This is a genomic window from Rhodococcus sp. NPDC055112, assembly GCF_053607505.1.
Genome location: NZ_JBSGTR010000017.1, coordinates 1 through 55,681 on the forward strand (window position 1 = coordinate 1; position 55,681 = coordinate 55,681).

Annotated in this window: 54 protein-coding genes, 4 tRNA genes and 1 other RNA gene (1 of these 59 cut by a window edge); 31 read left to right on the forward strand and 28 right to left on the reverse strand. The window is 68.8% G+C overall.

Annotated features, from left to right (window positions below; translation table 11 throughout):
* Positions 1–143 precede the first annotated feature (143 nt).
* Positions 144–839, reverse strand: coding sequence for a hypothetical protein (locus ACWFRB_RS10760; RefSeq protein ID WP_452640885.1), 696 nt, complete (start codon positions 837–839; stop codon positions 144–146).
* 248 nt (positions 840–1,087) lie between these two features.
* Between ACWFRB_RS10760 and ACWFRB_RS10765 the strand changes: the two genes are divergently transcribed.
* Positions 1,088–2,026 (forward strand): acyl-ACP desaturase, encoded by a 939-nt coding sequence (locus ACWFRB_RS10765; RefSeq protein ID WP_452640887.1) that lies wholly within the window; start codon positions 1,088–1,090, stop codon positions 2,024–2,026.
* A 100-nt stretch (positions 2,027–2,126) separates the two neighbouring features.
* On the forward strand, positions 2,127–3,092 hold the full coding sequence (locus ACWFRB_RS10770; RefSeq protein WP_452640889.1) for an alpha/beta hydrolase: 966 nt from the start codon (positions 2,127–2,129) through the stop codon (positions 3,090–3,092).
* 155 nt (positions 3,093–3,247) lie between these two features.
* Here the strand turns inward: ACWFRB_RS10770 and mihF are convergent, their stop codons facing one another.
* The 3 genes from mihF to ACWFRB_RS10785 form a co-directional block, all read right to left on the reverse strand.
* On the reverse strand, positions 3,248–3,559 hold the full coding sequence (gene mihF, locus ACWFRB_RS10775) for an integration host factor, actinobacterial type (protein ID WP_452640891.1): 312 nt from the start codon (positions 3,557–3,559) through the stop codon (positions 3,248–3,250).
* Positions 3,560–3,646: 87 nt separating this feature from the next.
* A complete protein-coding gene (locus ACWFRB_RS10780) occupies positions 3,647–4,132 on the reverse strand; it encodes an SRPBCC family protein (protein ID WP_452640893.1) in 486 nt (161 codons plus the stop codon).
* Positions 4,133–4,135: 3 nt separating this feature from the next.
* The gene (locus ACWFRB_RS10785) at positions 4,136–4,477 is read right to left on the reverse strand and encodes an ArsR/SmtB family transcription factor (protein ID WP_452640894.1); all 342 of its coding nucleotides are present in this window, start codon (positions 4,475–4,477) and stop codon (positions 4,136–4,138) included.
* Between the two features lie 158 nt (positions 4,478–4,635).
* Here ACWFRB_RS10785 and ACWFRB_RS10790 point away from each other — a divergent pair, with 158 nt between their 5' ends.
* Positions 4,636–5,415, forward strand: coding sequence for a hypothetical protein (locus ACWFRB_RS10790; protein ID WP_452640896.1), 780 nt, complete (start codon positions 4,636–4,638; stop codon positions 5,413–5,415).
* Positions 5,416–5,491: 76 nt separating this feature from the next.
* Here the strand turns inward: ACWFRB_RS10790 and ACWFRB_RS10795 are convergent, their stop codons facing one another.
* On the reverse strand, positions 5,492–7,861 hold the full coding sequence (locus ACWFRB_RS10795) for a DNA polymerase III subunits gamma/tau (RefSeq protein ID WP_452640897.1): 2,370 nt from the start codon (positions 7,859–7,861) through the stop codon (positions 5,492–5,494).
* Positions 7,862–8,068: 207 nt separating this feature from the next.
* Between ACWFRB_RS10795 and ACWFRB_RS10800 the strand changes: the two genes are divergently transcribed.
* The gene (locus ACWFRB_RS10800) at positions 8,069–9,406 is read left to right on the forward strand and encodes an ammonium transporter (protein WP_452640898.1); all 1,338 of its coding nucleotides are present in this window, start codon (positions 8,069–8,071) and stop codon (positions 9,404–9,406) included.
* A 123-nt stretch (positions 9,407–9,529) separates the two neighbouring features.
* The gene (locus ACWFRB_RS10805; RefSeq protein ID WP_452640983.1) at positions 9,530–11,227 is read left to right on the forward strand and encodes an alpha/beta hydrolase; all 1,698 of its coding nucleotides are present in this window, start codon (positions 9,530–9,532) and stop codon (positions 11,225–11,227) included.
* Between the two features lie 72 nt (positions 11,228–11,299).
* On the opposite strand, the gene ACWFRB_RS10810 is transcribed toward ACWFRB_RS10805, so the two are convergent.
* Entirely contained in the window at positions 11,300–11,785 is a 486-nt protein-coding gene (locus ACWFRB_RS10810; RefSeq protein ID WP_452640900.1) for a hypothetical protein, read from the reverse strand.
* Positions 11,786–11,963: 178 nt separating this feature from the next.
* On the reverse strand, positions 11,964–12,596 hold the full coding sequence (locus ACWFRB_RS10815; protein WP_452640901.1) for a TetR/AcrR family transcriptional regulator: 633 nt from the start codon (positions 12,594–12,596) through the stop codon (positions 11,964–11,966).
* A gap of 231 nt (positions 12,597–12,827) precedes the next feature.
* On the opposite strand from ACWFRB_RS10815, the gene ACWFRB_RS10820 reads away from it, so the two are divergent.
* Genes ACWFRB_RS10820 through ACWFRB_RS10845 form a run of 6 tightly spaced genes read left to right on the forward strand, consistent with a single transcriptional unit; the run spans position 12,828 to position 20,708 of the window.
* A complete protein-coding gene (locus tag ACWFRB_RS10820) occupies positions 12,828–14,195 on the forward strand; it encodes a flavin-containing monooxygenase (RefSeq protein ID WP_452640902.1) in 1,368 nt (455 codons plus the stop codon).
* A gap of 14 nt (positions 14,196–14,209) precedes the next feature.
* On the forward strand, positions 14,210–15,373 hold the full coding sequence (locus tag ACWFRB_RS10825) for a serine hydrolase domain-containing protein (RefSeq protein WP_452640905.1): 1,164 nt from the start codon (positions 14,210–14,212) through the stop codon (positions 15,371–15,373).
* Complete coding sequence (locus tag ACWFRB_RS10830) at positions 15,370–16,410, forward strand: NAD(P)-dependent alcohol dehydrogenase (protein ID WP_452640906.1); 1,041 nt, start codon at positions 15,370–15,372, stop codon at positions 16,408–16,410. The genes ACWFRB_RS10825 and ACWFRB_RS10830 overlap by 4 nt, the downstream gene beginning before the upstream one ends.
* Before the next feature lie 31 nt (positions 16,411–16,441).
* A complete protein-coding gene (locus tag ACWFRB_RS10835; protein ID WP_452640907.1) occupies positions 16,442–18,103 on the forward strand; it encodes a class I adenylate-forming enzyme family protein in 1,662 nt (553 codons plus the stop codon).
* 46 nt (positions 18,104–18,149) lie between these two features.
* Positions 18,150–19,898, forward strand: a complete 1,749-nt coding sequence (locus ACWFRB_RS10840; protein WP_452640909.1) for an N-acyl-D-amino-acid deacylase family protein — start codon at positions 18,150–18,152, stop codon at positions 19,896–19,898.
* Positions 19,899–19,925: 27 nt separating this feature from the next.
* The gene (locus ACWFRB_RS10845; RefSeq protein WP_452640910.1) at positions 19,926–20,708 is read left to right on the forward strand and encodes an SDR family NAD(P)-dependent oxidoreductase; all 783 of its coding nucleotides are present in this window, start codon (positions 19,926–19,928) and stop codon (positions 20,706–20,708) included.
* A gap of 632 nt (positions 20,709–21,340) precedes the next feature.
* Here the strand turns inward: ACWFRB_RS10845 and ACWFRB_RS10850 are convergent.
* A complete protein-coding gene (locus ACWFRB_RS10850; protein ID WP_027501682.1) occupies positions 21,341–21,925 on the reverse strand; it encodes an HhH-GPD-type base excision DNA repair protein in 585 nt (194 codons plus the stop codon).
* 110 nt (positions 21,926–22,035) lie between these two features.
* On the opposite strand from ACWFRB_RS10850, the gene ACWFRB_RS10855 reads away from it, so the two are divergent.
* Positions 22,036–22,689 carry a DUF5701 family protein gene (locus ACWFRB_RS10855; RefSeq protein WP_452640912.1) on the forward strand — a complete coding sequence of 218 codons (654 nt, stop codon included), beginning with the start codon at positions 22,036–22,038 and terminating at the stop codon, positions 22,687–22,689.
* A gap of 34 nt (positions 22,690–22,723) precedes the next feature.
* On the opposite strand, the gene ACWFRB_RS10860 is transcribed toward ACWFRB_RS10855, so the two are convergent.
* Together ACWFRB_RS10860 and ffs are read right to left on the reverse strand one after the other, a co-directional pair.
* Complete coding sequence (locus tag ACWFRB_RS10860) at positions 22,724–24,013, reverse strand: aminotransferase class I/II-fold pyridoxal phosphate-dependent enzyme (RefSeq protein ID WP_452640913.1); 1,290 nt, start codon at positions 24,011–24,013, stop codon at positions 22,724–22,726.
* Between the two features lie 45 nt (positions 24,014–24,058).
* An RNA gene (gene ffs, locus ACWFRB_RS10865) (signal recognition particle sRNA small type) lies at positions 24,059–24,153 on the reverse strand.
* A gap of 106 nt (positions 24,154–24,259) precedes the next feature.
* On the opposite strand from ffs, the gene ACWFRB_RS10870 reads away from it, so the two are divergent.
* The 9 genes from ACWFRB_RS10870 (at position 24,260) to ACWFRB_RS10910 (ending at position 29,864) form a co-directional block, all read left to right on the forward strand.
* Positions 24,260–24,347, forward strand: a tRNA-Ser gene (locus ACWFRB_RS10870).
* 193 nt (positions 24,348–24,540) lie between these two features.
* A complete protein-coding gene (locus tag ACWFRB_RS10875; RefSeq protein WP_452640914.1) occupies positions 24,541–24,663 on the forward strand; it encodes a hypothetical protein in 123 nt (40 codons plus the stop codon).
* A 127-nt stretch (positions 24,664–24,790) separates the two neighbouring features.
* On the forward strand, positions 24,791–25,348 hold the full coding sequence (locus tag ACWFRB_RS10880; RefSeq protein WP_452640915.1) for a TIGR03086 family metal-binding protein: 558 nt from the start codon (positions 24,791–24,793) through the stop codon (positions 25,346–25,348).
* Positions 25,349–25,547: 199 nt separating this feature from the next.
* A complete protein-coding gene (locus tag ACWFRB_RS10885) occupies positions 25,548–25,670 on the forward strand; it encodes a hypothetical protein (protein WP_452640916.1) in 123 nt (40 codons plus the stop codon).
* Positions 25,671–26,027: 357 nt separating this feature from the next.
* Complete coding sequence (locus tag ACWFRB_RS10890; RefSeq protein ID WP_452640917.1) at positions 26,028–26,156, forward strand: hypothetical protein; 129 nt, start codon at positions 26,028–26,030, stop codon at positions 26,154–26,156.
* 104 nt (positions 26,157–26,260) lie between these two features.
* Positions 26,261–27,244 (forward strand): tRNA glutamyl-Q(34) synthetase GluQRS, encoded by a 984-nt coding sequence (gene gluQRS, locus ACWFRB_RS10895; protein WP_452640919.1) that lies wholly within the window; start codon positions 26,261–26,263, stop codon positions 27,242–27,244.
* Positions 27,245–27,381: 137 nt separating this feature from the next.
* On the forward strand, positions 27,382–27,903 hold the full coding sequence (locus ACWFRB_RS10900) for an RDD family protein (protein WP_452640920.1): 522 nt from the start codon (positions 27,382–27,384) through the stop codon (positions 27,901–27,903).
* An 88-nt stretch (positions 27,904–27,991) separates the two neighbouring features.
* A complete protein-coding gene (locus ACWFRB_RS10905; protein ID WP_452640922.1) occupies positions 27,992–29,029 on the forward strand; it encodes a hypothetical protein in 1,038 nt (345 codons plus the stop codon).
* Between the two features lie 100 nt (positions 29,030–29,129).
* On the forward strand, positions 29,130–29,864 hold the full coding sequence (locus ACWFRB_RS10910) for a queuosine precursor transporter (RefSeq protein WP_452640923.1): 735 nt from the start codon (positions 29,130–29,132) through the stop codon (positions 29,862–29,864).
* 4 nt (positions 29,865–29,868) lie between these two features.
* Here ACWFRB_RS10910 and ACWFRB_RS10915 read toward each other — a convergent pair whose 3' ends face one another.
* Positions 29,869–30,711, reverse strand: coding sequence for an NAD(P)H-binding protein (locus ACWFRB_RS10915; RefSeq protein ID WP_452640924.1), 843 nt, complete (start codon positions 30,709–30,711; stop codon positions 29,869–29,871).
* Between the two features lie 123 nt (positions 30,712–30,834).
* On the opposite strand from ACWFRB_RS10915, the gene ACWFRB_RS10920 reads away from it, so the two are divergent.
* Entirely contained in the window at positions 30,835–31,434 is a 600-nt protein-coding gene (locus ACWFRB_RS10920) for a TetR/AcrR family transcriptional regulator (protein WP_452640925.1), read from the forward strand.
* On the opposite strand, the gene tgt is transcribed toward ACWFRB_RS10920, so the two are convergent.
* The 4 genes from tgt to ACWFRB_RS10940 form a co-directional block, all read right to left on the reverse strand.
* Positions 31,431–32,675: a tRNA guanosine(34) transglycosylase Tgt gene (gene tgt, locus ACWFRB_RS10925; protein WP_452640927.1), complete on the reverse strand. Its 1,245-nt coding sequence runs from the start codon at positions 32,673–32,675 to the stop codon at positions 31,431–31,433. The genes ACWFRB_RS10920 and tgt overlap by 4 nt on opposite strands.
* A 9-nt stretch (positions 32,676–32,684) precedes the next feature.
* Positions 32,685–34,601, reverse strand: a complete 1,917-nt coding sequence (locus ACWFRB_RS10930) for an ABC transporter ATP-binding protein (protein WP_452640984.1) — start codon at positions 34,599–34,601, stop codon at positions 32,685–32,687.
* Positions 34,602–34,606: 5 nt separating this feature from the next.
* Complete coding sequence (locus ACWFRB_RS10935; protein ID WP_452640928.1) at positions 34,607–36,340, reverse strand: ABC transporter ATP-binding protein; 1,734 nt, start codon at positions 36,338–36,340, stop codon at positions 34,607–34,609.
* A gap of 61 nt (positions 36,341–36,401) precedes the next feature.
* The gene (locus tag ACWFRB_RS10940) at positions 36,402–36,857 is read right to left on the reverse strand and encodes an RrF2 family transcriptional regulator (RefSeq protein ID WP_452640929.1); all 456 of its coding nucleotides are present in this window, start codon (positions 36,855–36,857) and stop codon (positions 36,402–36,404) included.
* Between the two features lie 110 nt (positions 36,858–36,967).
* Here ACWFRB_RS10940 and ACWFRB_RS10945 point away from each other — a divergent pair, with 110 nt between their 5' ends.
* Positions 36,968–37,042, forward strand: a complete 75-nt coding sequence (locus ACWFRB_RS10945) for a putative leader peptide (RefSeq protein WP_378500600.1) — start codon at positions 36,968–36,970, stop codon at positions 37,040–37,042.
* 93 nt (positions 37,043–37,135) lie between these two features.
* On the forward strand, positions 37,136–38,254 hold the full coding sequence (locus ACWFRB_RS10950; RefSeq protein WP_452640931.1) for an LLM class flavin-dependent oxidoreductase: 1,119 nt from the start codon (positions 37,136–37,138) through the stop codon (positions 38,252–38,254).
* A gap of 33 nt (positions 38,255–38,287) precedes the next feature.
* Here the strand turns inward: ACWFRB_RS10950 and ACWFRB_RS10955 are convergent, their stop codons facing one another.
* On the reverse strand, positions 38,288–38,839 hold the full coding sequence (locus ACWFRB_RS10955; protein WP_452640932.1) for a TetR/AcrR family transcriptional regulator: 552 nt from the start codon (positions 38,837–38,839) through the stop codon (positions 38,288–38,290).
* Positions 38,840–38,998: 159 nt separating this feature from the next.
* Here ACWFRB_RS10955 and ACWFRB_RS10960 point away from each other — a divergent pair, with 159 nt between their 5' ends.
* Positions 38,999–41,158, forward strand: coding sequence for an MMPL family transporter (locus ACWFRB_RS10960; RefSeq protein ID WP_452640933.1), 2,160 nt, complete (start codon positions 38,999–39,001; stop codon positions 41,156–41,158).
* Positions 41,159–41,238: 80 nt separating this feature from the next.
* On the opposite strand, the gene ACWFRB_RS10965 is transcribed toward ACWFRB_RS10960, so the two are convergent.
* On the reverse strand, positions 41,239–41,703 hold the full coding sequence (locus ACWFRB_RS10965; protein WP_452640935.1) for a hypothetical protein: 465 nt from the start codon (positions 41,701–41,703) through the stop codon (positions 41,239–41,241).
* A gap of 91 nt (positions 41,704–41,794) precedes the next feature.
* Here ACWFRB_RS10965 and ACWFRB_RS10970 point away from each other — a divergent pair, with 91 nt between their 5' ends.
* Both ACWFRB_RS10970 and ACWFRB_RS10975 read left to right on the forward strand, forming a co-directional pair.
* Complete coding sequence (locus ACWFRB_RS10970) at positions 41,795–42,694, forward strand: sterol desaturase family protein (protein WP_452640936.1); 900 nt, start codon at positions 41,795–41,797, stop codon at positions 42,692–42,694.
* Between the two features lie 161 nt (positions 42,695–42,855).
* Positions 42,856–45,165: an ATP-binding protein gene (locus ACWFRB_RS10975; RefSeq protein WP_452640938.1), complete on the forward strand. Its 2,310-nt coding sequence runs from the start codon at positions 42,856–42,858 to the stop codon at positions 45,163–45,165.
* 11 nt (positions 45,166–45,176) lie between these two features.
* Here ACWFRB_RS10975 and ACWFRB_RS10980 read toward each other — a convergent pair whose 3' ends face one another.
* Positions 45,177–45,959, reverse strand: a complete 783-nt coding sequence (locus tag ACWFRB_RS10980; RefSeq protein WP_452640939.1) for a helix-turn-helix domain-containing protein — start codon at positions 45,957–45,959, stop codon at positions 45,177–45,179.
* A 33-nt stretch (positions 45,960–45,992) separates the two neighbouring features.
* Between ACWFRB_RS10980 and ACWFRB_RS10985 the strand changes: the two genes are divergently transcribed.
* Positions 45,993–46,385: a hypothetical protein gene (locus ACWFRB_RS10985; RefSeq protein ID WP_452640940.1), complete on the forward strand. Its 393-nt coding sequence runs from the start codon at positions 45,993–45,995 to the stop codon at positions 46,383–46,385.
* Here ACWFRB_RS10985 and ACWFRB_RS10990 read toward each other — a convergent pair.
* A complete protein-coding gene (locus tag ACWFRB_RS10990; protein WP_452640942.1) occupies positions 46,366–47,052 on the reverse strand; it encodes a YceI family protein in 687 nt (228 codons plus the stop codon). The genes ACWFRB_RS10985 and ACWFRB_RS10990 overlap by 20 nt on opposite strands.
* 40 nt (positions 47,053–47,092) lie before the next feature.
* A complete protein-coding gene (locus ACWFRB_RS10995) occupies positions 47,093–47,632 on the reverse strand; it encodes an SRPBCC family protein (protein ID WP_452640943.1) in 540 nt (179 codons plus the stop codon).
* 131 nt (positions 47,633–47,763) lie between these two features.
* Here ACWFRB_RS10995 and ACWFRB_RS11000 point away from each other — a divergent pair, with 131 nt between their 5' ends.
* Positions 47,764–48,348, forward strand: coding sequence for a TetR/AcrR family transcriptional regulator (locus tag ACWFRB_RS11000; RefSeq protein WP_452640945.1), 585 nt, complete (start codon positions 47,764–47,766; stop codon positions 48,346–48,348).
* Between the two features lie 892 nt (positions 48,349–49,240).
* Here ACWFRB_RS11000 and ACWFRB_RS11005 read toward each other — a convergent pair.
* The 3 genes from ACWFRB_RS11005 to ACWFRB_RS11015 form a co-directional block, all read right to left on the reverse strand.
* A tRNA-Ser gene (locus tag ACWFRB_RS11005) sits at positions 49,241–49,331 on the reverse strand.
* A gap of 65 nt (positions 49,332–49,396) precedes the next feature.
* Entirely contained in the window at positions 49,397–49,870 is a 474-nt protein-coding gene (locus tag ACWFRB_RS11010; RefSeq protein ID WP_452640946.1) for a nucleoside deaminase, read from the reverse strand.
* A complete protein-coding gene (locus tag ACWFRB_RS11015; protein ID WP_452640947.1) occupies positions 49,871–50,410 on the reverse strand; it encodes a tRNA adenosine deaminase-associated protein in 540 nt (179 codons plus the stop codon).
* A gap of 48 nt (positions 50,411–50,458) precedes the next feature.
* Between ACWFRB_RS11015 and ACWFRB_RS11020 the strand changes: the two genes are divergently transcribed.
* Positions 50,459–51,454, forward strand: a complete 996-nt coding sequence (locus ACWFRB_RS11020) for a prephenate dehydrogenase (RefSeq protein WP_452640949.1) — start codon at positions 50,459–50,461, stop codon at positions 51,452–51,454.
* Between the two features lie 21 nt (positions 51,455–51,475).
* Here ACWFRB_RS11020 and ACWFRB_RS11025 read toward each other — a convergent pair whose 3' ends face one another.
* The 5 genes from ACWFRB_RS11025 to ACWFRB_RS11045 form a co-directional block, all read right to left on the reverse strand.
* Positions 51,476–52,075 carry a putative glycolipid-binding domain-containing protein gene (locus ACWFRB_RS11025; protein WP_452640950.1) on the reverse strand — a complete coding sequence of 200 codons (600 nt, stop codon included), beginning with the start codon at positions 52,073–52,075 and terminating at the stop codon, positions 51,476–51,478.
* A 76-nt stretch (positions 52,076–52,151) separates the two neighbouring features.
* A complete protein-coding gene (locus ACWFRB_RS11030) occupies positions 52,152–53,210 on the reverse strand; it encodes a hypothetical protein (RefSeq protein ID WP_452640951.1) in 1,059 nt (352 codons plus the stop codon).
* Positions 53,211–53,813: 603 nt separating this feature from the next.
* Positions 53,814–53,886 (reverse strand) — tRNA-Arg (locus tag ACWFRB_RS11035).
* Between the two features lie 35 nt (positions 53,887–53,921).
* A tRNA-Ser gene (locus ACWFRB_RS11040) sits at positions 53,922–54,013 on the reverse strand.
* A gap of 84 nt (positions 54,014–54,097) precedes the next feature.
* Entirely contained in the window at positions 54,098–54,826 is a 729-nt protein-coding gene (locus ACWFRB_RS11045; protein WP_452640952.1) for a dienelactone hydrolase family protein, read from the reverse strand.
* Positions 54,827–54,940: 114 nt separating this feature from the next.
* Here ACWFRB_RS11045 and hisC point away from each other — a divergent pair, with 114 nt between their 5' ends.
* Positions 54,941–55,681: the 5' portion of a histidinol-phosphate transaminase gene (gene hisC / locus ACWFRB_RS11050; protein WP_452640953.1), read on the forward strand. The gene runs 351 nt beyond the window's last position; only the first 741 of its 1,092 coding nucleotides appear in the window; the start codon lies at positions 54,941–54,943; the stop codon falls past the right edge of the window.

The following is a 55,681-nucleotide window of genomic DNA, read 5'->3' on the forward strand; positions in this document are numbered from 1 at the left end:
CGGCACCGGCCATCCGCCGGTGCCCGCCGACCCCCCACTTCGCTCGCTCAACCGTTCCTCCTCGTATGCGCCTCCGGCGCCTGTGAGTCCTTCTGGTCCGCTGGCGGGCCAGAAGGACTCACAGGCCGGAGGATCATTCTGGGTCACCCTCGTGCGGAACGCCCCGAGAACCACAGTCCGACCGCGCACACCAACACCCAGACCGGCCCGGTGAAGCCCGCCATGTACTGCAGCGGGGAGATCCCGAACAGCGCCGTGACCGCGCCGAGCACCGCGCTCGTCCAGCCGATCCATCGCGGCAGCGCGCCGTGTCGCAGCGAGGCCGCCGCGACCGCGAGCGCACTGACGCCCGCGCCCGCCCACAGCCACGGGATGGTCCCCATCCAGTGCGCACCGAAGGCCGCGAACTCCGGCAGCAACTGGTCACCCGCGCTCAGCCCGAACACGAGCTCGGTGGTCAGGCCGGTGCCGATCAGAAGCGCTGCCGAGGTGAGGATCAGCCCGCCCGCCGCGACCTGGGGCAGCAGGCTGTGCGACTCGAGGCCGGCCGCGAGTCGGCGACACAGCCCGGCGGCGAAGACGAGCAGCAGCAGCGCCGCCACGTTCATGGCCACGTGCTCGGTCAGGATCAGGGTCCGCTGCTCGGCCATCCTGTTCATCATGGCGACGGCATTGCCCACGACGCCCTCGTCCATGGTGGCGGAGAGGCCGGTACTGGCCTGTATGCCGATGATCCCGGCGAGACCGGCGATCACACCGGTCACCGCCCACCACGACGACGGCCCGCGCCGACCGGCCGCGTCGACCTGGCGCCCCTCCGCGGGAATGGTGGTACTCATCTGCACGCTCCTCCGGTTCTGTCCCGACCGTTTCGACTGCGACGAGGATGGCGCGCCCGATGTCCCGACCACCAGAGACACCCGACCCGATCCACCGGGAATCTGCGCCTGGCCGGAGGAGCTGGATCGAATCCGTGCTTTTCCTGGAAGTGTCGCGACTCGCGGTGTTCAATAGGGCCTGGACAACCGCGGGTATCGCCGCGGGCCAGGTACTGGTTCTCGAGGTTCTTCCTTCCCAAGGAGTTCTCATGACCATGACGTTCACCCAACTCGACCTGCTCAGAGAGCTCGAGCCGACGGTCGAAGCCAATCTCAACCGGCACCTGTCGATGACCAAGAACTGGAATCCACACGACTACGTGCCATGGGACGAGGGACGGAACTTCGCGGAAATGGGTGGGGTGGACTGGGACCCGGACCAGTCCCGGCTCTCCGAGCTGGCGAAGATCGCCATGATCACCAACCTGCTCACCGAGGACAACCTGCCCTCGTATCACCGCGAGATCGCCGCCAGCTTCTCCCTCGACGGGGCGTGGGGCACCTGGGTCAACCGGTGGACAGCGGAGGAGAACCGGCACGGCATCGTGATGCGCGACTACCTGGTGGTCACCCGCGCCGTCGACCCCGTCCAGCTCGAGCAGTACCGGATGGAACACCTGACCAACGGCCTCGACTCGCCGCTGAACGCCGCGTTCCTGCCCTCGGTGGCCTACGTGACGTTCCAGGAGCTCGCCACCCGGCTCTCACACCGCAACACCGGGCATGCCTGCGCGGACGACGTCGCGGAGCGGATGCTCGACCGGATCGCGGCGGACGAGAACCTGCACATGGTCTTCTACCGGACCCTCGCCGGCGCCGCCCTCGACCTCGTCCCCGACGCGGCGCTCGAGGCGATCACCGACGTGCTGATCAATTTTCAGATGCCCGGTCTGTCCATGCCCGGCTTCCGCCGGAACGCGGTACTCCTCGCCAAACACGGCATCTACGATCTCCGGCAGCATCTCGACGACGTCGTCATGCCGGTACTCCGAATCTGGAACGTCTTCGAACGCAACGACTTCACCGATGCGGGCGAGCGGGCGCGGGACCGGCTGGCGGCGCACCTCGACGATCTCCGCCGCTCGGCCGAGCGGTTCGAGGAATCGCGAGATCGGATGCTCGCCCGCGAGGCCGCGCGCGCGGAATAGTCGTCACGCACGGGGCGGGCGTTGGCAATGCTGGTCGGCGGCACATCGCCGCCCTATCGTGGTGGAACCGAAACCGGCACAAACGAGGGGCAGCAGGCCGATGCAGGGATCAATTGTGTGGCACTGGAACGTCAGTCTTCGAGCACGGCTGGTGTTCTGGTTCGCGAGAATCTTCATCAAACCGCTGTTCACGGTGTGGCCGATGTCCGATCGAGGCATCCTCGCGCTCGGGAAGCTCGACGAGTGGTCCGACCGGACGCCCGCTCCCAAGGGCGTGAGCGTCGAGCCGACGACCCTTGGCGGGGTGCCGTGCGAGAAGGTCACCCATCCGAGGCGCGCAACCGACGCGCTGCAGGGCGCGACCATCCTCTACTTCCACGGCGGCGGATTCGTCTTCTGCGGGCTGGCCACCCATCGCGGCGCCTGCGGGGCGCTCGCGGCGCGTTCGGGTGTCCCGGTGATCTCGGTGGAGTACCGGCAGCTGCCGCACGGCGGCATCGGCACCTCGATCGCCGATGCGATGGCGGCGTACACCGCCCTGCTCGAGACCTGTGACGACCCGACCCGGATCATCGTCGCGGGCGATTCCGCGGGCGGCTATCTCGCGATGAAGGTCGCCGAGATCACCGCGCTGCAGGGGCTGCCAACGCCCGCCGCGGTGCTCGGGTACTCGCCGCTGCTCAACGTCGACCTCGAGTCACACGACCCGGAGTACATGAAGCGCGACGCCTACCTGCCGATGCGTCAGGTGCGCATTCTCAAGGACCGCTGGCTCGCGGGTCCCGACCTGATCGTCGGGGCGGAGTCGCCGGTGGCGGCCGACCCGGCGCTGTTCCCGCCGGTGTTCCTCTCCGCCGCCGAGTACGAGCTGATGCGGCCCGACGTCGAGGTCATGACCGAGCGTCTCGAGCGGGCGGGCCGGCCGGTGGAGACCCACCTGTGGAGCGGTCAGATCCACGCCTTCCCGGTGCTCGGCGTCATGCTCGAGGAGAGCAAGACCCTGATCGCGCTCAGCATCGACTTCGCCAGGCGGAACGTGGCCTCGCGCGAGCGTCGTTCGGCCTAGCCCTGACCGACGCCGAACGCGGGCGGGCTGTCGCCGGCTGCCGCGCGACCGCAGGTTCACACCGCCGTCGCCTGGCGGATGGGGTGGGTTCGGCTACGAGCGCATTCCAGCGCTGACCGCGGCGAAGAACGCCACGGTCAGCGCTGGTGGGGTGGTCAGCCGAGTTTCGCGAGCAGGTCAGCGCGCTGGCGCGCACCCAGGCCGGAAACCCGCCGTGTCTCCGCGATCCCGACCGACTCGGCGATGTCGCGAGCCTTGACCTTCCCGAAATGCGGAAGAGACTCGAGCAAGTAGAGGACCTTCGTTTTTCCGACGATCTCGTCCGACTCTGCTCTGTCCAGGATGTCAGTGAAGGTGAGCTTCCCTGTCTTGAGGCCCTCACGCAGTTCCGACCGGGCCTTGCGGGACGCGGCTGCCTTCTCCAGCGCCGCGGCACGTTGTTCGGGAGTCAAGGTGGGTAGTGCCATGTTGGGCATCCTCTCGCTTGGGTACCGACCAATCCAGGCTAGAACGGTGCTGTCGTTTGGCCGTTCATTGCTTCACTCGCGTGTCGGTCAGGACGCGATCAGCTCGTCGATCTGGTTGATCGCCGACGAGGCCCCCTCGACCACACCCATCTCCAGCACCTGCTGAAGCGCCTCGGCGGACTCGTAGGTGCTCACGTAGGTCGCGCGGGTACCACCGTCGTGCTCGGCGAAGGTGAAGACGTTCGTCGAGACCGGCAGTTCGGGATTCGAGTTGAAGTCCAGGTCGGCGAAGCCGTCGTCGAAGGAGAAGCTCGTCGGCTCGTCGACGGCCGTGATCTGCCAGTACCCGGCGAACTTCTCACCCTCCGGGCCGGTCATGAAGTAGGTCGTGCGGCCACCGGGCGTGAGGTCGTGGTCGACCACCGTCGCCGGGTACGTCGGCGGCCCCCACACCTTCTCCAGCTGGCGTGGGTCTGCGTAGACCTGCCAGATCCGCGCCACCGGCGCCGCGAAGTCGGCCGTGATGGTCAGGGTCAGGTTGTCGAGGTCCTGCTGGACATTGGTCACAGGCATGGTTCAGCCCTCCTTGGTCGAGTCGGATGCAATGAGTTCGTCGATTCGTGCAATGCGGCCGCGCCACACCTGCTCCAGCTCGGCGAGCATGGACGCCACCGACCGCACCGCCGCCACGTCGCCGCTGGTCAGCTGCTCCCGACCGCTGCGCCGCTTCGTGAGCAGGCCGGCATTCTCCAGCACGGCGACGTGCTTCTGCACCGCGGCGAAGCTCATCTCGTAGTTCACCGCGAGCGCGGAAACCGAGTGCTCCCCGGCCAGCACGCGGCGCATGATGTCGCGCCGGGTCCGGTCGGCGAGCGCATGGAACAGGGCGTCCGCCCTGTCCTCGTCGTCTCCGTTCACGTCTCCCAATATACAACCAATCGGTTGTATGTCGTTAACCTCGCCGCAGCTGTGGCGTGATCTCTCGCCGGTTCGAGTTCACGGCACTACGGAGGATTGGGCGCCTCCGGCTCGGGGAACCCGGAGGTCACGTTCCCGAAGCGGCAAAGGATGTCCGCATGACCCCCGTCGGTTCGATCGCGACGGCCGCCGTCCTGGCGGTTCTCGCGTTGGTCACCTCCCCCGCCGCGGCGAATGCAGCCCCGACCCCCGTCGACAATCTCAACGACGTCCCGGCGCGGACCTCGATCTCCATAGGGGAATCGCGCACCGGCAATCGAGTGGGCACGGCCAATCAGCACGAAGCGCGCCCGGGCCTGTCGATCGTGAAGCTGTACATGGCCGACCACGCACTGCGGCACGGCGACGGTTCCGAGCGCGACCGCGCACTCGCGGAACGAATGATCCGGCACTCGGACGACGGCGCCGCCGACGGCCTACACGCCAAATATCCCGAGGCGATCGATGCAACCGCGGCCGAGTTTCGATTGACGAGCACGAGGGGCGCGCCCGACTGGGGCAGCGCGGTGACCAGCACGGCCGACACGGTCGCCTTCCTCGAGACGAAGAAGTCCACCGATCCGGACTCCCCGATCCTCACCTGGATGGCCTCCGCGGCACCCGCCGCCGCGGACGGAACGACGCAGAACTGGGGAACCGCCACGCTGCCGGGGGTGACGGGCAGCAAGTGGGGATGGTCGGACTTCGGCCCCTCGAGCGTCGCATCCGCCTCATTCGGCCCCGACTTCTCGGTGGCCGCGCAGACGTATGGGTCCGCCGCCGATCAGACCGCCGACGTCACCAACGCCTTCGGGACGGACCCCGCTGCGCCCGCGCCATCGTTGCCGCGCTTGCCCTTCGACGACAAAGACTCGCCCATGCTGCTGCCGATTGGGTGATGGCCCCACGCGGCCCGCCCACCCGTCGACGTCAGGATCGGCGAGGCGGGCGAGATGAGCGAAGGAGACCTGCCTACTAGCCGTCGATTCGCTTGGCCCCGAGATGGGTCTCCAGCAACTGGAGCGCCATCTCCTCGGGATCCCGGCGGACGGACGGGTCGGCCGGCTCGGCGGCCTGCGCCATCATCTCTTCCTCGTCCTCCGGGGTCACCGACTCGGGCGTGGCGGGCGGCGGGCCCGGATCGTCCGGGTAGTCGGGTTCCTCGGGCGGCGGGATGTCATCGACGCCAGGACCCGGCGCGGATTCGGTCCGCGGGGCGGGGGCGGATGCCGCCTGCTCCTGGCTCGGACGCGAGAAACGCGGCGCACCAGCCGGTTTCGCCTGCTGTTGGCGGGCGGGCTGAGCACGCGGAGGAGCATCGGCCGGCGCGGCGGTACCCACCTCGCAGTCGATCGCCCAGTCCACGCCGAACACCTCCCGCAGCGCGTCGCGGATCACCTCGGCGTTGCGCGGCTCCACCAGACGCTTGGCCAGCGGCGCGGAGGCGTGGATGAGGATGAGGCGGTCGTTCTCCACCGCCCGGACCGTGGCGCCCGAGAGCATCACCTCGACGGTGCGGCTCCGGTCGCGCACCTTCGCCCTGACCTCGGACCACACGGCGCGGACCGCGGTGGCGTCGGGCTGACCGGCCGCTGCGGGCGCGGACACCGCCGGCACGACCGGCTCGGACGGCTCGGACGGCGCCTGCTCGGGTTCCGCGACGGCCACCGGTTCCGGTTCGCGCGCAGGTGCCGGCTCGACGCGGGGCGCAACGGGTTCGGGCGCAACCGCTTCCGGGACGACGGACTCCGGGATCACGGGCTCAGGGACGACGGGCTCGGGGACGACGGGCTCGGGAACCGAAGGCGCCGGGGCAAGCGGTTCCGGCGCCGCGAGGGCGGGCTCCCGCGACTGCGGGGCAGGCGCCGACTCCGACGCCGCGGCGGGCACCTCGACCGGGGCGCCTGCCTGCTCTGCGGGCTGCGGCGCACTCGGTTCCGGTGCACCACGTTCGGCCACCACGGGGGCGACGACCTCCGGCGCGACCGGCTCGGACCGAACCGGCGGGGCCGGTTCCGGTGACGCCGGTTGTACCGGTTCCTGCTGTCGCTGCTGCGCCGCCGCACGCTGCGACGGACGCTGGTAGATCGGCTCGGGCTCCGGGGCACTCGGCCGCGCCGCGGGCTCCGCGGGCGCGCTCGAGCGCGTTCCCGCGACCGGCTCCGCGACCGGCTCCGCCACCGGCAGGCCACCCTCGGCACGCCGTTCGAGCCGCTCCAGCCTTTGCAGCACAGCCGATTCCGCATCCGATGCGGCCGGCAGCAGCATCCGGGCGCACATCACTTCGAGCAGCAGCCGGGGTGCCGTGGCCCCCCGCATCTCGCCCAGCCCGGAGTGCAGGACCTCGGCGTAGCGGGCGAGGGTCGCCGGACCGATCCGTTCCGCCTCCTCGCGAATCCGCTCGAGCACGTCCCCTGGCGCGTCGACCAGGCCGCGCTCCCCCGCGTCCGGGACGGCCCGCATCAGGATCAGGTCGCGGATCCGCTCGAGCAGGTCAACCGCGAACCGTCGCGGATCGTGGCCGGCGTCCATCACCTTGTCCACGGTGCCGAAGAGCGCGGCGCCGTCACCGGCGGCGAGCGCATCGACCGCGTCGTCGATGAGCGCGACGTCGGTGACGCCGAGCAGGGACAGCGCGCGCTGATAGGTGACGCCCTCGTCGCCCGCTCCGGCCAGCAACTGGTCGAGCACGCTGAGCGAATCGCGCGGCGATCCGCCGCCCGCGCGGATCACCAGCGGATAGACAGGGGCCTCGACGGCGACGTGCTCCTGCGCGCAGATCTTCTCCAGCAGTCCGCGCATGGTCGACGGCGCCAGCAGCCGGAACGGGTAGTGGTGGGTGCGCGACCGGATCGTCGGCAGCACCTTCTCCGGCTCGGTGGTCGCGAAGACGAAGATCAGGTGCTCCGGCGGCTCCTCGACGATCTTGAGCAGCGCGTTGAAGCCCGCGGTGGTGACCATGTGGGCCTCGTCCACGATGAAGATGCGGTACCGGGACTCCGCGGGCGCGTAGAACGCCCGGTCACGCAGCTCGCGGGTGTCGTCGACGCCGCCGTGGCTGGCAGCGTCCAGCTCGATCACGTCGAGGTTGCCGGGTCCGCCGGGGGCGAGCGCAACGCACGACGAGCACACACCGCACGGGGTGGAGGTCGGACCCTCCACACAGTTCAGCGACCGGGCCAGGATCCGGGCGGACGACGTCTTGCCGCAGCCGCGCGGGCCCGAGAACAGGTACGCGTGGTTGATGCGTCCGGCGTCGAGGGCGGTGCTCAGGGGGTCGGTGACGTGCTCCTGCCCCACCACCTCGGCGAAGGTTGCCGGTCGATATTTCCGGTAGAGGGCCACGCGGAGAGGGTACCGGCGAAGGGCGACACCGCGTCGGCGGACCGCCGTCCCCCTGCCTCCGGCGCCGGAACCCGCACCTGGGCGGCGGCCCGGGTGAGCGGAATCCGAAACACAGCCGCAACACATTGGCAGCGCGGGCGAAACCACCAGCGACCATCGTCACCACTCGCGTGCGGCTGAGGCCCGCCCGCGTGAGGAGAAACCGACGTGCCCGAGACCATCGACGCCGGAGCCACCGCATGGCTGCTGGTGAGCACCGCCCTGGTCCTTTTGATGACGCCGGGGCTGGCCCTGTTCTACGGCGGCATGGTCCGCTCCAAGGGCGTGCTCAACATGATCATGATGAGTTTCGTCTCGATCGCCCTGGTCAGCGTGGTCTGGCTGCTCGTCGGCTACAGCCTCGCCTTCGGTGAGGACATCGGCGGCGGCCTGCTCGGCGGACTCGAGCACCTGGGGATGGCGGACATCACCCCTGCCACCGTGCACAGCGGCGTCCCCGAGTTCCTGTTCGCCACCTTCCAGCTGACCTTCGCGATCCTCACAGCCGCCTTGATCAGCGGTGCGATCGCGGACCGCACCAAGTTCTCCGCGTGGATGGTCTTCGTCCCGGTGTGGACGCTGGCCGTGTACGCCCCGGTCGCGCACTGGGTCTGGGGGCCGGACGGCTGGATCGCGCAGCTGGGCGCGCTCGACTATGCGGGCGGCCTGGTGGTCGAGATCGTCTCCGGCGCGTCCGGGCTGGCGCTGGCGCTGGTCCTCGGCCCGCGCATCGGCTTCCGCTCCGAGCCCATGCGCCCGCACAACCTGCCGCTGGTACTGCTCGGCGTCGGGCTGCTGTGGTTCGGCTGGTTCGGCTTCAACGCCGGTTCCGCGCTCGCCGCGAACGGCACCGCGGCGGCGGTCTTCCTCAACACCCTTGTCGCGGGCTGCGCGGGCATGCTCGGCTGGCTGCTGGTCGAGCAGAAGCGCGACGGACACCCCACCACCTTCGGCGCGGCCTCCGGCGTGGTGGCAGGCCTGGTCGCGATCACCCCGTCCTGCGGCTGGGTCACGGTCCTCGGCGCCGCCGTGGTCGGCACGCTCGCCGGTGTCGTCTGCTCCTTCGCGGTGGGCCTGAAGTTCCGTTTCGGCTACGACGACTCGCTCGACGTGGTCGGCGTGCACCTCATCGGTGGCATCGTCGGCACGCTCCTGATCGGCCTGCTCGCCGCCGAGGTGATGACCGGAGGGGTCGAGGGGCTGCTGTACGGCGGCGGACTCGCCCAGCTCGGCAAGCAGACCCTTGCGGTCGTCGTGGTCGGCCTCTACGCCTTCGGGGTCACCTACACGCTCGGCAAGGCGATCGACCGGTGGATGGGTTTCCGGGTCAGTCGCGAGGACGAGATCGCGGGCGTCGACCTGGCGTTGCACGCCGAGTCCGCATACGAGCACGCGGTCCTCGCCCACGGCGGGCCGACCGGTCCGCCGCCGGGGATCTTCTCCCGCGAGCACGACGAGCAGCGTCACCGCCCTGCCGAACCCGACCCGGACGACGTCGCCGACTGACCGAGATGCCCTCCTTGTCGGGTTCGATTCGATACGCTCCGCCCCGGTCCGGATAGGTAGGACCGTCAGCAGCCGACCCTCCCGCCCGGAGGCGCCGCGACCGGACCAGGAACGACGATGACGATGACGACGACGCTCCCCCCTGCCGGGCCGCACCCGGCCGAAGCCCCGGACACCGACGGGTTCGCCGATCGCGCGCGCCGCTACGGCCGGTCGCTCCACCCCGTCGGCCTCGCCGTCGCGCTGCTCTTCTTCTGCTGGTCGCTGACGCCCTCCCTGCTGCCACGCGTGTGGTACCTGCAGGGGGTCGCCACCGGCATCAGCGTCGCGACGGGCTACGGGATCGGCTGCCTCGCGGCCTGGGCGGTGCGCAAATGCGGTGTCTCGCCTCGATACTCGGAGCGAACCAAGCGGATCGGCCGATGGACCCTGCTCGGGTTCACGGTGGTTCTCGTTCCGACCTTTGCGATCCTCGGCGCGGTGTCACAGCAGGCGGTGCGCGATCTCGTCGGCGTCGAGAAGGAGCACGAGGCGAACTACCTTCTGGTGCTGTTGATCTCTCTCGGAATCGCCGCGTTGATCCTCTGGATCGCCCGCGCCACCCGGACGGCCACCAACCGGATGGCGACATTCGGCCGCCGCTACGTGCCCGCACCGGTGGCCAGGGTCGCGAGCCTGGTCGTCGTGGTCGCCGTCGGCCTGATGATCGTCAACGGCGTCGTCTACCAAGGACTCATCGGCCTCGCGAACCGGTCGGCCGCCGCGTCCGACCACGGCACGGCCGACAACGTGGTCCGACCCGAGATGCCCGAACGCTCGGGATCTCCTGCGTCCGCCGAGCCGTGGGAGAGCCTCGGGCGAGAGGGGCGCACCTTCGTCGCGGGCGGTCCGAGCGCAGAGCAGATCACCGCGGCCACCGGCAGGCCCGCTCTGACCCCGATCCGGGTGTACGTGGGACGCGAGTCCGCAGAGTCGATTTCGGACGCGGCCGATCAGGTGGTCGCGGAACTGGTGCGGACCGGCGCCTTCGACCGCGCGGTGCTCGCCGTCGCCACCGGCACCGGCCGCGGCTGGGTCAATGCCTCGGTGGCGGGCGCGCTCGAGTACACGGCAGGCGGCGACTCCGCGATCGCGTCCATGCAGTACTCCTTCCTGCCCAGCGCGTTGTCGTTCATCGCGGACCGGGAGTCACCGAAGGAGGCGGGCCGGGCGCTGTTCGAGGCGGTCTACGCGGAGTGGGAGTCGCGGCCCGCCGAGAGCCGCCCGAAGCTGCTGGCGTTCGGCGAGAGCCTCGGCTCCTTCGGCGGCCAGTCCGCGTTCGCGGGCGCCCAGGACATGCTCGCCCGGACCGACGGCGCGCTGTGGGTGGGTACCCCGAACTTCTCCCCGCAGTGGACGGACACAACCGCGGGGCGCGATCCCGGTTCGCCCGAACGCCTTCCCGTGATCGACGGCGGCGCCAACGTCCGGTTCGCCTCGGCTGCACAGGATCTCGAACTCGATGCCGCCTGGGGCACGCCCCGGGTCGTCTACTGGCAGCACGCGAGCGATCCGATCACCTGGTGGTCGTTCGATCTGTTGCTGAACCGGCCGGACTGGCTACGCGAGCCGCTGGGCCCGGACGTCGATCCCGACATGCGCTGGATCCCATTCGTCACCTTCTGGCAGGTGACGATGGACATGGTCTTCTCGGCGGACGTGCCGGACGGCCACGGGCACACCTTCCAGGCGGACGCCGTGAACATCTGGGCGGACATCCTCGCGCCGGACGGCTGGACGGCCGCGGACACCGAGAAGGTGCGGGCCGCCATGTCTGAGTAGTCGGCTTCGCCGCTCGTGAGTGCTTGTGACCCCCCCTCGTGGCCACAAGTGCTCACAGGCGGCGGAGCCGCCTCAGGGGCGCATGGTGATGGTGTAGCCCGCGTTCAGGTTCGGGAAGCCGGTGTCCATCGTGCTCGCGATGTCGTAGTAGACCCCGTCGCCGCCGGTCATCCTCGTCCCGTCCAGGCTCGCATCACCCTGGTAGTTGTTCGCCATGAACACGGCCTGGGCGTCACCCGGCAGCCCATAGGTGACATCGACGCCGATCCCCCGCGGATCGTTGTTCGTCGCGGTGATGATCTCCGAGCTCCACGGCGCGAGAACCGCCCGCGGCCCCTGGATCCACTCGCCGTACGGATTGTCCGAGCCCCGCAGCACCATGGACTGACCGGTGTTGTTGGTGATCGTCATCGCGATCGTCGGGCCGGTCATGGGGAGCGTCCCGGCGGACGCCGTCGCGCCGGTGAAGCCGAGGGTCGCGGCGGCGAAGGCCAGGGCGAGCGGGGGCAGGGTGGCGATGCGGGCGAGGCGACGACGGCGAACGGTGGCGATGCTCATTGTGAATGATCCTGTCCGGGTGGATGTTTGATATCTCGAGCCGGACCGTTCCGGCGCTGAGACAACTATCACCCGTTTCCGCCTCGGGCCCCGTCCACCGGACGGACCCCACGGGGGAGGAAACAGTTGTCCCCCGATCGGGGGACAACGGGGCCGGCAGGCACCGCGCCGGGAGGCACTACGACGCGGCGGGGGCCGTCAGCGCCGGGAACCAGATGTCCGTCAGAACCTCCGCTGCCTGCTCGGCCGAAACATCGATCGTCCCGAGCATCGCCCACCTGGTGAAGAATCGTTCGAGTTGCGTCACGAGGAGTTCGACGCGCAACCGGGCCTCATCGCGCTTGTCTTCCGGCCAGCGCGCGAGGTAGCTCGTCATCGAGTTCGGGAGGGCCAGGATCCCATCCCGAGCGATGGCCCGGAAGTCGGACTCGAGGGCCGTCGCCTCGTCCCAGGCCGGGAGCATCTCTTTGTATTGATGGAACCAGTCGATGGCCCGGGTGATCCAGTCCGTGAACTCGGCACGCGATCCGGTGTCGAGTACACGGTCCAGGTCTTGGTAGAAGGAAAGAGCGCTCGGCGCCATGCCATCCCCTGCCACTGCCAGCAGGATGTCCACCTTGCCGGGGAAGTGCAGGTAAAAGGTCGCCCGGCTGCAGCCGACCTCGGCGGCGATGTCATCGACCGTCACGGCCGCGTAGCCCCTGGCGGCGAAGAGCCCCTGGGCCGATTCCAACAGCCGCGCGCGGGTCGCCCGCTTCTGTTCGGCTCGGAGCGTGCCACGCCTGTTCCCCGTGCCAGTCGCATTGCTCACTGCATCCACCACCAATCGGAGTTTACTCGCGGCCCAGTCAGTCGCCGCATCGCCAGCAACGAAACTTTACGTCATTCACTTGACAGACCGTCAGTCAAAGCTAATGTATGTCGCAGGTCACATCGAGTCGCACTCACCGCAGTCGTCACAGTCGCGTTTCCGCCGGTGCCACACCCCGCCGGAAGGAATGACGAGGCCGCGGCCAGTCGACCCCGGCAGAAAGAGAACCTCATGCACTCCCCGAACCTGCCCCGCGTCTGCGTCATCGGCGCCGGTCCATCAGGAATCACGACCGCCAAGCGCCTCAAGGACTACGGCATCCCGTTCGACTGCTTCGAGGCCTCCGACGAGGTCGGCGGCAACTGGTACTACAAGAACCCCAACGGGATGTCGGCCTGCTACCAGAGCCTGCACATCGACACCTCCAAGTGGCGACTGGCGTTCGAGGACTTCCCGGTTCCCTCCGAGTGGCCCGACTTCCCGCACCACTCGCAGCTGTTCCAGTACTTCAAGGACTACGTCGACCACTTCGGCCTGCGGGAGTCGATCACGTTCAACACCTCCGTCGAGCACGCCGAGCGGGCCGACGACGGGCTGTGGACCGTCACGCTGTCCAATGGCGACGCGCGCACCTACGACGCGCTGATCGTGTGCAACGGCCACCACTGGGATCCGCGGACCCCGGACTACCCCGGCGAGTTCGACGGCACGCTCATCCACAGCCACGCATACAACGACCCGTTCGACCCGATCGACATGCGCGGCAAGAACGTCGTGGTGGTCGGCATGGGCAACTCCGGCCTCGACATCGCCTCCGAGCTCTCGCAGCGCTTCCTGGCCAAGACACTGACCGTCTCCGCCCGTCGCGGGGTCTGGGTGCTGCCGAAATACCTCAAGGGAACGGCAGGCGACAAGATGTCGATGCCCGCCTGGATCCCGCGCCCGCTCTCCCTTGCGCTCAAACGGCGCTTTCTGAACAAGAACCTCGGCTCCATGGAGGGCTACGGTCTGCCCAAGCCCGACCACCTGCCCTTCGAGGCGCACCCGTCCGCGAGCGGCGAGTTCCTCGGCAAGGCGGGATCGGGAGACATCTCGTTCAAGCCTGCCATCACGGCGCTGGAGGGCAAGCAGGTCCGCTTCGCCGACGGCAGCAGCCTTGACGTCGACGTGATCGTCTGCGCCACCGGCTACCACATCAGCTTCCCGTTCTTCACCGATCCGAACCTGTTGCCCGACAGCGAGAACCGCTTCCCTCTGTTCAAGCGAATGATGAAGCCCGACATCGACAACCTGTTCTTCATGGGACTCGCGCAGCCGATGCCGACCCTGGTGAACTTCGCCGAACAGCAGAGCAAGCTCGTCGCCGCCTACCTCGCAGGCAAGTACCTGCCGCCGTCGCCCGGCGAGATGGGTGCCGTCCTCGCCGCCGACGAGGAGTACTACCTCAAGCCGTACTACAAGTCGCCCAGGCACACCATCCAGTGCGAGTTCGATCCCTACGTGCGCAACCTGAAGAAGGAAATCGTCAACGGCGGCAAGCGCGCCCAGACCGCGGGCAACGCGTTGCCCGTGCCTGCCCGCGCCATGCAGAACGCGTGAGGGAGGAGATCGACATGGCACTGACACAGGGATTCTGCGCGGAGGGCTTCGAGCCGGTCCGCGATGCACTCGAGCAGCAGCTCGCGTCGGGCGAGGAGCTCGGCGCATCCATCTGCGTGACCGTCGACGGTGCGCCCGTCGTCGACGTCTGGGGCGGCTACGCCGACCAGGAGCGGACCACGCCCTGGGCCGAGGACACCATCGTCAACGTCTTCTCCATCACCAAGACGATGACGGCGCTCAGCGCGCTGCTCCTCGTCGATCGCGGCGAACTCGATGTGTACCAGAAGGTCTCGCACTACTGGCCCGAGTTCGCGGCGAACGGCAAGGAGGACATCGAGGTTCGACATCTGCTCTCACACACCTCAGGGGTGTCCGGCTGGGAGCGGCCGATCGAACTCGAAGACATCTACGACACCGAGGCCGCCAGCGCCCGACTGGCCGCGCAGGCGCCCTGGTGGGAGCCGGGCACCGCGTCGGGTTACCAGGCTCTGAACTACGGACATCTCGTCGGCGAGGTGATCCGGCGAGTGGACGGCCGCAGCCTGGGCCGCTTCTTCGCCGAGGAGCTGGCCCGGCCGCTGGGTGCCGACTTCCACATCGGTACCGGCCCCGAGCATTTCGGCCGGATCGCTCCGATGGTCCCGGCGCCGGCACTCAACTTCGACATGTCCACGCTCGATCAGGACAGCATCCTGGTCAAGACGGTGACCTGTCCGTGGCTCGACATGGAGAAGGTCAACACCGCCGACTGGCGGCAGGCGGAGCTCGGCGCCATGAACGGTCACGGCAACGCGCGCTCGGTCGCCCGCCTGCAGTCGCTGATCTCCTGCGGCGGCGAACTGGACGGCACGCGCCTGCTCTCCCAGGCCACCATCGACCTGATCTTCGAGCAGCAGGCCGACGGCATCGACCTGGGCATCCTCACCCCGCTGCGGTTCGGCATCGGTTACGGTCTCCCCCACCCGGACACCGCCCCGCTGGTGCGCGACGGCCGGGTGTGCTGGTGGGCCGGGTTCGGCGGCTCGATGCTCGTCAACGACCTCGACAACCGGGTCACCTTCGCCTACACGATGAACAAAATGGCGCCAGGACTGATCGGCTCCGATCGCAGCGACGCCTACCTGCACGCCACCAACGAAGCCGTTCGATCGGCACGAAGCGAGGTCTCCCTGTGAGGGCACTACAGCTCACGGATCCGGGTGTCATCGAGATCCGGGACGTCCCCGTACCGGAGATCGGCCCGTCCGACCTGTTGATCCGCGTCGGCGCGGCAGGCATCTGCCACTCCGACCTGCACCTGCTGCACTTCCCGGTGAAGATGCGGGAGGAACCACTCACCATCGGGCACGAGATCGCGGGCACCATCGAGGCCGTCGGCACCGAGGTAGACGGGCGCCAGCTCGGCGAGCGCGGGATCGTCTACCTGTGCTGGTCGTGCGGCGTCTGCCGGGAGTGCATCAGCGGCAACGAGAACGTCTGCCTGGCCGCTGGCAGGACCGCCATGCCGCCGTGCCCCGGGCTCGGCCCCGACGGCGGCATGGCCGAGTACGTCCGGATCCCGGCCCGCTCGTTCGTCCCCATCGGAGACCTGGACTTCCTCCAGGCGGCGCCGATGGCCGACGCCGCACTGACCAGCTACCACGCCATCCGGGGCGCCAAGGAGCACCTGCGTCCCGGCTCGACCGCCGTGGTGATCGGCGTCGGCGGACTCGGGCACGTCGCCGTGCAGATCCTGCGCGCGCTCAGCGCGACGCGGATCGTCGCGGTGGACCTCGGCCAGGACCAGTTGGACCTGGCGAAGCGCTGCGGTGCCGACGTCACCCTCGAATCCGGTCCCGACACCGCACGCCAGATCCTCGAGCTGACCGGCGGCCGCGGCGCGGAAGCTGTGTTCGACTTCGTCGGCGTCGACCCCACCGCCCAGATGGCGGTCGAGTCCGTGGCACCCAACGGCGCGTACCGGATGGTCGGGCTCGGCGGCGGCGTCCCCGGTGTGACGGCCGACCCGGCGGGTGGCCCCGGCTGGCCGTGGGGCGCCTCGGTACGGAAGTCTTACGGCGGCACCAGAAGTGACCTCGTGGACTCGATTGCTCTCGCCCAGGCCGGGCGACTGACCGTTGAGGTGGACCGGTTCGACCTCGCCGACGCCCGAGAGGCGTTCGACCGCCTCGAGGCGGGCAAGATCCGCGGACGAGCGGTGCTGGTTCCGTGACCGGGTACAACACGATCCGAAAGGAAATGCAGTGACGAAGTCTGTTGACCCCCAGGCGTACATCGCCTCCGTGATGGCCGGACTGACGGGCCCGGGCGGACGCTTCGAACTCGGCGTCGAGAGCGTGCTCGGGGCCGAGATCCCGGTCATGAAGAACCGCGACCGGGCGCTCGGCGACGTCCTGAGGGCCTCACTCTCCCACGGAGACCGGGACTACCTGGTCACCGAGGATCGCCGGATGAGCTACGCGGAACACGGGGCCGCTGCCGCCGCGTTCGCCACCGCCCTGCGCGAACGGTACGGCGTCGGCAAGGGTGACCGTGTCGGCATCCTGGCCGCCAACACCCCCGAATGGCTGGTCGCATTCTGGGCGGCACAGTCGCTCGGCGCGATCGCGGTCGGTTTCAACGCGTGGTGGGCGCCGCGTGAGGTCGAGTACGGCATCGACCACACCAAGCCGACCGTCGTGGTCGCCGATGCCAAGCGCGCCGCGTTGCTCGGCGAGCTCGGCGCCGACGTCCCCGTGCTCACCATGGAGGAGGACATCCCGCGCCTGGTCGCCGAGTTCGCCGGCTCCGACCTGCCGCGCACCGACGTGGACGAGGACGATCCGGCGCTGATCCTGTACACGAGCGGAACCAGCGGCAGGCCCAAGGGCGCCGTGCACTCGCACCGAAATGTGCTCGCGACCATCGACTATCACCGGTTCAGCGATGCGCTCGCCGCCGCGTTCACCGGCGGCGACCCGAACTCGGACGCCCCCAGCGACCGGCGGTACCTGCTCACCTCGCCGCTGTTCCACATCGCCAGCCTGCACAACCTGGCCGTCCCCCGGCTGGCAACGGGCGGCGCTGTGGTGATCTACCAGGGCTCGTTCGACGTGGACCGCATGCTCGGGCTCGTCGAGCGCGAACGCGTGACCAACTGGGCCGCCGTCCCCACAATGGCGAATCGTCTGCTCGAGCACGAGGATCTGTCGCGATACGACCTCTCCTCGGTCACCGCGTTCGCGCTGTCGGCGGCGCCGTCGTCCGCGGCGTTCCAGGACCGCCTGCGCGAGAAGGTGCCGTTCGCGCGCAACTCCCTCGTCGACAGCTACGGCCAGACCGAGAGTGCCACCGCGATCTCGGTCGCCACTCCCCTCGATCTCGCGACCTTCCCCGGCACCCTCGGCCGGCCCATCATCGGCGTCGCCGTTGAGGTCCGGGACCCGTTCGGGGAGAAGGTCCCCGACGGAGTGGAGGGCGAGATCTGCGCGCGCAGCCCCTACGTGATGCTCGGCTACTGGGACAACCCCGAGGCCACCGCAGCGGCGATCACCGAGGACCGCTGGCTGCGCACCGGCGACTTCGGTGTGATCGAGAACGGCATGGTCCGGCTCACCGGGCGACGGTCGGACCTGATCCTGCGCGGCGGCGAGAACGTGTACCCGATGGAGATCGAGCAGTGCCTGGACGAGCACCCCGAGATCCTCGAGTGCGTCGTGATCGGCGTGGACCATCCCGACCTCGGTCAGGAGGTGGCCGCGGTGGTCGTCGCGCGGTCGGAGGGCGCCGTCACGGAGGAGGAGCTGCTAGCCTTCGCCGGCGAACGCCTCGCCTATTTCAAGGTCCCGGCTCGGTGGCGGATCACCACAACGCCGTTGCCGCGCAACGCGACCGGCAAGACGATGCGCACCCAGGTGGTCCTCTGATGGCACCCCGGTCGGCAAATGACGTTCGAGAATGGAGCGGTCTGCGATGAGTTACGACGTGATCATCAAGAACGGCCGGTGGTTCGACGGCACCGGCGCACGGTCGGACACCAGGAACCTCGGTATCCGTGACGGGCGGGTGGCCGCCGTGTCGGTCGATGCACTCGACGAGTCGGACTGCCCGCAGGTGGTCGACGCCGCCGGGAAGTGGGTCATCCCCGGCATGGTCGACATCCACACCCACTACGACGTCGAGGTCATCCTGAGTCCGGGGCTCAAGGAGTCGGTGCGGCACGGCGTCACCTCGATCTTCCTCGGGTCGTGCTCGCTGTCGGCGGTCCACGCCGACCCCTCCGACGCGGGCGACCTGTTCGGCCGGGTCGAGGCCATCCCGCGCAAACACGTGGTCGACACGCTCACCGAGTCCAAGAACTGGACCTCGGCGCACGAGTACGTCGAGGCGATCGAGGCGCTGCCGCTGGGTCCGAACGTGGCCTCCTTCATCGGCCATTCGGACATCCGTGCCGCGCAGATGGGTCTGGACCGGGCGACCCGCAAGGACGTCAAGCCCACCCCGGCCGAACTCGACGCGATGGCAGCCAAACTCGAGGAGGCGCTCGACGCGGGCTTCATCGGCATGTCCTCGCAGGAACTGCTGTTCGACAAGCTCGACGGCGAGGTCTGCCGGTCCAGGACCCTGCCCTCGACCTACTCGACACGGCAGGAACGTCGCAGGCTCAGCGCGATCCTGCGGCGCCGGGGCCGGGCATTGCAGGCCGGCCCGGACGTGGGCCGCCCGCAGTCCATGGTCGCGTTGGCGCTGAGCAGCGTGGGGCTCTTCCGCCGCCCCTTGAAGGTGAGCCTGCTCTCGGCCGCCGACGTCAAGGCGATACCGGCTGTGGCGCACGTCTTCCCGGCGATGGCGCGGGCCGTCAACGGAATGCGCGGCGACTTCCGGTGGCAGCACCTGCCCGTGCCGTTCGAGGTGTACTCCGACGGCATCGACCTGCCGGTCTTCGAGGAGTTCGGATCCGGTGCCGCGGCATTGGACCTGTCCAACCAGCTCGAGGCGCGGAGCGCACTGCTGGCCGACGAGTCCTACCGCCGCCGGTTCCGCAAGGACTACGACAAGAAGTACGGGCCGCGGGTCTGGCACCGCGACTTCTTCGACGCCGAGATCGTCGAGTGTCCGGACGAATCCGTGATCGGCAAGACCTTCGGACAGGTCGGAGTCGACCGGGGTGGAGTGCACCCGGTGGACGCCTTCCTCGACCTGGTGGTCGAGCACGGCACCAAGGTGCGGTGGCGCACCACGATCTCGAACCACCGCCCCGAGGTGCTCAACAAGTTCGCTTCCGATCCCGGTATCCAGCTGGGCTTCTCCGATGCAGGCGCGCACCTGCGCAACATGGCCTTCTACAACTTCGGCCTCCGCCTGCTGCGTCGCGTGCGCGACGCCGAGCAGGCGGGGACCCCGTTCATGTCCGTGGAGCAGGCGGTGCACCGGCTCACGGGTGAGCTCGCCGACTGGTACCAACTCGACGCCGGGCACCTGCGAGAGGGTGACCGGGCCGATGTGGTGGTGATCGACCCGGCGCATCTCGACGCCTCGCTCGACGCCTATGCCGAATGCCCGGTCCCGGAGTACGACGGACTCTCCAGGATGGTCAACCGAAACGACGACGCGGTGTCGGCGGTGTTCGTCGGCGGCGAATGTGTCGTCCGAGACGGGGAACCGACGCCAGTGCTCGGGACCCGTCGCACGGGACGGTTCCTGCGGGCGGGCGAAAAGTGACCCACACAGCGATGAACGGAAATGCAGATGAGTGAGAACCGGTTTGCCGGCAAGACGGCGGCGGTGACCGGCGCGGCGTCCGGTATCGGCGAGGCCATCGCCATCCGCCTGATGGCCGAGGGCGCCAACGTCGTCGGGATCGACCTGGCAGGTGATGCGCTCGGCGCCATGGCCACCGAGTTCGGCAAGGCGTTTCTGCCCGTGACCGCCGACGTGACCAAGGAGGACGAGGTCGCGGCGGCCCTGGACGCCGCGGTGACCCGGTACGGGGCACTGGACCTGGCCTTCAACGTGGCGGGCGCGTCCCGCGTCGGCGCGATCGTCGATCTCGACGAAGCCGACTGGGACTTCACCGTCGACCTCGTGCAGAAGGGCGTCTTCCTCTGCACCAAGCACGAGGCGCGGCGCATGAGTGCCGGTGGGCGCGGCGGGGCCATCGTCAACGTCTCATCGCTGAACGCCCACGTGCCGATGCCGGGGGGAAGCCCGTACGCGACCGGCAAGGCGGGTGTCGAGATGTTCAGCAAGAACGCCGCCCTCGAGCTGGCATCGTCGGGCATCCGGGTCAACTCCGTGCTGCCGGGACTCGTCGACACCCCGCTGGTCGCCCCGGTGCTGGCCTACGAGCCCGCGCAGGCGATGTTCCTCGAACGCATCCCGATGGCTCGCGCCGCAACGCCCGACGAGATCGCCGGGCCGTGCCTGTACCTGGCCAGCGAGGACGCGGGCTACATCACCGGCGCGAGCCTGGTCGTCGACGGCGGCTGGGAACTGTCCAACTTCCCGAACTTCAGCAAGCTCGCGGGCTGATTCTCGGCCGCCGAGCGATCTCGAGCTGTCCGCCTCCGGGCGCTCAGCAGTAGACCCGCTCGGCGGCCGAGGTGCAGTGTGCTCAGTTTCGTGGAGCCCTTTGTGACAGGCCCGATACGCGGATCCGATAGTGACCTTCGGCGCATGTGGGATTTTTAGAAGAAACCGGCCAGTCCGCCAGGTTCGATGCGGAACATGCACAAGAAGTTGTTACTGGGGGCCGCTTCCATCGGAGCCGCCCTTCTCACAGGCTGTTCATCCGCGGAATCGGCCCCCATTGCTGCTGCCGCTGTCGAATCACCGGCAGCGATCCAGTCGAGTGACCCGACCACAACGGGCATGACCCCCGCCACCACTGGTCAAGGGCCCGCAGCCGGGTCGCTTGAGCACTCAGCCTACGGCGACGCATGCGCAGCGACACGCGAATACGTTGGTTGGAAAGTAGCGAATGGCGTGTCTCCGGATTCGATCACGGCAGACGAGTTCATGCAGTGGCCCGCACACGGATCCGAATGGGATTCGGCCGGCTCGGCCGATCAAGCTGAATTCCGGCGCGGCATCGAGGATGCAATCAACGGGACCTGCTGACCCGACGACCCGGTATCCCGTTCACCTTTAGACCCGCCGAGCGCTCACTTCGCCTTTGCGGCCTTCGCCGCAGCCTTCGCGGACTTCTTGAACTCGCGGACCTCGCCGAGGGTGCGGTCGTCGACGACGTCGGCGATGGACCGGCGCGAGCCGTCGTCGCCGTACGCCCCGGCCGCTTCCCGCCAGCCCTCCGGCGCGACGCCGATCTGCTTGCCCAGCAACGCGAGAAAGATCCTGGCCTTCTGATCCCCGTAGCCGGGCAGCGCCTTGAGTCGCTTGAGAACCTCGCGGCCGTCGGGATCACCCTCGGTCCAGATCGCCTCGGTCCGGCCGTCGTAGTGCTCGACGAGGTAGATGCACAGGTCCTGGATTCGCTTCCCCATCGACCCGGGGAACCGGTGCACGGCGGGCGGGGTCGCGCACAGCGCGAGGAACGCGTCCGGATCCATCTCAGCGATCTTGTGCACGTCCAGGCCCGACAGCCGATCGTCGAGCTTCTTCGGCCCGGCGAAGGCCACTTCCATCGGGATCTGCTGATCGAGCAGCATCCCGATCAGCAGGGCGAGGGGATCCGCGGCGAGCAGCGCGTCCGCGTCAGCGTCTCCGGCGAGGTGCAGCGTGAGTGCCATGGCCCGATCCTGCCATTTCCGGCGACGAACTATCGACCCTCCCGACGTCCGGGAACAATCGCGCGGCACCGCCCGTTGAGTTCAGTACACCGTACGGAAGCGAGGGGTCCTTGACTGCAAATCCGACAGACATCGAGTTCGACCGCCAGATCGGCGCACTCACCGAGGCGGGCTATCCCGTCCTGACCGGGCTCTCCGATGAGGACTTCGCGGGCGCGCTGGAACCGCTCCGCGCGGTGGTGCTCGCGCACCGGGAGAGCACCGCCGACCACGGCGAGGATCACATCCCGTTCGTCCTCGTCGTGGCCCGCACCGCGCAGGGCGCCTCCGTCGACGCGCACGAGGCGATGTCGCGCACCGCCCTCGGCACCCAGCAGGGGTTCGCCGACTTCGAGCCCACCGAGCTCGCCGCGTTCCGGCCGATCGAATCCGTCGAGGTACCGGACGGGATCGGATACGCGCTACTGAACGTCGACACCGGCACGGAGTATCTGAACGTCACGCCTGCGACGGCACTGACGTCGCTGACCGCGATGGGGCGGACCGGGCTCACCGTGGAGGAGGGCGTCGCTCTGATCACCGTGCGCCCCGACATGCTCCGCAAGAACAAGTGCTTCTCGCTGCTGTCGTCACGGTGCGACGACAAGCGGGTGCCCGCGCTGTGGATCAGCAGGCGCCGACCGAAACTGGGCTGGTGCTGGAACGGCAACCCGCACACCTGGCTGGGGTCGGCGTCGACGGCGGACCGACTGCCGCTGCCCTGACTGCGGGCAGGCGAGCCGGGCCAACCGGCCCCGGCTACGCCTGCTCGAGCGACTTCTCGGTGGCGGCCAGCAACACGCAGGTCGCCACGCCGTCCATCGCCTTCGCGAGGTCGTCGGTGGACGGGAAGCTCGGCGCAAGCCGGATGTTCTTGTCCTCCGGGTCGGTGCCGTAGGGGAAGGCCGAGCCGGCGGCGGTCAACGCGATGCCGGCCTCCTTCGCCAGGCTGATGACCCGCTTCGCGGTGCCCTCGACGACGTCGAGGCTGATGAAATAGCCGCCCTTGGGTTCGGTCCAGGACGCCACCTTCGACGACCCGAGCCGATCCTCGAGGATCTGCAGGACCAGCGCGAACTTCGGCGCAAGGATCTCCCGATGCCTGTCCATGTGCGCGCGAACCCCGTCGGCGTCCTTGAAGAACATCAGGTGCCGCAGCTGGTTGACCTTGTCCGGCCCGATGCTCTTCTTGCCCAGGTGCTTCTGGTACCAGGCCAGGTTCTGTGTGGACCCACCGACGAAGCTGACGCCCGCGCCTGCGAAGGTGATCTTCGACGTCGACGCGAACACGAACGGCCGGTTCGGGTTCCCGGCCGCCGCCGCGATGCCCAGCACGTCCAGCGGGGCCTCGAACTCCTCGACCAGCGGGTGCACCGCGTACGCGTTGTCCCAGAAGAGCCGGAAGTCGGGGGCCGCGGTCGGCATCGAGGCCAGCGTCCGCACGACCTCCTCCGAGAAGACCGCCCCGGTCGGGTTCGAGTAGGTGGGCACCGCCCACATTCCCTTGATCTGCGGATCCTCGGCGACCAGCCGGGCGATCAGCGCGACGTCCGGGCCGTCGTGCCGCATCGGGACGGGGATCATCTCGATCCCGTACGACTCGGTGATCGCGAAGTGCCGGTCGTAGCCGGGGCTCGGGCACAGGAACTTGATCTTCGGCTCCTGCGACCACGGCCGCACCGAGTCCGGGGTGCCGTGCAGCAGCGCGAACACGATGACGTCGTGCATGATCTCGAGGCTCGCGTTGTTGCCTGCCAACAGGTTCTCGGTCGGGATGCCGAGCAGTTCGCCGAAGATGGCGCGCAGCTCCGGCAGTCCGGTGAGCCCGCCGTAGTTGCGGCAGTCCACCCCGTTCCCGTCGCGGTACTCCGCTCCTGGCAACGCGAGCAGCGCCTGCGAGAGGTCCAGCTGCTCGGGCGACGGCTTCCCGCGGGTCAGGTCGAGGGTGAGCTTCTCCGTCTTGAGCTGCGCGTAATTCGCGGACTGACGCTCGTGCTCCGAACGGAGTTCCTCATGGCTCATCAACCCAACTTGGGTTTGGGTAGGCATGCCGAAAGACCTTTCACCGGCGCGACTGTCGGAGGTGCGCAAAAATAAAGGGGACCCCGCGCACCCGGCAGAGCCCATTGACCCTTGCTGCCTTCCGGCCCTGGGGGAGTTCACAGGATGCGCGCCGCGCGGGATCCGTCCACGAGTGTAGCCATGCCCACCCGGGGGCGGACAGGCGGCCGAACTTTCACCCGGTTCGGGGGGCCGTTTTCATTTCCTGGTGGGTGAGCCGGTATGCTCGCCCACGGAGGATTCGCCTAGTGGCCTATGGCGCTCGCCTGGAACGCGGGTTGGGTTAACGCCCTCAGGGGTTCAAATCCCCTATCCTCCGCCACACGATGGCCCCCGATCTCCGGATCGGGGGCCATCGTTGTATCCGGGGCCGCTCCTGATGAACTCGTCCAGCGAGCCGCGCCCGTCCTCGCAGTTCTGCGAGATAGCACTCCCCCATTCGCCTCCCCCCTGCGCCCGCCGTTGCTACGGTCCTCATCACCCGATGAAACAAACCGACCATTCGGAAGGTTCACATGTCCAACGTCACCGACATCTCCTACCCGCCGACCATCGCCGCGGGCAGCCTCGAAGGCACCCCCATCGACTCGGCCGCCACCACCCTTCTCCAGCTGTTCTACGGCGGCAGCCTGAGCTGAGAATGCGCCGGATATCCCGGCCGCAGCCATGGCCCCGATCTTCGGACCGGGGCCATCGTTGTATCCAGGGTGGACGGATGTCGTGAATCTTCAAGACCAGCACGTCGGCGCGTCGCACCATGGAGCCATGACCACCACGACCAGCAACGCCGATCTCTACCGGCGGCTCGCCGCCGAACTCACCCGACGCGTGGAAGCCGTACCCGCCGACCGCTGGGAGAACACCTCCCCCTGCGAGGGCTGGACCGCAAGGGACGTGCTCCGGCACGTCATCGAGACCCAGTCCTTCCCGGTCAACGCGGCGGGCATGACGCTCCCGGCGGTCCCCGACGTCGATGTCGATCCCGTCGGGGCCTGGACGCAGACCCGCGACGCCGTGCAGGAGATCCTCGACGATCCCGAGCGCGCCGATCGCGAGTACGAGGGCCAGATGGGCACGGCGAAGGTCTCCGACACCTTCGGCTCCTTCTACACCTTCGACCTGGTTGTGCACGGCTGGGACATCGCGAAGGCGACCGGCGCCGACACGGCCATCGATCCCGAGGACCTGGCGATGCTCGCCCGCTTCGCCGAGCGGATGGGCGAGGCCCTGCACGGACCTGGGGTCTGCGGCCCCGTGGTCGCGGTTCCCGCCGACGCGGACGAGCAGACGCGGGTCCTCGGCCTACTCGGCAGGCGGGCCTGAGCCACCCCGAGACCATGTGACGGTCGACACTCTGTGAAGGACGCCGCCCGAACAGGAACGCGCGTGACCACGGCGATCGTTCCGGCCGCGGGCGCTCGCCGACGGTGACCACTTCGCTCGCACTGCGCGGCCCGGGACCCTTCATTACTGTCCGCGATGCGTCGGCCGTCGGCGCACAGTCCACTCGGGAGGAACCACCATGGCAGACACCGGCAGCTCCGCACTCGACACCGGCGCCGCGACCGCCGTCGACATCGACGGGATCCTCGGCACGACGATCAAGGCCGTGCTCGACACGCTGAACAACGTGACCATCAGCTGACGTCTTCTCACCCAAGATAGGCCCCGCCCAACAGTTTTCGGGCGGGGCTCTTTCGTTCCCTGAGCCGAATCTACGAACGACACTGCACATCAATGGATTTCAATGTCTACACTTTCCCCCAGAATCCACCCGGACGACAGGGGGCGGGTGTCACCACTCGCCGGGAGCGAACCATCTACACCCGCTCCTACACGATCCGTTCACGTTCCGGAAGGGTTGCGGCACAGGTTGTTTCCCGAAGATTTTGCGGACGTTAACCGAACAGAAACCCTGCGATTTCAACGGATGCGCGCGCGCAAAACCTCCGATACAGTCCGCGATGCAGATCGAACGACACAGACTTCCTGGAGGACACCCATGGCCAACATCACCCCCATCGCAGACGCAGGCGCCGACACCGGCAGCAGCGGAATCGACGTCATCTCCGAGGTTCTCACCGGCGCGGGCGGCATCTTCGGCAGCCTGGTCGGCGCGTTCAGCAGCTGAGCCCCCTCAGTTGCGCCGCGTCGGCCCCCGCCCCTCCCCGGCGGGGGCCGACGTCGCACCGGGACCATTCGGGGCGGGCGGCCCTCAGTCGTTAGGCTGACGGCATGCCACAGTCGGCCCCGCGCGGTGCAGTCGCGAGCGACCTGCAAGCAGTCGCAAGCGGTGCAGTCTCGAGCGACCTGCAAGCAGTCGCAAGCGGCGCCGGACGGTTCGCCCCGAGCCCGTCCGGCGATCTACACCTCGGCAACCTCCGAACCGCGATGCTGGCCTGGCTGTTCGCCCGCTCGACGGGCAGAAGATTCCTGATGCGAATCGAGGACCTCGACCGGGTGCGGGCGGGTGCCGAAACGCGACAACTCGACGACCTCGCGGCCCTGGGACTGGACTGGGACGGTCCGATCGTACGACAGTCGGAACGCCTGGCGCGCTACGACGCCGCCATCGACGAACTCACCGCCGCAGGCCGCACCTACGAATGTTTCTGCACCAGAAGAGAAATCCAGCAGGCCGCCTCGGCACCACACGGACCGGACGGCCACTACCCCGGCACCTGCCGCGACATGAGCGCCGCCGAGATCGCGGCCAAGCACGACTCCGGCAGGCCCCCGGCCATCCGGCTGCGCGCGGAGATCACCGAGTTCGCGATCGCGGACGAGCTGCACGGCCGCTACACCGGCGCCATCGACGACGTGGTGCTCCGGCGCGGCGACGGCATCCCGGCCTACAACCTGGCCGTGGTGGTCGACGACGCGGAGCAGGGTGTGGACCAGGTGGTGCGCGGGGACGACCTGCTCTCCTCCGCGCCGCGGCAGGCCTACCTGGCCTCGCTGCTCGGGCTGACCGTGCCGCGCTACGCGCATGTCCCGCTGGCACTCAATTCCGACGGTAAGCGGCTGGCCAAACGCGACGGCGCCGTCACGTTGGCCGATCAGCGGGCCCGTGGTCGCACCCCCGACGAGGTGCGGGGAATCCTGGCCGCCTCCCTCAGAATGGCCGAGGCCGGCGACAAGCCCGGTTTGGACGAGTTACTTCGAGGTTTCGATCCCGTCGCGCTCCCGCGAACCGCCTGGGTATTCGCGGATCTTTAATGGATGTTTGCGCAATCGAAACGTATTCGGCGAACGGCAGGGTACCGGGCAATGGGGATCGCACGTAGGGTCACTAAGCACTGTGTATGACGAGCACCGTTGAATGGCAGCAATCAGACCGTATCCGAGGGGAAAACATGACCACCGGTGGATTTGATCAGAACCAGAACCAACCAGGCGAGCCTTCCTACCCGACTCCGCCGCAATTCAATGACCAGGTTGCGGGGGGCGCATTGCCTGGCGGCGCCGAACCCGGCAGCCTCGGACTTCGATTCGGTGCGCGGCTCGTCGACTACATCCTGGTCGGAATCGTCACCTGGATCCTGCTGATCGCCTTCGGCGTCACCGACAACATCGCGATCAGCGGGCTGGTCTCGGGCATCCTGACGTTCGCGTATTTCGTCATCTTCGACATCAGGGGCTGGACCCCGGGCAAGAAGATGCTCGGACTGAGCGTGCGCGGTCCCGGCGGCGGCAACCCGACCCCGCAGCAGGCCTCCATCCGCGAGGCGTTCAACCTGCTCAACGTCATCCCGTTCATCGGCGGGCTCCTGAGCTTCATCGCCGTCATCGTGATCGCCGTGACGATCAATTCGAGCCCCACCAAGCAGGGCAAGCACGACGAACTGGCAGGCGGAACCCAGGTCGTCAGGGGCTGATCGATCACCGCACGACCCCGCCACCCGAACCCGTCGTTGTTCGGGTTCGGGATGCACCACAACTCAACCGCACAAAAGAAGGAAGACTGTGAGCGAAAACCCACCGCCCGGCCAGCCTGGCAACGAGGGCAACCCGGACAATCCGATTCCGCCGCAGAATCCGCCTGCAGGCGGCTACCCGCCGCCGCCCGGACACCCGCAGCAGGGCGCGCCGCAGCCCGGTGGCTACCCGCCCCCGCCGGGCGGCTACCCGCCCCCGCCGAGCGGCACCCCCGGCGGCTACCCGCCTCCGCCCGGATACCCGCAGCAGGGCGCGCCGCAGCCCGGCGGTTACCCGCCCCCGCCCGGATACCAGCAGGGCGGCGCCCCCAACATGCCCGGCGGCTACCCGCCGCCCCCCGGATACGGTGCGGGCGAAGGCGGTTACCCCCCGCCGCCCGGGTACGGCGCGGACGCGTTCTCGGCTCCCGGCTTCGGTGGCCCGGGCGGCACCCCGCAGCTCACGGTCGGTGACGCGCTCGGCTACTCATGGAACAAGTTCAAGGCCAACGCCGGGATCTGGATCGGCATCGTGCTGATCGCCGCCGTGATCCAGGTGGCGCTCAACCTGATCTTCGGCACCGGTAACTCGGGCGACTTCTCCGAGGCCTTCACGGTGTGGGGCATCCTCGGCAGCATCGTCACCACGGTCGTCGCATATCTCATCCAGGCGGCGATGATCCGCGGCGCCCTGCACGAGGTGGACGGCAACAAGCCGGCGATCGGCTCGTTCTTCCAGTTCAACAACGTCGGGGCGATCATCCTCGCCAGCGTCATCGTCGGTGTGCTCTCGGCGATCGGCTTCGTGCTGCTGATCATCCCGGGCCTGATCATCGTGTTCCTGACCTGGTGGACGCTGCAGTTCGTGATCGACCAGAACCAGGACGCGATCACCGCGATCAAGTCGAGCTTCAGCGCCATCTCGCAGAACGTCGGAGCCCTTCTGCTCCTCGCGCTGGCGCTGGTCGGCATCAACATCGTGGGCGCGCTGCTGTGCGGCCTCGGCCTGCTGGTGACCATCCCGCTGACGGTCATCGCCTCCACGTACGCGTACCGCGTGGTGGTCAGGGGACCGATCGCCCCCTGATCCGGACAACCGGACAAACCGCGCACCCGCCGCAGGGCGCGAGCTCCTCCCACCCGGGTCGAGGTCGCGCCCTGCGGCGTTGTGATGCTTGGATGGCGTCGTGACAGTGTCAGAGCACGCCGAGAAGAACCCCGAGCACGCGACCTTCGCGCACGTCAGTCGCGGCTACTACCCCACGATCGTGGCGCTCTTCACCGCCGTGTTGCTGATCTCGAATATCTGCGCCACCAAGGGGGTGGCCTTCTTCGCGGGTGCCGAACTCAGCGTCGGCCCGCTGCAGATCCTGCCGATCATCACCGACGGCGGGTTCTTCCTCTTCCCGATGGCCTACATACTCGGCGATGTGCTCAGCGAGGTGTACGGCTTCAAGGCCACCCGTCGGGCCATCTACCTGGGCTTCGGGGCCCTGATCCTGGCTTCGGCGTGCTTCTGGCTGCTGCTGGAACTGCCGTCAGCGGACTTCTACGAGAACCAGGCGTCACTCGAGGCAGTGGTGGGGGTGTACCCCCGGCTGCTGCTGGCGGGCCTGTCCGGATACCTCGTCGGCCAGTTGCTGAACTCGCTGGTCATGGTGACCATCAAGGAGCGCACCAAGGAGAAGCACCTGTGGGCGCGGCTGATCGGGTCGACAGTGGTCGGCGAGTTCGCCGACACCCTGATCTTCTGTGCCATCGCGGCCGGCGCGATCGGGATCAGCACCTGGGGCGACTTTTTCAACTACCTGATCGTCGGCTTCCTGTGGAAGACGCTGGTCGAGGTGCTGGTCATGCCGATCACCTATCGCGCCATCGCCTACGTCAAGAAGCACGAACCGACGTACGTCATCGCGAGCTGACCGCTCACCGGAAGGCCTCGACGCTGCGCGCCGCCCACTCGGCGAAGGTCCTGGGCGGGCGGCCGAGGAGTCCCTCGAGGTCCGGGCTGACCTGCTGTTCGACCGGCGTCGGAGCGCCGAGGACGTCGAGTGTGCCGTCCACCACCGACTCCGGCATGAACCGCAGCATCTGGGCCCTTGCCTCGTCGCGGCTCTGTTCGGCGAACCCGACAGGCTCGCCGAGCGCCTGACCGATCGCGGCGGACCTCAGGCGCGGCGAGATCGGCGCGGGCCCGGTGAGAACGTAGGTGCGGCCTGCGTGGCCCGCCTCGCGCAGGACCACGGCGGCGGCCTCCGCGAGGTCGGCCGGGTCGACGTCCGGCAGTCCGACGTCGCCGAACGGCGCGGCGACCCGACGCTGCGAGCGAACGTTCTCGGACCATGCGAACGCATTCGACGCAAAGCCGGCCGGCCGCAGGACCGTCCACTCCATACCCGACGCCTTGACCGCGGTCTCGAATGCCACGAGGCCCGCGTGCGAGGGCGCGTCCGGCCGGGTCCCGGCGACCTGCGAGGACAGCAGGACCACTCGGCGAATCCCGCCTGCCCGCGCGACGTCGAGGATCCGGCTCGGGTTCACATCGGCCGCGAGAACCTCCCCGGAAACGAGGAGGAACAGCGCGTCCGCTCCCTCGACCGCGGCCCCGAGACTGTCCGGTTCGGTGAGATCGGCCTGCCGGTGCCTGACCCCGACTGGGACCGCGTCCGCCGACCCCCGAGAGACCGCGGTCACCTGCTCACCTGCTGCGACCAGGGCCGCCACCAGCGGCACGCCCACGGTCCCCGTCGCTCCCGTTACTACGATCATGACCAGCTCCCCTTCGTTGTTTTCTGAGGTCACACGCGTCGGTCGACACTCCTCAGAGTTAGTTAGTTGACTAACTTACTCTGAAGATAGCCGTTGGCGGCGTGGCTGTCTATAGTTAGTCAGGTGACTGACTCAGAGGACAGGGTGGGGTCGAGGCGCGGCAAGCGGGAACGCCTGGCGGAGGCCGCCGCCCAGGTTTTTCACGAGCAGGGCGTGGAGAAGACAACCCTCACCGACATCGCGCGCGCGGCCGACGTCCCGGTGGGCAACGTGTACTACTACTTCAAGACCAAGGACGAACTGGTCGGGGCGGCGATCGGCGCGCACGCACAGCGTCTCGAGGCGTTGATCGCCGCGCTCGACGCGCACCCCACTCCACAGGAGCGCCTCAAGGCGCTGGTGCGCGGATGGACGGAACAGCGTGAGGTCGCCGCGCGATACGGCTGCCCGTTCGGCACCCTGTCATCGGAACTCGACAAGCGCACCGACGGACTGGACCGCGACGCCGCCGAGGTCATGCGTCACCTGGTCGACTGGGCCGAGCAGCAGTTCCGGTCGATGGGCCGCCACGACTCCCGCGAGCTCGCGATCGCCTTGATCGCCGCCTACCAGGGCATTTCTCTGCTCACCAACACGTTCCGGGACCCCGAGCTCATGGCAGCCGAGGGCCTGCGACTGGAACGCTGGATCGACTCGCTCGCCGGAGCGGGCACGCCGGGCTAGACGCGGCTGGTGGCGTAGAACCGTCCCAACGTCTCCGACTTCAGATCGTCGAAGTAGCCGCCGTCGATGCTCTCCCGGATCCGGTCCACCAACCGGATGGTGAATCGTTCGTTGTGAATGGTCGCGAGGGTCGACGACAGCATTTCTTTCGATTTGAACAGGTGGTGCAGATACGCCCGCGAATAGTTCTTGCAGGTGTAGCAGTCGCACTCGTCGTCGATCGGGTTGTAATCGCGCCGGAAACGGCTCGTGTTGATGTTGAACCGTCCGGTGGTCGTGTAAATCGCGGCATTTCGCGCCACCCGTGACGGATTCACGCAGTCGAACGTGTCGGCCCCGTTCTCGATGGCGACGAACAGGTCGTCCGGCTCGCTGATGCCCAGCAGGTGCCGCGGCTTGTGCTCGGGCAGCTCCTCGTTGCACCACCGCACGATGGTCCCGAGGTTCTGCTTCTCCAGCGCCCCGCCGATCCCGTAACCGTCGAAGCCGTTGCCGGTCTCGCCGACGATCGACTCCAGCCCCCGGCAGGCCTTCCTGCGCAGGTCCTCGTACTGCGCGCCCTGCACGACACCGAACAGCGCCTGATACGGGCGGTGGCTGCGCTCGGCGGTCAGACGCTCGTGCTCGGCGATGCACCGCACCGCCCACGCCTGGGTGCGGTCGACCGACTCCTCCTGGTAGCCACGGGTGTTGAACAGGGTGGTCAACTCGTCGAACGCGAAGATGATGTCCGCGCCGAGCCGGTGCTGGATGCTCATCGAGATCTCCGGCGTGAACCGGTGCCGGGAGCCGTCCCTGTGCGACTTGAAGGTCACCCCGTCGTCGTCGACGTGCGCGAGCCGCTCCTTGCCGACGGCGATCACGTCGTCGGACTGGACCCCGACGGAGTCCATCGAGAGCACCTTCTTGAAGCCGACGCCCAGCGACATCACCTGGAACCCGCCGCTGTCGGTGAACGTCGGACCGGGCCAGTTCATGAACCGGCCAAGACCGCCCGCCTCGTCCACGATGTCCGGCCCCGGCTGCAGGTACAGGTGATAGGCATTCGCCAGAACAGCCTGCGTGCCAAGTTCTTTCATCGTTTCCGGCAGCACAGCCTTGACGGTGGCGTTGGTACCGACCGCGATGAACGCCGGGGTCTGGATCTCACCGTGCGGAGTGTGGATGGTGCCGGTACGGCCAAGGCGGCCCGGCAGCCGGGTGCCGAGGGTGAAGAAGGGTTGGCTCACCGTGTCATCCAATCAGCCCGTTCACACGGCCGCCTCGGCCGGTCCGACGAACTGGCTGTTGTAGAGCTCGAAGTACGCCCCACGCCGGGAGAGCAGTTCCTCGTGGGTGCCCTGCTCGACGATGTGGCCCTCCTCCATCACCACGATCAGGTGCGCGTCGCGGATGGTCGAGAGTCGGTGCGCGATGACGAAACTCGTCCGGTCGCTGCGCAGCGCCGCGGTGGCGTGCTGGACGAGTAGCTCGGTGCGGGTGTCCACCGAACTGGTGGCCTCGTCGAGGATCAGGATCGACGGTTGCGAGAGGAACGCCCGCGCGATCGTGATGAGCTGCTTCTCGCCTGCGCTGACATTGCCGCCCTCCTCGTCGATGACGGTGTCGTATCCCGCAGGCAGCGAGTGCACGAAACGGTCCACGTAGCTCATCCGGGCCGCCTCGCGAATCTGTGCCTCGGTGGCGTCCGGGTGACCGTAGGCGATGTTCTCCCGGATGGTGCCGCCGAACAACCAGGTGTCCTGCAGCACCATCCCGATACGGGACCTCAGGTCGTCGCGCGTCATGGTGGTGATGTCGGTGCCGTCCAACCTGATTCGCCCGGAGTCCACCTCGTAGAACCGCATGATCAGGTTCACCAGGGTGGTCTTGCCTGCCCCGGTCGGTCCCACGATCGCCACCATGTGTCCCGGCTCGGCGGTGAGCGACAGGTTCTCGATGAGGGGCTGCTCCTCCTTGTAGCGGAACGACACGTTCTCGAACTCGACGTGACCGCGGCGGACCACCGGCGTGGTGGGCGACGCGGGATCCGGCGACTGCTCGTCCTCGTCGAGGAGCGCGAAGACCCGCTCGGCGGACGCGACGCCGGACTGCATCAGGTTGGTCATGGCACCGATCTGAGTGAGCGGCTGGGTGAACTGACGTGAGTACTGGATGAAGGCCTGCACGTCGCCGAGGCTCATCGACCCGGACGCCACCCGCATGCCGCCGACCACCGCGACGGCCACGTAGTTGAGGTTGCCGAGGAAGTTGATCGCGGGCATCACCATGCCCGAGATGAACTGCGCATGGAAACCGGACTGGTAGAGCTGCTCGTTCCGCTCGTCGAAGGCGGCCCCGACCTCGCGCTGGCGGCCGAATGCGGTCACCAGCTCGTGCCCGGTGAAGGACTCCTCGATCTGCGCGTTCAGCGCGCCGGTGGTGGTCCACTGCGCCACGAAGTGCTTCTGCGACCGCTTCGCGATCAGCGTGGTCGCCAGCACCGACAGCGGCACGGTCGCCACCGCGACCATCGCCAGCAGCGGTGAGATCCACAGCATCATGGCCAGGATGCCGATCACCGAGAGCACGGACGTCAGCAGCTGGCTGATCGTCTGCTGGACGGTCTGGGCGATGTTGTCGATGTCATTGGTGACGCGACTGAGCAGGTCGCCGCGGGGGTTGGTGTCGAAGTAGCGCAACGGCAGCCGGTGGATCTTCTCCTCGACGTCCGCGCGCAGCCGCATGATGGTGCGCTGCACCACGATGTTGAGCACGTAGCCCTGCACCCAGCTGAACAGCGAGGCCGCCAGGTAGATCACGAGCACGACGGCGAGCACCCGGCCAAGCGCGCCGAAGTCGATCCCGGTGCCCGGCACCACGTCCATCGAGGACACCATGTCCGCAAAGGTGTTCTGCCCCTGTGCCCGCAGCTCGTCGACGGCCTGGTCCTTGGTGAGGCCCGCTGGCAGCTGCCTGCCGACGACACCGTCGAAGATGATGTTGGTGGCGTGCCCGAGGATCTTCGGGGCCACCACGCTGAGCACCACGCTCATCGCAGCCAGGGCGAGGACCAGCCCGACCGCGAACTTGTCCGGGGACAGGCGCCTCAGCAGACGCCGCGCGGACGGACCGAAGTCCATCGGCTTCTTCGACGGCGGGCCCGCGGCGGCCATCGGGCCGCGCATGGCGCTCACGACGCCGCCTGCGCGGCGAGCTGGGACGCGACGATCTCCGCGTAGGTCTGACATCGGTCCACGAGCTCGGCGTGGGTGCCTATCCCGACGACGGCACCGTCCTCGAGCACGATGATCTGGTCGGCCTCGATGATGGTCGAGACCCGCTGCGCGACGATGATCACGCAGGCGTCCCTGGTGACCGGCGCCATCGCGGCCCGCAGCCGGGCGTCGGTGCTCAGGTCCAGCGCGGAGAACGAGTCGTCGAACAGGTAGATCTCCGGTTCCCGGACCAGGGCCCTTGCGATCGCCAGCCGCTGCCGCTGACCGCCGGAGACCGTGGCGCCGCCCTGCGCGATCGGGGACTCGAGGCCGCCCGGCATGGCCCGGACGAAGTCGGCGGCCTGCGCGATCTCCAGACATCGCCACAGCTGGGCGTCCGTCGCGTCCGGCCTGCCGTACCGCAGGTTGCTGGCCACCGTCCCGGAGAACAGATACGGCTTCTGCGGGACCAGGCCGATCGAGGAACGCAGCTGGTCGGGGTCGATGACCCGGACGTCGGCGGCCCCGACGCGGACCTCGCCGCCGGTGACGTCGATCAGCCGCGGGATCAGGTTGAGCAGGGTGGACTTGCCGGATCCGGTGCCACCGATGATGGCGGTGGTCATCCCGGGTTCTGCCAGGAAGCTGACGTTCCGCAGCACCGGCGCCTCGGCGCCGGGGAAGGCGAAGGTCGCCCCGCGCATCTCGACGATGCCGCGCTCGCGCCAGCTGGTGAGCGGCTTCGGCGAGGCCTGCACCGAGGGCTCGGTGTCGAGGACCTCGGTGAGCCGCTCGGCACACACCGAGGCGCGCGGCAGGATCACGGCGATGACGGTCACCATCATCACCGCCATGAGGATCTGCATGATGTAGGAGAGCACCGCGGTGAGCGAGCCGATCTGCATGGAGCCCTTGTCGATCAGGTGGCCGCCGAGCCAGAGCACCACGACGCTGGTGACGTTCGCGATGAGCATCACCATCGGGAGCATCAGCGCCATCAGCTTGCCGACCCGCAACGCGGTGCCTGCCAGGTCCTCGTTGGCCGCGCCGAAACGCCGCATCTCGTGCGATTCACGGACGAACGCCCGGACCACCCGGATGCCGGTGATCTGTTCGCGCAGGACCCGGTTGATGGCGTCGATGCGCGACTGCATCAGCCGGAACTGCGGCACCATCTTCGAGATCACCAGGTACATCGCCACGCCGAGCAGCGGGACCGCGACGGCGAGCACCCAGGCCAGGCCCTGCGACTGACGGATCGACATGACGATGCCGCCGATGCCCATGATCGGTGCCGCCACCAGGATGGTGCAGCTGATCACCACCACCATCTGGATCTGCTGGACGTCGTTCGTGCTGCGGGTGATCAGCGAGGGCGCCCCGAAGTAGCCGACCTCACGCGCGGAGAAGCGGCCGACCTGGTGCACGACCGCGCCGCGCAGGTCACGGCCCATGCCCATCGCGGCGCGGGCGCCGAAGTACACGGCGCCGATGCTGCACGCGACCTGTAGGCAGGTGATGAGCAGCATCGTGCCGCCGGTGGAGAGCACCACACCGGTATCGCCCTTGGCGACGCCGTCGTCGATGATCTCGGCGTTGAGGCTCGGCAGATACAGCGTGGTCAGGGTCGAGATCAACTGGAGCGCAACGACACCCGCCAGGTCACCCCCGTATGGACGCAGGTAGGTGCGCAGCAGTGAGTACAACATAGACCTCGAGGCTACCAATCGGCCGCCGCGATCGGCGGCATACACCGGGCGAACCCGCAGCTCAGCGCCTCCGCCATGCCTCCGGGTCGGCCGTGAGCCGCTCGACGAATCCGGGCAGGCTGCCCCCGGCGATGTCGGCGACGGTGACGCCCTCCAGGACGGCCCGCAGGTTCACCCGTACCGCGATCCACACGTCGAGCAGTGGGGCGGCGGGCCCGTCGTAGTGCACCTCCTCGGGGCGCTGGCCGCGCACCGAGGCCAGCGGGCCCTCCACGGCTCGGATCACGTCGGCGACGGTGATCTCGGCGGCGGGCCGGGCCAGCCAGTACCCGCCGTCCGGGCCCCGCCTGCTGTGCACCATGCCCGCCCGGCGCAGGTCGCCGAGGACGGCCTCGAGGAACTTGTGCGGGATCGTCTGCGCGTTCGCGAGGTACTCCGCCTTCGCGTGCGACTCCCCCGCCGCGGCCAGTTCGACCAGGGTGCGCACGGCGTAGTCCACCTTCGCGGTGATGTGCACGGCTTCCCCCTCGCCTCACCGGTCCGTCCGGCGGTTGATTCCTACCATCACGGTATGAAATTGGGCAAGCGCAGTTGACAGGCCGCGTACGGCACTGCCAGCCTGGACGCATGTCCGGCAACCCTGCGCTCACGGTGCGACGCCACGTCGACCTCCTGCGCGTTGCCGCCGCGCTCTGTCGGTAGCGATCCACCCCGCTCCCCTTCCCCCGACCGGGCCCCACCTGCCGGTCGACCGGCAGGCGCCGCCCGCCGCACAGACATCTCGGAGCACCCTTCATGAGCATCGACCTGCACTGGTTCCTGCCCACCGCCGGCGACGGCCGCGGCATCGTGGACAACTCGAACTCCTCCACAGCCGATCCAAGGACGGCCGGGAACCGGGCCCCGACCCTCGAGTACCTGACCCAGGTCGCCCGCGCCGCCGAGCAGGCCGGGTTCACCGGCGTGCTCACCCCGACCGGGACGCACTGCGAGGACGCCTGGCTGACCACCGCCGCGCTGATCCCGCTGACCGAGCGGCTCAAGTTCCTGGTCGCGTTCCGGCCCGGGGTCATCTCGCCGACGCTGGCCGCGCAGATGGCCGCGAGCTACCAGCGCCTGTCCGGCGGGCGACTGCTGCTCAACGTGGTGACCGGGGGCGACTCGCAGGAGCAGCAGAGTTACGGCGACTGGCTGACCAAGGACCAGCGCTACGCCCGCACCGCCGAGTTCCTGCAGGCCCTGCGCGGGACGTGGGGCGAGGCCCCGTTCGACTTCGACGGCGAGCACTACAAGCTGGTCGGCGCGACCACCTCGGCGCCGCCGAACCCGGTGCCGCCCATCTATTTCGGCGGCTCCTCCGCGGCGGCACTGCCGGTGGCGGCGGGGCACGCCGACGTGTACCTCACCTGGGGCGAGCCGCCGGCACAGGTGGCCGCGAAGATCGCCGCGGTCCGCGAGCACGCCGAACGGGCCGGGCGCACGATCCGGTTCGGCATCAGGCTGCACGTGATCACCCGCGACACCTCGAGTCAGGCGTGGGCGGTCGCCGACGCGATGCTCGCCGGCCTCGACCCCGGCGCCGTCGCCGAGGCCAGCGCCCGGTTCGCGCGGTCCGAGTCGGAGGGACAGCGGCGGATGGCGGCCCTGCACGGCGGCAGCACCTCGTCGCTGGAGATCTCCCCGAACCTGTGGGCCGGCATCGGGCTGGTCCGCGGCGGGGCGGGCACCGCGCTGGTCGGCAGCCACGAGGAGGTCGCGGACCGGATCGAGGAGTACCACTCGCTGGGGCTGGACGAGTTCGTGCTGTCCGGGTACCCGCACCTGGAGGAGGCGTACTGGTTCGGCGAGGGGGTGCGGCCGATCCTGGCGCGCCGGGGCCTGCTGGCGGGTGAGCGGGCGCTGATCTCGGTGTGACGGGCGGTCGGGGGCGTCTGCGGTCGGCCGGACCTACAGCCGCAGCACGCCCATCGCCGCGTCGAGCAGCACCCGCCCGAGCTCCTCGTCGTCGGCGTCCGGCACCGCCAGGTTCGCCGACAGCGCCGTGTTGAGCACCTCCAGCGCCGCGACCGCGCGGATCGTGGACTCCGCGGGGGCGTCCGGGCCCGCCAACCAGATGTTGATCCGCCGGGTGATCTCGATCAGTTCGGGCAGGATCGGGCCGAGGGTTGCGCTCATCGCCGAGGCGTCCCTGACGAACAGCGATCCCTCATCACGATGATTGAGCAACCCGATCAGGTAGCGGCGCAACACCTCCCGGATGCCATCCGCGGTGTGCGGCGCCTGATCGAGCGCGTCGGCGACGTCGCGCATGACGAACAGGATCGGGGTCACGATGGCCAGGAGCAAGTCGGCCTTGGAGGTGTAGTGGTAGTAGAGCGAGGCCTTGGTGATGCCGACCTCGTCGGCGATCTCCCTCAGGCTGGTCTGCTCGACGCCCTTGGCGATGAACTGTCGAAGCGCGGCCTCCCTGATGGCCGACCTGGTATCTCGCGCGCCCATCGTCGACCACCTCTCCTTCGGTCCGGTCCGAACACACCGGCACCTTAAGGCCCCGCACAGCGCGGCGACGAATCATTCCAGTTGTCGGTCACCCACGTGGGTGCGTAGTCTACCTACCGCACGGTAGGCAAACTTGCAGAACGCGGTGTGGAGGGGCACATGTTCGGGAAACTTGCTCGATTCGTTGTACACAATCCATGGAAGATCATTGCGGCGTGGATCATCGCCGCCGTCGCGGTCGTGGCGCTCGCGCCAACGCTGACCGACGTGCTCAACAAGGAGCAGTCCGGATTCCTGCCGGACACCTACGAGTCAATTCAGGCACAGCACCTCGCCGAGGAGCAGTTCGGTAAGTCCGAGGACGCCACGGCGACCATCGTGATCAAACGCGAGGACGGGCAGCCGCTCTCGGCGGAGGACCAGGCCAAGATCGAGGGCCTGGCAGGCGCGATCAACGCGACCGGTATCGAACGGGTCGTCGGCGCCGAGACCGGACCGCAGGCGCTCGCCGAGAACAAGGAAGTCCAGCTGGTCAGCGTCGGGCTCCAGGGCCTGCCCGACGAGAAGCCGGTCGGTGAGGCAGTCAAGGAGATCCGCAAGGTCGGTGGGGAGAACCTCGCGGACAGTGGCCTGCGGATGTCGGTCACCGGTGACGCCGCCCTCATGGTCGACAACGAGGAGGCGTTCAAGAACGCCGAGGCGATCATCGGCATCGTCACGGTCCTGCTGATCATCGGGCTGCTGCTGGTCATCTACCGCAGTCCCGTCGCGGCCCTGCTGCCGATCGTCTCGGTCGGCATCGTCTCGTCCATCGCGCCCGGCATCATCGCCCTGGTCGCGAAGGGCACCGGCCTGCAGGTCGACCAGTCGCTGCAGATCATCCTGACCGTCGTGCTGTTCGGCGTCGGCACCGACTACATCCTGTTCCTGCTGTTCCGCTTCCGTGAGCGGCTGCGAGCGGGCGAGGAGAAGACCACCGCGCTGATCCATGCGGTCGAGCGGGTCGGCGAGGTCATCGCCTCCGCTGCGGGCGCCATCATCGTGGCGTTCTGTGCGCTGCTGCTCGCGATCTTCGGCGCGTTCCGCAGCCTCGGCCCCGGCCTGGCCATCGGCGTCGGCATCATGGCGCTGGCCTCGTTGACGCTGATCCCCGCGATCGTGTCGCTGATCGGCACCAAGGTGTTCTGGCCGTCGAAGTCGTGGCAGAAGGAGCCCAAGGGCACCGTCTTCGCCAAGCTCGGCGCGTTCACCGGCCGCCGCCCCGGCGTCGTGGCGCTCGTCTCCGGCGGGCTGCTCGTCGTGATGGCGCTCGGCATGTTCGGCTTCAAGACGGACTACGACCAGCTCGGTCAGCTGCCGTCCACCACGGAGTCGGCACGCGGCATCAAGGACCTGCAGTCCGGCTTCCCCGCGGGCGCACTCAACCCGACGCTGGTGTACCTGCACTCCACGAACGGCACCCCGTTGGACCCGGCCGAGGTGGAGCGGGTGGCGCAGGAACTGACCACCTCCACCGGCATCGGCGGCGCCATGCCGGCGAACGAACAGGGCGGCCTCGCACTCGTCTCCAAGGACGGCAGCACCGCGCAGATCAACCTGCTGCTGGAGTACAGCCCGCAGTCCAACCAGGCGCTCGACGCGATCGACCCGCTGCGCGAGGCCGCGCACGCCGCCGCGCCGGAGGGCACGGAGGTGCTGGTCGGCGGGCCGACCGCGGCGTTCACGGACATCCGCGACGCGAACAACCGCGACCTGTCGGTGATCTTCCCGGTCGCGGGCGTGCTGATCGCGCTGATCCTGGGCCTGCTGCTGCGTTCGCTGGTGGCACCGCTCTACCTGATGGCGTCGGTGGTGCTGGTGTTCTTCTCCACCATGGGCGCGACCGCGTTCCTGTTCACCGTGGTCGGCGATCGGCCCGGCATCTCGTTCTCGCTGCCGATCATGCTGTATCTGTTCGTGGTGGCGATCGGGACGGACTACAACATCCTGATGATCGCGCGACTCCGGGAAGAGGCACGCGAGGGCCGAAGCCCAAGGGAGGCAGCCCGATTGGCCATCGCACACGGCGGGCCGTCGGTGGGCGCCGCCGGCATCATCCTCGCGGGCACCTTCGGGTCGATGCTGCTGTCCGGGATCGCCTTCATGACCGAGATGGGATTCGCTGTCGCCCTGGGCATCCTGCTCTCGTCGTTCGTGATGTCGATGTTCCTGGTGCCCTCGATCACCGCGCTGCTCGGCCACAAGGCCTGGTGGCCGGGGCACGGTGACGCCGTCACCGCAAGCCGCCCCGACGAGGATCTGGAGCCCGCGCGGGTCTGACCCCGCCGAGCCGGGAACGACACAGGGCCCGCCCTTTCCGTCAGCACGGAATGGGCGGGCCCTGCTCGTTGTCGAAGGGACTAGCTTGCCCAGGCGGCCCTGTGGCTGTCGGCCGGCTGTGCCGGATCCCAGTTCTCGCCCTGGAAGTTGGTCGTGTGGACGGTGTCTCCGCCGACCTCCGTGACGGTCAGCACCCCGATCATGGATCCGAGCAGCGACGGCTTGGCGGTCACGGCGATCGCGGAGGCGGTGTCCTTGAGCGCGTCGCCGTCGAGGTCGCTCGCGCAGACCCGGACTGTGAGATCCACGGTCGACGGGGTCTGTCCGCTGTTCAGCTTGGTGACGGCACCGTCGACGGTGACGCCTGCGGGCAGCGCCGCGGACTTCGCGATCACGGTGGCGGTGGGGTCGTCGGCGCTGGCGTCGCCGGGGCAGGTGGCGGTGGGAGCGGCGGAGGCCTCGGCCGCGGACGAGGTGTCCTCGGAGCTGCAGCCGGCAAGAAGGAGAGTGGCCCCGAGTGCGAGGGCGGTCACAGTGCGTTTCACCCGGTCATTGTGGATGCAAATGTCGGCGCCCGCATCACGGGGGGTGAACATCCGGTGACAGGGCCCCGTGTCGCCGGTCACACTGCTCTACATGTGGGAATCCCTGCCGGAATGGTGGAACTCGCTGCCGAGGCCGTTGCGCGACCCGGTCGCGTTCGCCATTCCCTTCTTTGTCCTGTTCCTCGCCCTGGAATGGACGGCGGCCCGGTACCTCGCCGCGCCCGACTTCGGCGCGGACGGGCGGGCTCATCCCCCGCGCGGCGGCTACGACGCCGTGGACGCGCGGACCAGCATCTCGATGGGCGCGGTGTCCGTGCTGACCAGCGCGGCATGGAAGGCCCTCGCCCTGGTCGGGTACGCGGCGATCTACGCGTATCTGGCACCGTGGCATCTGCCGGTGGACGCCTGGTACACCTGGGCGATCCTGATCGTCGGCGTCGACCTGTTGTTCTACTGGTACCACCGGATCGCCCACCGCACCCGGATCGTGTGGGCCACGCACCAGGCGCACCATTCCAGCGAGTACTTCAACTTCGCCACCGCGCTGCGACAGAAGTGGAACAACAGCGGCGAGATCCTGATGTGGATCCCGTTGCCGCTCATCGGGATCCCGCCGTGGATGGTGTTCGTCGGGTTCTCGGTCAACCTGGTGTACCAGTTCTTCGTGCACACCGAGCGGGTGGACCGGCTGCCCCGGCCGTTCGAGCTGGTGTTCAACACGCCGTCGCACCACCGGGTGCATCACGGGTGCGACCCCGAGTATCTCGACAAGAACTACGCCGGAATCCTGATCGTCTGGGACCGCATCTTCGGCACCTTCACTCCCGAGACGCACCGCCCCACCTACGGGCTGACCACCCCGGTGCGCACCCACAACATCCTCACGCTTCAGGGGCACGAGTACGCCGCCATCGGCCGCGACGTGCGCGCCGCCGGGTCGTGGCGGGAGCGGTTCGGGTACGTGTTCGGCCCGCCGGGGTGGACGCCGTAGGGAAACCAGGACACACCTGCCGCTCGCTTGCAGGCCGAGATGCCCTCCAGCGGCGCTGGTGCAGCAACGGCACTTCCTTGACCGGTGGTCGATACTTGCTGGATGGTCGTTGACGTGGATTCTGCAGAAACGGGCCTCCTGTGAGCGTGGAAACTCTGCCGGTGGAGCTGACAACCTTCGTGGGCCGCAAGGCCGAGCTGTCCGAGGTACGCAGAGCCCTGTCGGCCTCTCGGCTGGTGACGTTGACCGGCATCGGGGGGGTCGGGAAGACCAGGCTCGCCCTGAGTGCGGCCGAGGCGGAGCGGAGGGCCTATCCCGATGGGGTGTGGCTGGTCGAACTCGGCGAGCTGCGCGATCCGACGTTGGTGGTCGAGCTGGTCGCCACCAGCGTCGGGGTGAACAATCGCTCGGCCCGCCCGTTGCTCGAGGTGCTCGTCGAGGTCCTGCACCCGAGCACGGGACTGCTCATCCTCGACAACTGCGAGCAGCTGATCGCGTCCGTGGCCGAGCTCGCCAAGAAGCTGTTGACGACCTGCCCGAATCTCCACATCCTCGCCACCAGCAGGGAACCGCTCACCATCGGCGGTGAGTCCGTGGTCCGGGTCGACCCCCTGACGACGCCACCAGCGGACCACCCACTCTCACTTCGGAACTCGGGTCATTTCGATGCCGTGTCGCTGTTCGCCGAACGGGCTTCGTTCGTGCTCCCGGATTTCGAACTCACCGGCGACAACGTCAACGCCGTCGCACAGGTCTGCACCCGGTTGGAGGGGCTGCCGTTGGCGATCGAGCTGGCGGTGGCGCGACTGAAGGTGCTCTCACCCGAGCAGATCCTCCAGCGGCTCACCGACCGATACACCCTGCTGACCCGCAGCCGCAGGAACGCCCCGACCAGGCAGCAGACCCTCCTATGGTGCATCGGCTGGAGTTACGACCTGTGCACCCCCGCCGAACAACAATTGTGGGCTCGGCTGTCGGTGTTCGCAGGCAGTCTCGACCTCGATACGGCAGAGGCCGTGTGCGCCGAGGAAGGGGCTGAGCAGGATCTGGTCGACACCCTGGCCTCTCTGGTCGACAAGTCGATCCTGATCCGTGAGCAATCGGGCGGTGGGGTTCGCTTCCGATTGCTGGAAACCGTGCGGGACTTCGGCCGCGAGAAGCTCGACGACGCCGGCCAGCGTCTGGCCCTGCGACGGCGACACCTGGACTGGTACCTGCAGTTGGCACTGGAGGCGGACGCCGCGTGGAGCGGTCCGGACCAGCTCGATTGGACCGCACGCCTCGCCCGGGACCTGCCGAATCTGCGCGAGGCCCTCGACTTCAGCCTGTCCGAGTCCGGCGAGAGCGCGCTTCGGATCGCCGCGGCCATGGGCAAGTTCTGGCTCTCCCGTGGGCTCCTCAGCGAGGGGCGGTTGTGGCTCGACCGAGCTCTGGCTCGGACATCCGATGAGTCCTCCCTCCACCGGGCCAACGCGCTGTACAACGCCTCCATCCTGGCCGCAACCCAGGGGGACCTGGAGGCCGCGACCGCTCGACTCGAGGAAGGCCGCGCCCTCGATGCACGGCGAGAAGACCCGATCCTGCACGTCGACGCCGTGATCATCGAGACGTTCATCGCGCTCCACCGGGGTGAGATCGATCGAGACCTGGCACCCCTGGAAGAGGCCATCGAAATCTCGAGGGCGCGCGGGGACTTCAGACGGCTCGTCGAGGCGCTGTTGGTGCTCGGTTTGGCTCGCCAGGCACGCGGCCAGGTCGCAGAGGCTGTCGCCTGCCACGAGCAGGTTCTTGCCGCCAATGAGGCGCACGGCGGGACGGTGTACCGGTCGTATGCGCTGTTGTCGATCGCAACTGCCGTGCGGGGTCAGGGTGACAACGATCGCGCGGTGAAATGTCTCGAAGAGGCGCTTCGGTTGATGCGGGCGGGAGAGGACCCGGGCTCGGCGGTGACATGTCTGCAGCAACTGGCCTGGATAGCCAGCGAGCAGCACGAACCACGGCGGGCCGCCGTGCTGATGGGAGCCTCCGATGCGCTCGGCCGTGCCGCAGGCACCGTCACGGTGCGCTTCCCCGACCTCCATGTCCATCCGGACGAGTTCACGCGGAACGTCAGTGGGTCACTCGGCGTGCCAGGATACGAGGCTGCCTACCGCGAGGGCGGCGCGTTGGACTTCGGCGGAGCGATCGCCTTTGCCCTGAGAGAGCAATCACACGAGGAGACCCCGGCCGCTCGACACCTGGCCGGTCTGACCGAACGTGAACGCGAGGTCGCCGATCTGATCGCCGATAGCCTGACCAACAAGGACATTGCCGATCGACTGGCCATCTCGAAACGCACGGTGAACGGGCACGTGGAACACATCCTGGCCAAACTGGGGCTTTCCTCGCGCACACAGATCGCGGTCTTGGTGGTCCAGAACAAGCGAGGCGAGCATGACGGACAGCGCTGCGGCCCTGGGGACGCGACCTGACGCCCTGACGATCAGGGTCCGTCGACCACGATCTCCACCCCGCCGCTCAGCAGCGTGGTCGCGGTCAGACCGAACATCCGATGGAACGCGTCGCTGAAATGCGAGGGGGTCGCGAAGCCGGCGTCGACGGCGGCGCTGGTGAGGTCCGAGCCCTTCGACACCGCCGTCGCGACGTGCAGCATCCGGGCCCACAGCCGGTAGCGCCGGAAGCTGGTCCCGGTCTCCGCGGCGAACAGCCGGAGGAAGTACGGCGTCGACAGGTGCGTGTCGCGGGCGAACTCCGCCGCGGTGACCGGCGCCCCCGGCTGCGCGCGGATCGTCCGGATCACCCCACCGATCCGCTCGTCGACCGGACCGCGGATCGGGCCGGACGCCGCGTCCAGGATGCCGCCTGCGTCGAGGACCGGGCCTCCGCACAGCCCGACCAACTCCGCTTCGGCCCGGTGCCCGCTCCCGAACCCGCTCTCCGCCGCCGCCATCCGCTCGAGGCAGCCGTCCGCCCGCGCCGAGCCGGGGTCGAAGTAGCAGAACAACATTCGCTCCCCCGTCGCGACGATCTGGTGCGTCGTCCGCGGCGGGACGAGCACCGATCGGAGCACCGCGTCGGCGCTCCCGTCCACCCGCAGGATCAGCGGCGCGTCCACGCCGACCGCCAGGCAGTACACCGCCGTCGAGTGCGGGTCCAACCGCAGCGAGGGCCCGAGGTAGACGGCGTGCCCGTACCCGACCCACAGCGCGGACGCCGGGGCGACAGCGCACGTTTCTGGAAGCGGCGACCGGTCCACAACCGCCATGCTGACACAACAACCACCACGGAAGGGGCAACCATGTGGGCCGATCGGATCGCACGGGCATTGTTGGTCGGGGTCGGACTGGTCAACCTGGCGCCCGGCGCCGCGGCGCTGTCGGCGTCGCGGGTCGAGTCCCTCTACGGCGTGCGGGTGGCCGACGCCGACCTGGAACTGCTGCTGCGGCACCGCGCTGCGCTGCTGGCGATCGTCGGCGGCGGAGTGCTGGCGGGCACGTTCGTACCGTCGATCCGGGTCCCCACCGTCGCCGCCGCCGCGACGAGCATGGGCAGCTATGTAGCGCTGACCGCGGCGGTGGGACCGACGAACCCGCAGTCGTCGCGGGTGCGGGCGGTGGACCTGGGCGCGCTGGCGGCGCTGGCCGTCGCGGTCGGCCTCGAGTCCCGCTCGCTCAGGCCCGCCGCAGGCTGACCAGGAAGTCGACGGTCCCCGACTCGTCGACCGTGACGAACCCGAGGGACGGGGGCTGCACACCGAAGTCGGTCCACGTGACCGGGATGCTGCCCGAGGCGACCAGCGCATCGCCCGACCGGAGCACCTCGACATCGACGGTCACCGGCCGCGCGACCCCCTTGATCGTGAGGGTCCCTGTCGCGGTGACGGTTCCGGTGGTGCCGTCGCTCGGCAGGCCGGACAGATCCACCGGGCCGTCGACGACGAAGGTGGCGGTGGGGAATTGACTGGTCGACATCACGTTTCCGTCGAACTGCCCGTCGCGACGGGGGTCGTCGGTGGCGATCGATGCGACCTGCACGGTGATCTCGCCCGCCGTCAGCTTGTCGGCCTCGACGGTCGCCGAGCCACTCACCTCCCCGGTGGTGCCGACCACGGTGACGCTGGCTCCGTTGAGGATCTCGTGCACCGTGTAGCCGGCGGCGGTCTCGTTCGGCGGGATGCCCGCGTCGACCACCCACCGCCCGTTCACGTCCCCGATCGCGGGCTTCGCGCCGGAGGTGGACACCGAGGCGGCGGGGGCGTCGTCCTCGGCGATCCAGGTGCCGTACACCCACGGCCCCGCGACGAGGGCGAGCACCGCGACGACCGCGATCGCGCCGACTATCCACCAGCGTCTGCTCATGGCAGGGACAGTACTGGCCGCCATCGCGCTCCGCAGGGTGTCAGTTCACCGCGCCGAAGTGCTTGCGGGTGTCCCGCACGAAGCTCGCGAACAGCGCCTTGTTCACCGGAAGCGCGAGCCGGACCGGGAGCCCGAAGCCGCGACGCGGGGTGAACGCGAAGGTCCAGACGAATCGGCAGCCCGTCGGCGTCGGCTCGACCCGGTAGTCCTCGGCGAACGACCGGAACAGCGGGACGTTGGCCTGTTCCACGTAGAACGCGTGCCGCCGTTGCTCCTCGTTCCAGACGTAGAACTGCTCGCGCAGCTGCATGGCGCCGCCCGCCACCTTGGCGACCCTGGTCGTCGCCGCGCTGTGGGGGGCCGCCGAGGTGTAGTGCACGTCGAGCAGCCGGCACCACGACAGCGGCTCGGCGCCGGTCAACCCCCGCCACACCTCGTCCGCCCCCGCGCGCAGGTCCATGCCGTAGGTGTAGACGAAATCCGCGGTCTCGAAGTAGGAGTCGTCGATCGGGTCGAGGTCGAACCAGTACATGGACGTTCGCTTTCGCTCGAGGGCCCGCGACTGTGCCGTGCGACACATCTCGATGGCCGACAGTACATATGACGCCAGGTAACAGTCAACGTCGAGGCGGGCGTCTGCCCGTGACGGCCCCGGCCGACGCGGCCGCCGAACTATGCTGACCGGCATAGGCAGCAAGGGAGAACGAGCACGTGACACAACGCCCCACCGCCCGCGACCGGATGCTCACGAGCGCCATCGCCCTCTTCCGCGAGCGGGGAATCGACGCGACCTCCTTCGCGGATGTCATCGAGCGCGCCGAGGCCCCGCGCGGGTCGATCTACCACCACTTCCCCGGCGGCAAGACCCAGCTGGCCGAGGAGGCCACGCGCACGGCGGGCGGCCTGATGGGGACGCTGATCGAGTCGGGCCTCGCGCAGGGCGGACCGTCCGAGACCCTGACGCGGCTCATCGACATGTTCCGGCGGCGGCTGCTGGACTCGGACTTCCGGTCGGGCTGCCCGGTGGCCGCGGGCGCCCTGGAGAGCGGGGACTTCGCGGCCGCGCGGGCGATCGCAGGCGAGACCTTCACCAGCTGGGAGGAGGCCATCGCGGCGGCCCTCGCCGAGCGCGGCGTGCCCGCGGCCCGCGCCGAGTCCCTGGCGACCACCGCCGTCACCGCCATCGAGGGCGCGCTGCTGGTGGCAAGGGCGCAGCGCAGCGTGCAGGCCCTCGACCGCGTCGGCGCCGAGTTGTCCGGGCTGATCGCGTCCGCCGTGGACGAAGCCGAGCGGTAGCCGGGACTCCGTCTGCCACGCGTCACCGGCCCCGCCGGAGGGCATTTTCTGAGAGTTCGCTGAGTATCGTGGCGAGCCCGACGCCGAGTCGCCTACCGTCCCTGCCTGCCGTCCGTCCCCTAGCCCGAGTCGGGCGGCACGTGGGCCTCGCTGACGTGGAGAGCGGCGAGGCCCACGTTCACACCGGATCGGCGTGGAGTCGGGCGCGTTGAGCCGGCACAAGCTGCCGCCGCCGGACGCGACACCCTGAGAACGGCGTTCGCCGCCCGCAATGCGCTTTCTGAGAATTCGCTGAGTATCGTGGCGCGTCCCGACCGGAGCCGCCTATCGTTCTGCCCCGCCGTTCCCTCCCATGAGCGGCGGGGCCTCGCCGCCCACCCGAGTCGGGCGGCGAGGCCATCTCGTACCGGCATGACGCGAGCCGCACCCTGCAGTCTGAGGCGACTCATGCGACGAAGAGGTGAACAATGACAGGTCCGCTCCGGCCGATGAATCAGATCAAACAGTCAACCGTGACCAGATCGCCGCAGAGAAACCCGCTATGGGACACGATCATTGGAATTCTCGGGATAGCGAGCGCACTCGTGTGGGCGTTCACTGACTGGACATGGTGGTGGGACGCGGCAATCATCGCGACCATCGCCGTTGGGGTAATGCTCGGTGAGAGATTTCTCCCGAAGTCGTTCACAACGAGGAACTGAGTCGCTCACCAGTTTCGATAGTTGTTAGATCAAACGGCGCCGGCCGGTGAGATGTCTATGTGTTGTCATCAGCGAACAACGTTCGAACGGCGACTGCATGGAGCGGTGCGGCAGGCAGTGCCCGCGGGTCATCGGTCAAGGGCCAGAGCATGAAAAAAGCGCCCCACCTGAATTAAACAGGTGGGGCGCTTTGGCGGTGGCGGAGGGATTTGAACCCTCGGACGGGGGTTACCCGTCACACGCTTTCGAGGCGTGCTCCTTAGGCCGCTCGGACACGCCACCGCCGGTGACTTTACCCGACTCCGGGCCTGGCGCTAAATCGGCAGCTGACCGGGGCCTCCTGGCGGTCAGCGCTGCTCGCGGAAGAAGCCCTCCAGCAGGGCCGCGCACTCGTCCTCCAGCACGCCGCCGCGCACCTGCGGGCGATGGGTGAGCCTGCGATCGCGGACGACGTCCCACAGCGATCCGACCGCCCCGGTCTTGGGCTCCCAGGCCCCGAACACGACCTTCTCGACCCGGGCCAGCACCAGCGCCCCCGCGCACATCGTGCACGGTTCCAGGGTCACCGCCAGGGTCGCGCCCTCCAGCCGCCAGCCGTCGCCGTGTGCAAGGGCAGCCGCGCGCAGCGCCAGGATCTCGGCGTGCGCGGTCGGGTCGGCGTTGGCCTCGCGGGCGTTCGCGGCCCTGGCCAGCTCGACGCCGTTCGCATCGAAGACCACGGCGCCGACCGGGACGTCCGCGGAGTCCGCTGCGGAGGCGGCGGCGATCGCGGCCCTGATCATCGCCTCGTCGCGGTCCCTCGCCCCGCTGGGCAGCGACATCTACCGGGGCAGGGTGTCGAGCACCGAGGAGAGTTCGGTGGCGAAGCCGAGCCGCTGCGCGATCATGCCCAGCTGCTCGTCGGGGTACAGCTCGGTCTCGGCGAGGATCACCCCGAGCACCGGCTCCGGCAGGCCGAGGTCCGCCAGCAGGCTGAGGTCGCCCTCCTCCCACGGATCGACGTCGTCGAGCTCGTCGGGGTCGAGGTCCGGGGTCTCGACGTTGAGCGCGTCGAGCACATCGGAGGCGATGTCGTAGTCGAGCGCCGCGGTGGCGTCCGAGAGCAGCAGACGGGTACCCGACGGCGCCGGGCGGAGGATGACGAAGAACTCGTCGTCGATGTCGAGCAGGCCGAACACGGCGCCGGAGCTCCGCATCTCGCGCAGCTCGGTCTCCGCGGCCTCGAGACTGTTCAGCGCGGCCGAGGTGAGCGCCGTGCACTTCCACTTGCCGTCGTCGAGGACAACCGCGACGCCGAAGCCATCGAGATCCTCGAACTGGTCCGAGGGGGCGCTGTTGTCACGCGCCTGCTGAGCAGCCATGCCGTCACCGTAGTCCGCCGAGCGCCGGTAAATGAAGTCCGCTGGCAAATGTGCCAACCTATCCGGGTGTCTGCTGAAGCGACTGACCCGCCGGTGTGTGTTCTCGGGCTCGGACTGATCGGCGGTTCGGTGCTGCGGGCGGCCGTCGCCGCGGGTCGGACGGCCTGGGGCTACAACCGCTCCGCCGGTGCCGTCGAGGACGCCCGCGCCGACGGATTCGACGCCGACACCGACCTCGAGGCCGTGCTCCGCCGGGCCCAGCGGTCCGGCGCACTGATCGTCGTCGCGGTGCCCGTCCCTGCCCTCGACGCCGTGCTCGGCGCGGTCGCCGCGCACGCCCCCGACTGCGCGCTCACCGACGTCGTCAGCGTGAAGCGGGCGGTCCTCGACGCGGTGCGTGGGCACGGCCTCGGCGCCCGGTTCGTCGGGGGGCACCCGATGGCGGGGACCTCGCGGTCCGGCTGGGCGGCGGGCGACGTCGCCCTGTTCCGCGACGCGGTGTGGGTGGTCGGCACCGACGACGGCGTCGATCCCGTGGTGTGGGGCCAGGTGGCCGCGCTGGCCGTGGACTGCGGCTCGGTGGTGGTGCCCGCAGCCGCCGACGAGCACGACGCGGCGGCGGCCCGCATCTCGCACCTGCCGCACCTGCTGGCCGAGGCGCTGGCGGTGACCGCGGCGGCAGGGGGCGACCTGGCGCTCGGGCTGGCGGCGGGCTCGTTCCGGGACGGCACCCGGGTCGCAGGCACCGCGCCGGAGCTGGTGCGCGCGATGTGCGAGGCGAACTCGGGCGCGCTGATCGTCGCGCTGGACGAGACGCTGCGGCTGCTGACCGACGCCCGCGACGGGCTCGCGGACACCGGGAGCACGGAGACCCTGGTGTCGGCGGGCCACGCCGCGCGGCTGCGCTACGAGAACCTGGAGCGCTGGGAGATCACCGACGTCGCGGTCGGCGCGGACGGCTGGGTGGAACTGATGCGCGACGCAGGCCGCCGCGGCGGGGCGCTACGCGCCCGTGCGCGCTTCGCGGGTGCAGGGACTCGGTAACCACGCACAGGCGCGGAGCGCCTATATCCGCTCGGCCAGGCCCTGGTAGTCGAGGATGAAGCCGTCGCGGTCGATGGTGACCGAGGAACTCGACACCGGCGAGAGCACGTGGATGCCGTCCGAGCCGCTGCTGTAGGTCAGGCTCGCCTCCTGCACGCTCAGGTCGGGCAGGTACACGTACACGACCGGGACCTGGATGTCCTCGGAGTCGGTGTGCATGCCCAGCCGCCGGATCGGCAGGGTGTTGAAGAACGGGCTGAGCACCACGTCGACGTCCAGCGCGCCGCCGAATGTCGATCGCTTGGGGTTGGTCCCGTTCTCGACCATCCAGTTGCCCTCCGAGTCCCGGCTGATCGAGACCTGCCGCTCACCCGAGGCCAGGCTGGTCCGCAGCGAGAGCCTGCGGGTCACCCCGTTCTCGTCGGTGACCAGGTCGTAGGACGCGCTGAACGCGGGGTGCTCGGCGCACTGACCACCGATGATCCGGCCGGCCGCCTTGATCCGGTTACCGACGAGCTGCACACGAACCGACTCCATCCGAGGAGCGGCGTGGGCCCGCCACGTGAGGACAGCCGGCCAGACCGAGTCGGTGGCCGCGGCGCCCTGAGCTGGATTGGTCACCTGACTACGGTAAGCGACGTGGGGCCTTCGGGCAGCGGTGGCGCCGAACCTCGCGGGTCGCGGTTGTGCCGACCACTCACGCCGTCTCGGCCGCGCGGCGCTCGATCACCGCGATCCTGGCCGACAGCACCGCCAGCGCGAACAACCCGACAGCCACGTTGAGCAACGCCCCGAACTCCTGCGCGACGAAGTCGAACACCTGGGTCAACAGCACCGTGACCAGCGCCGCGGCCCGCAGGAACTGCAGCGGCCACAGCTTGCCGTTGCGGAGCCTCGCGACGCCGACCCAGCTCAGCACGCACGCGACGGCGGTGCCTGCGAGCTGGCCAAGGGTGGTGATGGTCCCGGCCGCGCCCTCGAGATCGGAGGACAGGGTGACGATGGCGTTGATCAGCCCGGACGTCGAGAAGAGCACCAGGACGAACGCTGCGACGCCGACCGCGGTGCGGCTGCTCAGCGCGGACGGGATCCGCCGCGATCCCCACGCCCGCACTCCCCCGAACCGGCCGGGCTCCTGCGGATCGCAGCGCGCGAGCAGATCACCGATGTCCGCGACCGCGGTCACGTCGGCGCCCGCCGCCTGGGCCCGGTGCAGCTGCGCCTGCGCGAGCGCCCGGCGCTCCGGCGGCAGTCCCCGGATCAGGCCGTCCACCGCGATGGCTGCGGCGTTGCTGAGGTCCTCGGCGACGCTCGGCGGCCGGGAGTCGTGCAGCCAGCGGTTGAGCAGCAACAGGACCACCACGACGACGTACATGATCGCGACGGCGGGACGGTAGAAGTAGTCGTTGGTCTTGGTGACGAACTTGCCGACCTCGTCGAGGAAGAGCCCGAATCCGACGCCGCCCAGCACCACCGCGAGGAGCCTCGGCCGCAGGCCGAGGAACGAGAACAGCACGACAAGGGCCGCCACCATCAGCAGCCCGCCCCACAGCACGTGCGCGACATGCAGGGTGGACCCGCCGACCTGTGGGTATCCGGTCAGGTGCAGGTAGGCGCGGGTGACCAGGATCGTCAGCACCCCGATGATGACGAACGCCTCGACGAGGGAACTGGCCTGCGCGTCACGCAGCAGCAGCGGCCTGCGCTTGGCGCGCCCGGTTTCGGTCCGACCGATCAGCGCGGACGCCAGTGTCATGGCTGCTGTCCTTCCGTGGCCCTGGGTTCCCCAGTGTCCCTCAACCGGGCGGTCGTCGTCCCCGTCACCGATCCCGCGATTTGTCCACAGCTGTGGACAAATCCTGTTAACACCCGTCACCAGACTGTGGACAGTGTGGACGAATCTGTGGATTACATCAATGTAATTAACCTGTACCTGCAGCTTTGCCATCCACAGCCCTGTGGATAACGAGGTGACGCGGAGCCCATCGGCTGTTGATCCCCAGCCTGCCCGGACGCTCGTCCACAGGCGACACACAGATAGCGCTCGGATCAGGGCAGGGCGAGGCGCCGCCGCGCCGGACCATGGATGCGAAAAACCCCGCCGATCACATGGATCGGCGGGGCCCGCATACCGCCCCAGGTCGGGGAACCGGGCGGCACGTTTGGTGCGGGCCCATGCCTTCGAGCTGGCTGGCTCCATCGGCCCGCGTCGACCACCTTAGCGGTAATCGAACGTGCGTGCTAGTCGGCCAACCGCCGATCGCAGCGGCCGAATGCCGCTGTGTCCGACGGGAGTTCAACCGGAGGCCCACGAGAAAACCCCTCACCGGCATCACTGCCGGCGAGGGGTTCCTCACTGTGCGCCCGAAGGGATTCGAACCCCTAACCTCTTGATCCGTAGTCAAGTGCTCTATCCGTTGAGCTACGGGCGCATGTCTTCAGTTGTGCTGGCCTACGAGCACCAGCGTGGCGGAAGCGAGAGGATTTGAACCTCCGGTCCCCTTTGAGGAGGACAACTCATTAGCAGTGAGTCCCATTCGGCCGCTCTGGCACGCTTCCTAGGCTCAGGTCCTTTCGGAACCGCCGGATGGAAAGATTACACAGGCACGGCGTAGGGCGCAAAACGGCCGGTCACAGCGATTTCTAGCGCAGATTGCCGTCGAACCAGTCGAAGATCCGGCGCTGCGCATCCATCATCGCCTGCGCGGCCGCATCGTTGTCATCGCCGTCCACGGGGAACTCCGGCGGCTCGTCCGCTCGATGCTCGAGACCGCTGTAGCTGACCACCAGGGTCGCGACCTCGGCGCGCGCGATCGCGTCCCGCAGTCGCTCGACCTCCTGGCGCGGGGTACCCGGGTCGTCCTCCCCGTACAGCCCCAGCCACGGCGCCTGCAGCCTGGGGGCCGCCTCCACCAGCGCCGGGGCGCCCTCCGCGAGCGGGTGGACGATGCCGCGCGCGGACACGCTGACGGCGGCACCCACCGGCCTGGACGTCGCGACGAGCAGGGCCGCCGTGCCCGCGTCGTCGAAGCCGAGCACCCCGACGCAGTCCGGGTACACCCCGCGCGCGGTGAGCCAGTCGAAGGCCGCGTCGAAGTCGGCGAACAGGTTGTCCCCGAACACCTCCGCGGTGCTGTGCTGCGGCTCCCGATGGAACAGGTGCGGCGCCACCGTCAGCCAGCCCTCGGCGGCCAGCGAGCGCATGAGATCGAGCAGGTTGTCGGTGAACTCCCGCGATTCGTGCAGGACCACGATGCCGCCGCGGGCGGGTCCGTCCGGTTCGACGGCCGTCAGGGGGACGCGAACGGGGGGCTCGTCCGGATGCTCCCCCAGGGCGCGCAGTACCGCGCTGTCCGTGAAGATTCCCGACATACGTATACCTTGGCACGCTCACGGCCCACCCGTTCAAGATTCTTTTCGGGGTCACCGGGTTCTTTTTCGCCGCACCCGCCACGCCCGATCGGAAGCGGCGCATAATGTCGATCCATGACCGTGCGCACCCGCCCCGACCTCTCGAGAATCGCCCCCTACGTGCCGGGACGCAGCTTTCCCGGCGCGATCAAACTGGCCAGTAACGAGACCACCGCCGGTCCGCTGCCCAGCGTGATGGAGGCGATCGCCGAGGCCGCCGCAGGCGCCAATCGCTACCCGGACAACGGCTCGGTCGCCGTGCGCGACGCGCTGGCCGCCAAGCTCGGCGTGAGCGCGGAGCGGATCACCACCGGCTGCGGATCGGTCGGCATCTGCCTCGAGCTGGTGCAGGCGACGTCCGGGCCGGGCGACGAGGTGATCTACGCGTGGCGCTCGTTCGAGGCGTATCCCGTGGTGGTCAAGGTGGCGGGCGCCACCCCCGTCGAGGTCCCGCTCACCGCCGACTACGAGCACGACCTCGACGCCATGCTCGCGGCCATCACCGACCGCACCCGGCTGATCTTCATCTGCAACCCGAACAACCCGACCGGCACCGTGGTCGCCGCGGAGGCACTCGCGCGGTTCCTCGACGCGGTCCCCCCGCACATCCTCGTCGCACTGGACGAGGCCTACTACGAGTACGTGCGACCCGAGGAGGGCGGCGAGGCCGCACCCGACGGCATCGCCCTGGCCGAGGGGCGGCCGAATGTCGTTGTACTGCGGACCTTCTCGAAGGCCTACGGCCTGGCCGGCCTGAGGATCGGGTACGCGATCGGCGACGAGGAGATCATCGCCGCGCTGTTCAAGGTGCACCTG

What these genes read in the sequence shown, in the direction of transcription:
- ACWFRB_RS10915 (WP_452640924.1), bottom strand. Translation starts at nt 30,711, where the DNA reads ATGATCGTAGTAACGGGAGCGACGGGGACCGTGGGCGTGCCGCTGGTG.
- ACWFRB_RS11020 (WP_452640949.1), top strand. Translation starts at nt 50,459, where the DNA reads ATGTGCCAACCTATCCGGGTGTCTGCTGAAGCGACTGACCCGCCGGTG.
- ACWFRB_RS10850 (WP_027501682.1), bottom strand. Translation starts at nt 21,925, where the DNA reads ATGGCACTCACGCTGCACCTCGCCGGAGACGCTGACGCGGACGCGCTG.
- ACWFRB_RS10805 (WP_452640983.1), top strand. Translation starts at nt 9,530, where the DNA reads ATGACGACGACGCTCCCCCCTGCCGGGCCGCACCCGGCCGAAGCCCCG.
- ACWFRB_RS10760 (WP_452640885.1), bottom strand. Translation starts at nt 839, where the DNA reads ATGAGTACCACCATTCCCGCGGAGGGGCGCCAGGTCGACGCGGCCGGT.
- ACWFRB_RS10890 (WP_452640917.1), top strand. Translation starts at nt 26,028, where the DNA reads ATGGCCAACATCACCCCCATCGCAGACGCAGGCGCCGACACCGGCAGC.
- ACWFRB_RS10875 (WP_452640914.1), top strand. Translation starts at nt 24,541, where the DNA reads ATGTCCAACGTCACCGACATCTCCTACCCGCCGACCATCGCCGCGGGC.
- ACWFRB_RS10880 (WP_452640915.1), top strand. Translation starts at nt 24,791, where the DNA reads ATGACCACCACGACCAGCAACGCCGATCTCTACCGGCGGCTCGCCGCC.
- ACWFRB_RS10950 (WP_452640931.1), top strand. Translation starts at nt 37,136, where the DNA reads ATGAGCATCGACCTGCACTGGTTCCTGCCCACCGCCGGCGACGGCCGC.
- ACWFRB_RS10995 (WP_452640943.1), bottom strand. Translation starts at nt 47,632, where the DNA reads ATGTGTCGCACGGCACAGTCGCGGGCCCTCGAGCGAAAGCGAACGTCC.
- mihF (WP_452640891.1), bottom strand. Translation starts at nt 3,559, where the DNA reads ATGGCACTACCCACCTTGACTCCCGAACAACGTGCCGCGGCGCTGGAG.
- ACWFRB_RS10810 (WP_452640900.1), bottom strand. Translation starts at nt 11,785, where the DNA reads ATGAGCATCGCCACCGTTCGCCGTCGTCGCCTCGCCCGCATCGCCACC.
- ACWFRB_RS10770 (WP_452640889.1), top strand. Translation starts at nt 2,127, where the DNA reads ATGCAGGGATCAATTGTGTGGCACTGGAACGTCAGTCTTCGAGCACGG.
- ACWFRB_RS10820 (WP_452640902.1), top strand. Translation starts at nt 12,828, where the DNA reads ATGCACTCCCCGAACCTGCCCCGCGTCTGCGTCATCGGCGCCGGTCCA.
- ACWFRB_RS11030 (WP_452640951.1), bottom strand. Translation starts at nt 53,210, where the DNA reads ATGACACTGGCGTCCGCGCTGATCGGTCGGACCGAAACCGGGCGCGCC.
- ACWFRB_RS10980 (WP_452640939.1), bottom strand. Translation starts at nt 45,959, where the DNA reads ATGGCGGTTGTGGACCGGTCGCCGCTTCCAGAAACGTGCGCTGTCGCC.
- ACWFRB_RS10985 (WP_452640940.1), top strand. Translation starts at nt 45,993, where the DNA reads ATGTGGGCCGATCGGATCGCACGGGCATTGTTGGTCGGGGTCGGACTG.
- ACWFRB_RS10840 (WP_452640909.1), top strand. Translation starts at nt 18,150, where the DNA reads ATGAGTTACGACGTGATCATCAAGAACGGCCGGTGGTTCGACGGCACC.
- ACWFRB_RS10930 (WP_452640984.1), bottom strand. Translation starts at nt 34,601, where the DNA reads ATGCGCGGCCCGATGGCCGCCGCGGGCCCGCCGTCGAAGAAGCCGATG.
- ACWFRB_RS10765 (WP_452640887.1), top strand. Translation starts at nt 1,088, where the DNA reads ATGACCATGACGTTCACCCAACTCGACCTGCTCAGAGAGCTCGAGCCG.
- ACWFRB_RS10790 (WP_452640896.1), top strand. Translation starts at nt 4,636, where the DNA reads ATGACCCCCGTCGGTTCGATCGCGACGGCCGCCGTCCTGGCGGTTCTC.
- ACWFRB_RS10780 (WP_452640893.1), bottom strand. Translation starts at nt 4,132, where the DNA reads ATGCCTGTGACCAATGTCCAGCAGGACCTCGACAACCTGACCCTGACC.
- ACWFRB_RS10955 (WP_452640932.1), bottom strand. Translation starts at nt 38,839, where the DNA reads ATGGGCGCGCGAGATACCAGGTCGGCCATCAGGGAGGCCGCGCTTCGA.
- ACWFRB_RS10845 (WP_452640910.1), top strand. Translation starts at nt 19,926, where the DNA reads ATGAGTGAGAACCGGTTTGCCGGCAAGACGGCGGCGGTGACCGGCGCG.
- ACWFRB_RS10960 (WP_452640933.1), top strand. Translation starts at nt 38,999, where the DNA reads ATGTTCGGGAAACTTGCTCGATTCGTTGTACACAATCCATGGAAGATC.
- ACWFRB_RS11045 (WP_452640952.1), bottom strand. Translation starts at nt 54,826, where the DNA reads ATGTCGGGAATCTTCACGGACAGCGCGGTACTGCGCGCCCTGGGGGAG.
- ACWFRB_RS10990 (WP_452640942.1), bottom strand. Translation starts at nt 47,052, where the DNA reads ATGAGCAGACGCTGGTGGATAGTCGGCGCGATCGCGGTCGTCGCGGTG.
- ACWFRB_RS11010 (WP_452640946.1), bottom strand. Translation starts at nt 49,870, where the DNA reads ATGTCGCTGCCCAGCGGGGCGAGGGACCGCGACGAGGCGATGATCAGG.
- ACWFRB_RS10860 (WP_452640913.1), bottom strand. Translation starts at nt 24,013, where the DNA reads ATGCCTACCCAAACCCAAGTTGGGTTGATGAGCCATGAGGAACTCCGT.
- ACWFRB_RS10970 (WP_452640936.1), top strand. Translation starts at nt 41,795, where the DNA reads ATGTGGGAATCCCTGCCGGAATGGTGGAACTCGCTGCCGAGGCCGTTG.
- ACWFRB_RS11015 (WP_452640947.1), bottom strand. Translation starts at nt 50,410, where the DNA reads ATGGCTGCTCAGCAGGCGCGTGACAACAGCGCCCCCTCGGACCAGTTC.
- ACWFRB_RS10900 (WP_452640920.1), top strand. Translation starts at nt 27,382, where the DNA reads ATGACCACCGGTGGATTTGATCAGAACCAGAACCAACCAGGCGAGCCT.
- ACWFRB_RS10825 (WP_452640905.1), top strand. Translation starts at nt 14,210, where the DNA reads ATGGCACTGACACAGGGATTCTGCGCGGAGGGCTTCGAGCCGGTCCGC.
- gluQRS (WP_452640919.1), top strand. Translation starts at nt 26,261, where the DNA reads ATGCCACAGTCGGCCCCGCGCGGTGCAGTCGCGAGCGACCTGCAAGCA.
- ACWFRB_RS10935 (WP_452640928.1), bottom strand. Translation starts at nt 36,340, where the DNA reads ATGTTGTACTCACTGCTGCGCACCTACCTGCGTCCATACGGGGGTGAC.
- ACWFRB_RS10885 (WP_452640916.1), top strand. Translation starts at nt 25,548, where the DNA reads ATGGCAGACACCGGCAGCTCCGCACTCGACACCGGCGCCGCGACCGCC.